Below are 57512 nucleotides of genomic sequence, written 5' to 3' on the forward strand. Positions count from 1 at the left end.
TGCGCGAGGCGCCCGATCTTGGCCGCGGCCATGGCCCGATGGGGCACCAGTCGGTGCGGCTCGACACCAATATGAGCTTTTTCGAGCCGATGCTGAACCAAGTAACCGTCCCCGCGCAGGACCTTGCCGCATCGGAGAAATTCTACCGGCTGCTGGGGCTCCGCCAGATCGTCCGCGCCGCACCCCGTTACGCCCGCTTCGAAACCGAAGGCGGGGCCACTTTCTCGGTCGCGACCGATCCCGGCTACACGGCCCCCGTCGTCTATTTCGAATGCGGCGATCTCGACGTCACCGTCGCCTATCTCCAGCAGCAAGGCGTCGAGTTCGAGGCCGAGCCCAAGGACGAGAGCTGGGGCTGGCGCGAGGCACGGCTGCGCGATCCGGCGGGCAACTCGGTTCGTCTCTATCAGGCTGGCGAGATGCGCCGCTATCCGCCATGGCGTATTCAGGATGCCTGACCTCAAATTCGAACGTAAATACAAGCGCCTGCATAAGGGGCCGATCGCCGGCGTCGACGAAGCCGGCCGCGGTCCGCTGGCGGGACCGGTAGTCGCCGCCGCCGTCGTCCTCGATCCGAAATGCATTCCCGATGGCATCGACGATTCGAAGGTGCTGACCGCCGCCAAGCGCGCCGATCTCTGCGCGCAACTGCTTGATTGCGCCAAGGTCGGCGTCGGTGTGGCCAGCGTCGAGGAAATCGATTCGCTCAACATCCTCTGGGCAACGATGCTGGCGATGCACCGCGCCGTCGATGCATTGGGCTTTGTCCCCGCGATGGTGCTGGTCGATGGCAATCGCTGCCCCAAATGGCCCCATACCAGCCAATGGGTGATCGGCGGCGACGCGCTGTGCCTGTCGATCGCCGCCGCCTCGATCGTCGCCAAGCACCGCCGCGATTGCATGATGGCCGAACTCGACGCGCTCCACCCCGGCTATGGCTGGGCCAGCAACAAGGGCTATTCGGCCAAGGTCCATCAGGAAGCGCTCCGCACCCTCGGCCCCACGCCGCATCACCGCCGCAGCTTTTGGCGCGTGGCCCAGGCCGAGCTCGATTTCGGCCCGATGGTCGAGGCCGCCGAATAAACCTCCGTCATCCGCGCTTCCGCGGCGATGACGGTAAGTTGATGCGGAACCTCTTCTGTTTTCTTCGCGTTGGAACAAACAACGAACAATGCGAGGTTTCCATGGCTGACACGCTTTCCAATCCCAAGCTTGACGATCATCCCGGCTCGAACACCGAAAAAGACCCCGAAGACTGGGTTTCGGGCGATGATCCGATGACCGGCGCGCAGGCGTCGTACCTCACCACGCTCTCCGAAGAGGCGGGAGTCGAGCCGCCGCCCGCCGATCTCAGCAAGGCCGATGCATCGAAGCGAATCGATGCGCTCAAGGAGAAACTGTCGCTTTGACAGCAGCATAGCGGAACCGCGCTGCCTTGTGCCTGTTCCCCTGCCCAACAGGAGGAAACAATGGCAACAGGTGCAGCGGCGGGCACGCCCCGGCCGAGCCCATGGGCACTGCCTTGGGCCGAGTGGAAGATCGTGCTCAAGCGCACTTGGGTTGAGATCGGCGACGACGATATCGGGCTGATCGCCGCCGGCGCCGCTTTCTACGGCTTCCTTGCGATCATCCCGGCGCTCGGCGCCGTGGTCCTGCTCTATGGCCTGCTCGCCGAGCCGGAGACGGTCAGCCGCCATATCGGCGAGCTTTTCCAGTCGCTCCCCCGCCCCGCCGCCGAGGCCGTGGCCGAGCAGCTCGCCACCGTTGTCGAGACCTCCGGCGCCAAGAAAGGCTTCGGCCTCCTCCTGGCGCTGGCGCTCGCAATCTATGGCGCGTCGAAGGGCGCCGCCGCGATGCGCACAGCGCTCAACATCGCTTATGGCCTGAAAGAGCATCGCGGGTTTTTCCGGCTGCAACTGCTCGCCTTCGGCATGGTCGCCGGCGGGCTGGGGCTGATCCTGCTTGCGCTGGCCGCCAATGCGATGCTCGCCTGGATCAATGCTGCGATGCCTTCGCCGCTCGTCGAGTTCGCGCTCAAGCTGCTGAGCTATGCGCTGCTCGGTGCGCTCGCCGTCAGCGGCGCCGCATGCCTCTATCGATTTGGCCCGAATCACCGTGAGCCGCATTGGGCATGGCTTTCGCCCGGCGCAGCGACAGCCGCATTGCTGTGGCTCGCCGCCACTGCCGGCTTCGGGCTCTATGCCGCGCATTTCGGCAAATACGGCGCGACCTATGGCTCGCTCAGCGCTGTGGTGGTGCTGCTTACCTGGCTGTGGCTTAGCGCCTATGTCTTCCTGCTCGGCGCCGAGCTCAATTCCGAGCTCGAATGCGAAATGCAGGCAGCGGCGATCGAGCCCGCGCTCGAATCGCCGAACCTGCCGATGGTCATTCCCCAGCCCCGGCCCGAATCACCGCGGCAGCCCATTGGCGCGGTGCCCGCAATGGAGGCAAAGCTGGGCGGACGCATCACCGGCAGCGGCAAGGTCCCCCTCCCCGCAGCCCTGCTGGCGGGAGCGGGATTGGCGCGGCTGCGGCACGGTTCGGCAAAAGGGCTGGTGCTCGTCGCCAGTTCGGTCGCGCTGACCTGGTTCACCCGCGATCGAAAATGAGTCTTTTGGGCCACACACTATCCCTAGTGCCTGTGGATAAGTTCCCGACTCCACATGTGGATAAGTTCTCCAGCCGTTCTACAACTTAACGAAATCGCAGGCTTTTTCGTTAACCAATGTTCACTTGACGAAGCACCGTTTCGCGACCGAAACCGGACGTCCGGCAAGGGGAACAGGGTTAATGACGGTCATCGAAAAGGGCAGGATTCGTGCTGCCTCGGCGCGCGCTTGGGTGGATACGTTGCCGCTCGATACGATCATCCAGCAGGACTGCATCGCCGCGATGCGCGCGCTTCCCGCCAAGTCGGTCGACTGCATCTTCGCGGACCCGCCCTACAACCTTCAATTGGGGGGCGACCTCAATCGCCCCGACGGCAGCCATGTCGATGCCGTGACCGACGAATGGGACAAGTTCGATTCGCTCGGCGCCTATGACCGCTTCACCCGCGAATGGCTGTTCGAAGCGCGCCGCATCCTCAAGGACGATGGCACGATCTGGGTGATCGGCAGCTATCACAATATCTTCAAGGTCGGCTCGGCGATCCAGGATCTCGACTTCTGGATCCTCAACGACATCATCTGGCGCAAGGCCAATCCGATGCCCAATTTCAAGGGCACCCGCTTCACCAACGCGCACGAGACTTTGATCTGGGCCTCGACCGGCGAGAAGGCCAAATACACCTTCAATTATCGCTCGATGAAGACCCTCAACGACGAATTGCAGATGCGCAGCGATTGGGAATTCCCGATTTGCGGCGGCCAGGAGCGGCTCAAGAAGGACGGCTATAAGGTTCATCCGACCCAGAAGCCCGAGGCCTTGCTCTATCGCATCCTCTTAGCGAGCACGAAGAAGGGCGACGTCGTCCTCGACCCGTTCTTCGGAACCGGCACCACCGGCGCAGTCGCCAAGCGCCTCGGCCGCCGCTGGATCGGCATCGAGCGCGAGGGTCAATATGTCGCGGCCGCGCAGGAGCGGATCGACGCAGCCTTGCCGCTCGACGAATCGGCCTTGACCACGATGCAGGCGCCCAAGGCCGCGCCGCGCGTCGCCTTCGGCCAATTGGTTGAAAACGGCTATCTGAACCCCGGCACCATCCTCACCGACGCGAAGCGCAAGCATGTCGCCACGGTCGGCGCCGACGGCTCGCTCAAATGCGGCGCTGCCACCGGCTCGATCCACAAGGTCGGCGCCACCCTCCAGGGGGCGCCTTCGTGCAACGGCTGGACCTATTGGCACTACGAAGCCGTGGACGGGCTCAAGCCGATCGACGCCGTGCGCCAAACGTACCTGCTGGCGACCCAGCCCTAATTTGATCCTCCCCGGCACGGGGAGGGGAACCGCGCCGCGCAGCGGCGTGGTGGAGGGGGCATGCCGCAAGGGACTCCGCATGAGGAGACGCCCCTCCGTCACGCTGCGCGTGCCACCTCCCCGTGCCGGGGAGGATCGGCTAGAAGCGAGCGATGCAACTTTCCCCCTCCGCCCGCCTCTACCTTCGCCCCGTCCAGTTCGCCGACACCCCGGTGAACCGCGACGGCGAAGTCGCGCGGCTTGCGGGCGGGCTGACCTGGTTCGGCGCCTATGAACTGATCGCCACCGAGGGCGGCAGGCGCGTCCTCCAGCAGACGATCCCGATCGCCGAGCTCCCCGAGGACGAGCGCCTCCAATCACTCGCGGCACGGATCACCGCCCCTCGCCCAGCGCTCCAGCTCGGCGAGCGCGTCATCCGGATGGACCAGCCCCAGGTGATGGCCATCCTCAACGTCACCCCCGACAGTTTCTCCGATGGCGGCAAGCATCTCGCCGACCCGGCGGGCGCCAGCCAGGCCGGCACCGACATGGCCGTAGCCGGGGCAGCGATCATCGATGTCGGTGGCGAATCGACCCGGCCCGGCGCTGCCGAGGTTTGGGAAGGCGACGAGATCGCGCGGGCAATCCCTGCGATCGAGCGGCTGTCGAAGAGCGGCACCGCAGTCTCGATCGACACCCGCCGCGCCGGGGTGATGCAGGCCGCGCTCGCCGCTGGCGCCCACCTCGTAAACGACGTCGCCGCCTTGCTCTACGATCCGCGCGCGCTCGAAACCGTAGCTCAGGCCGGCTGCCCAGTGGTGCTGATGCACTCCCCCGATTCCGCCAAGGGCCCGCACGGCGGCAGCGGCTACTCGGACGTTCTACTCGAAGTCTATGACTGGCTCGAAGCGCGCGTCGAGGCGGTCGCCGCGGCAGGCGTCGATCGCGCCAAGATCCTCATCGATCCCGGCATCGGCTTCGGCAAATCGCTCTCCGACAATCTCGCTCTGCTCAACGGGCTCGCTTTGTTCCACGGTATCGGCTGCCCCATCCTGCTCGGCGCCAGCCGCAAGCGGATGATCGGCGCGCTATCCAACGAAGCGCCTGCCGACGCCCGCCTCGGCGGCTCGCTGGCGCTGGCACTCAAGGGTGCCGAACTCGGCGCCCAGATTCTCCGCGTCCATGATGTTCCCGAAACCGTCCAGGCGCTCCGCGTCTGGCGCGGCCTGCGCGACGCGGCGCTGACCGCGCGCTAGACCCAGACCTTCTTGCGCACCAGCGGCCGGGTGATGTCGCGGATCACATCCTTGCCCACCCAGCCCTCGGTCTTCGCGCCCGACGCGCTTGGCCAGCGCGCGGATATCGCCCATGCTCGCGCCGATCACCTTATCCGAAGTGACGATACCGAAGCGCGCCCGTCCGCCCTCGGTATCGGGCGTGGCATAGGTCTGCAGCTCGGCGATCAGATCGGCGGCTTTGGGCATGCCGCCATGCCTGGGCTCAGGCGGCGCTCTGGTCGATGCCCAGCTCGCCCAGCTTGCGATACAGCGTCGAGCGCCCGATCCCGAGCCGGCGTGCGACTTCGGTCATTCGCCCGCGATAATGGCCGATCGCCAGCCGGATCACATCGGCCTCGATCTCGTCCAATGCACGCAAATTGCCGTCGGGACGGAACAGCGTCACGCCGGCGTTGCCCGAACCCGGCTGCTGCGAGCCGGCGCCGGTCGGGCGGCCGGCCGCGTACTGCGCGATCTGCGGGAAATCGCTGCGCGTCAGTCCGTCATTGTCGCAAAGCACGGCGGCACGGAACAAGGCATTCTGCAACTGGCGGACATTGCCCGGCCAGTCATAGCTGCCGAGCAGTGTCAGCGCATCGTCGGTGATCCCCAGCGGGCGAAGCCCGGGTTGCTCGGCTATCCGTCCGAGCAGGTGCCGCGCCAGCGCGGGAATGTCGCCGCTGCGCTCGCGAAGCGGCGGGATCGCCACCTGGACGACGTTGAGCCGGTAATACAGGTCCTCGCGAAAGCGCCCCGCCTCGACTTCCGCCAGCAGGGGCTTGTTCGATGCGGCAATGACGCGAACATCGACTTCGCGCGGGTGGCGCGCGCCCAGTGGCTGGACTTCGCCCGATTGCAGCATCCGCAGCAGCTTGACCTGCGCTTCGAGCGGCATCTCGCTGACTTCGTCGATAAACAAAGTGCCGCCATCGGCCTCGACGAAGCGTCCGATCTTGCGTTCGAAGGCGCCCGTGAACGCGCCCTTTTCGTGCCCGAACAATTCGGATTCGACGAGGTTGGCAGGGATCGAGCCGCAATTGACGCAGGTCATCTCGCGCTTGTTGCGCGGGGAAGCGCAATGCACTGCCTCCGCGACCACGGCCTTGCCGACTCCGCTTTCGCCTTCGATCAACACCGGCACGCGCGCCCGCGCTGCCTTTGCGGCGATCGCGAGGGCTGCGCGGAACAAGGGTGCCGAGCCGACGATCTCGTCGAATGCCAGGCTGGCAGTCAGCTTCTCGGTGAGCGGACGCAATTCGCCCGTGCCCTTGCCGCCGACCGCAGCCTCGAGGGCAGCGAGCAATCGTTCGGAAGCCAGCGGCTTGACCAGGAAATCGGTAGCGCCGGCGCGCATCGCGCTAACGGCGGCGGCAACCGAATTGTTGGCGGTGAGCATCAGGATCGGCAATTGCGGCCGGCGCGCGCGCAATTCGCCGATCAATGCGGCGGCATCGGCATCGGGCGAGGCATGATCGAAGATGACCGCATCCAGCGCCATGCCATCGGGCGTGCCGAGCGTCGCGATCCCGGTCTCGGGATCGCTCGCGAAGATAGTGCGCCACCCGCGGCGCGCGGCGATCGCGGCGACAAGCCGGCGCTGGGCCGGCTCGTCGTCGATCAGCATCAATAGGCGCTGGCCGTTGCGCGTCATATTGTCCCCATCGTCCCGTTTCAGGTCGCTGAGGTTACAACGGCAGGGTAAAGGCCGCCTTAAGCTTGCATCACCGTGCATCTTTTCCTCGCGGGGTTGAGGCTGTGGGATGCCGCGGTTAAGGTCGCGCAACACTTGGCTCAGGAGAAATACGGCATGGCCGAAACGGGCGATCAAGGCATGGACTATCCGGCCCACGAACAGACCTTCAGCAGTTTCACCGCGATGATGACATGGGGTACTCTGGCCAGCGTGCTTGTTGCCGCGCTCGTCATTTTCCTGATCGCGAACTGAATGAAGATCGCGGTGCTCAAGGAGACCGCCGCCGGTGAGCGGCGTGTCTCCGCGACTCCCGAGACCGTCAAGAAATTCATCGGGCTCGGCGCAACCGTCATGGTAGAGGCGGGGGCAGGCGAAGCCGCCTCCATCGCCGATCAGGGCTATGCGGACGCGGGCGCCAGCCTCGCCAGCCGCGCCGATGCGCTCGCCGATGCCGATATTGTCCTCGGTGTCGCCGGTCCCGATCCGCAGAGCCTCACCGGTCTCAAGCAGGGCGCCTGGCTCGTCGCCGGGCTCAATCCCTTCGGCGAGCGCGCCCGCGTCGACCAATATGCCGCGCTGGGCGTCGAGGCGCTGGCGATGGAATTTATGCCGCGCATCACTCGCGCGCAATCGATGGACATCCTCTCCTCGCAGTCGAACCTTGCCGGCTACAAGGCGGTGCTCGATGCCGCGGGCGAATATGGCCGCGCCTTTCCGATGATGATGACTGCAGCGGGGACCGTCTCCGCCGCCAAGGTCTTCGTGATGGGCGTCGGCGTCGCGGGGCTTCAGGCGATCGCGACCGCAAGGCGGCTAGGCGCGCAGGTCTCGGCCACAGACGTCCGCGCCGCGACCAAGGAGCAGATCCAGTCGCTCGGCGCTAAGCCGATCTTCGTCGAAAACGTCGCCGGCATCGAAGGCGAAGGCACCGGCGGATACGCGACCGAAATGTCCGACGAATATAAGGCCGCGCAGGCCGAACTGGTCTCGAGCCACATCGCCAAGCAGGACATCGTCATCACCACCGCGCTGATCCCAGGTCGCGCCGCGCCGCGCCTGATTTCGGACGCGCAGATCGCCAGCATGCGCCCTGGCAGCGTCATCGTCGATCTCGCGGTCGAAAGCGGCGGCAATGTCGAAGGTGCAGTCGCCGGCGAAGTCGTCGAGCGCCACGGCGTCAAGATCGTCGGTCACCGCAACGTGCCGAGTCGCCTCGCCGCCGACACGTCGGCGCTGTTCGCCCGCAACCTGTTCAACTTCCTCTCCGCCTTCTGGGACAAGGAAGCGGGCAAGCCCGTCCTCGACGAGGAAATCGGCAACGCGGTGCGGATCACACAAGGCGGCAAGGTAGTGAACGAGCGGCTGCTCGGTTGAGCGCACAAGGGGGCGCGTAAATCATGGACTTCATCTCGATCCTGTCGATCTTCGTGCTGGCGTGCTTCGTCGGCTATTTCGTCGTCTGGGCAGTGACCCCGGCGCTGCATACGCCGCTGATGGCGGTAACCAATGCCATCTCCTCGGTGATCATCGTCGGTGCGCTGATCGCGTCGGCGGCGGTCGGGCTCGGCAGCGGCGGGGCGGTGTCCAAATGGCTCGGGCTGCTCGCGGTTGTGCTGGCGAGCGTCAATATCTTCGGCGGCTTCGCGGTGACTGCGCGCATGCTGGCGATGTACAAGAAGAAGGTGCGCTGAGATGGAACACGTCGCAGCAAACCCCTGGGCCTCGCTCGCCTATCTGATTGCAGGAATCTGCTTCATCCTGGCGCTGCGCGGGCTTTCTTCTCCGGCGAGCAGCCAGCGCGGCAATCGCTTCGGCATGATCGGCATGACGATTGCGGTGGTTACCACGCTGCTGACGCATGTGCCGATGGCCGCGGACTCCCTGGATGGCGCGTCTCTCGATGCCGTGACGCTCGCCCAAATCCTCGCGGCCATCGCCATCGGTGCGGTCATCGGCATCGTCACCGCCCGCAAGATCGCTATGACCGCGATGCCGCAGCTGGTCGCGGCTTTCCACTCGCTCGTCGGTCTCGCCGCCGTGCTCGTCGCCGCGGCCGCATTCCTCAATCCCGCCGCATTCGGCATCGTCGACGCGGCCGGCGCGATCCTGCCGGTCAGCCGGGTCGAAATGGGCCTCGGCATTGCGATCGGCGCGATCACCTTCTCGGGTTCGGTGATCGCCTTCCTAAAGCTCAACGGCAATATGGGCGGCAAGCCGATCATGCTCCCCGGCCGCCACGTCATCAATCTCGCGGTACTTGCCGGCATCCTCGGCCTGATCGCCTATTTCACCCAGGATCAGTCGCCCTGGGTCTTCTGGACCGTCACTGCGCTCAGCTTTGCCATCGGCTTCCTGCTGATCATCCCGATCGGCGGCGCGGACATGCCGGTCGTCGTCTCGATGCTCAATTCCTATTCGGGCTGGGCCGCAGCGGCGATGGGCTTCACCCTCCACAACAGCGCGATGATCATCACCGGCGCCTTGGTCGGCAGCTCGGGCGCGATCCTCAGCTACATCATGTGCCGTGCGATGAACCGCAGCTTCATCAGCGTGATCGCGGGCGGCTTCGGCGGCGACAGTGCCGGCGGCGGTGATGGCGAGGCCCGCGAGCAGCGCCCATGGAAGCGCGGCTCGGCCGAGGATGCCGCCTTCCTGATGCAACAGGCCGAGCAGGTCATCATCGTCCCCGGCTACGGCATGGCGGTGGCGCAGGCGCAGCACACGCTCCGCGAAATGGCCGACAAGCTCAAGGAGCACGGCGTCCGCGTCAAATATGCGATCCACCCGGTCGCGGGGCGCATGCCCGGCCACATGAATGTGCTGCTCGCCGAGGCCAACGTCCCCTATGACGAAGTCTTCGAACTCGAGGACATCAACAGCGAGTTCGCGCAGACCGACGTGGCGTTCATCATCGGCGCCAACGACGTGGTCAATCCCGCCGCCAAGACCGACAAATCGTCGCCGATCTACGGCATGCCGGTGTTCGACGTCGGCAAGGCCAAGACCGTGCTCTTCATCAAGCGCAGCATGGGTGGCGTCGGCTATGCCGGCGTCGACAATGACGTCTTCTATGCCGACAACACGATGATGCTCCTCGCCGACGCAAAAAAGATGGTCGAGGAGATCGTCAAGTCTCTGGATTAGGCTGGGGCGCCTGAGCCGGTATTTAGGGGGAAGCAATGGCGAGTGTCGGATCGATCCTGAGCGGCGCCTTCCGCCTGTTTCGCGAGCGTCCAGGAGCGGTCCTAGCCTGGGCAGCGCTCTACGCCGCATGGTCGCTCCTCACCGGGATCGCGGTGAGTTGGTTGCTAACGGGCAGCGTCACGTTCGGCGATGCCGGCGTCTATATGCAGGCTATGCCGCGAAGCGGTCTGCTGGGCATGTTCCTTGTGACCTACGCTGCCACCCTGCTGATCAGCGTCATCCTGATCAACGCCGTGTTCCGCGCAATCCTGCGGCCCGATCAAGCCAGTTTCGCATCGCTGCGCCTGGGGATGGACGAGCTCCGCCTCGCCGGCCTAATCGTCGCGACCATAATCATCGGCTTTCTCGGCATGTTCATCGTCCAATTGCTGCTGATGCTGATCGTGAGCTTTTTCGGCCTCGTCGCCGGCCCGGCAATAGGCGGCGTGCTGGCCTTCCTGCTCATGCTCGGTCTGTTCGCCGCGATGATCTGGCTGTGGGTGCGGCTATCGCTGATCTTCCCGCTCACGCTTCACCGCGGCGCGTTCAGCGTCGATGCGGGCTGGGAGCTTGGCCACCGACGTTTCTGGAAGCTTTTCGGCGCCTACCTGGCGGTGTTTGTGCTGATCACAATGCTCGGCTTCGCGATGGCCTGGGCGATCATGGGCGAGTACCTCGCCGCGCTGTGGGCGGCTTATGGCGACCCGGCCGAGATGCAGCTCGCCGCGGCCGAATTCGCCCGCCGCCAGTTCGAAATGTCGGAGACAACGCGCATCGCCCATCTGCTCCTGGGCTCGCTGATCGGCGTAATCGGCATGACCCTGGGCTGCGGCGTCGCCGCCAGTGCAGTGCGCGAGCTGTTGATCGAGCGCGAGGACGACGTCCCGCCGGCGCAGGACTGGTCCGAAGCGGAGATATAATTAACCAACGTCCTCGGCTATCGCCGGACAGCCTCCGAAACGGAGGAAAACGGACTCAGCCGTTTCGGAGCCTTGCGGCAGCTTCGGAACAGAATACGAACTGAGAGCGGGGGCGATGTTGAGGATCAACGAAACCGACTCCTATGCGGCGAGCATCAATGCGCTGGTGATCGCCGAAGGTGCGCGCGGGGATGCCGCCGAAGCGTTGGAACTGGCCGGCGTAAGAGTGCGCGCGCACGTCGATTTCGCCCATGCCGCTGCCCAGCTCGCCGAGCCCGCGCTCGACTTGATCATGGTCGAGGCGATGACCGCCCCGCCCGATCTGCTCGACATCGTGCTCGCCCGCGCCGACTTAGTCGCGCGCGAGCGACATACGTCCATTTTGGTCGCAATGTCCGCCGATCAGCTCGATTTCGCCGCGGCGCCGCTGCTCGGCCCGCATAGCCAGTTGCTTTGCGACCCCGCCATGTCGGAGCGATTGGCCGCCATTGCGCTGGCGCGGGCTAGAGGCAGGCACCGCGGCGTCGCGGCGCTGCACGATGCCGGGCGCGAGGGCGAATCGGTACGGCTCCAGCGGCTCAACGAGGAAGTCGCGCGGATTGCCGAAGTGCTCGCGCGGCTAACCCGCGGCGAGGATGAGGAACAGCGCAGCGGGGGCGTGCGCGACCCGGGCAATGGCTATCGCGGCCCGGCCGACGATAGCGGCGGCGAGGCTAGCGCCCATGACATCCGCGCGGTGATCCGCTCGCGCCGGCTGCGCGCGCAATTCTTCCCCACCGATCTGTTCGCGGACCCGGCCTGGGACATGCTGCTCGATCTGTTCGCAGCCAGGCTCGAGCAGCGCCAGGTTTCGGTATCGAGCCTGTGCATCGCCGCCGCGGTGCCGCCGACCACGGCGCTGCGCTGGATCGGCACGATGCACGAAGCCGGGCTGTTCGAGCGCCAGGCCGACCCCAGCGACCGTCGCCGCGCCTATATCGGGCTGAGCGCCAAGGGGCTTGAGGGCATGCGGGCTTATGTCGGCGCTGCGAAGCGGGCGGGGCTGGGTCTGGTTTAAGCGGGGCTCCGGGAATCGCGGTCGATCTCTAGCTCATTAGCCGACATGAACCATCGGGCTTTTGATTTGCCACCCCACAAAGGCAAGTCCAGCAAACAGTGCACACAGCGGCAAGGCCGCGATCCAAATAATGCTTCCATACTGCGTCGGCGGAAACGCGAGTAAAGCTACAACTAGCATCAACATTGGGATGGCCACGCACCATGTGAAAGGATGTGCCAAGATGCTCTTAGTGAAGTTGTGGAGAACGAGAACCATCGCGGCATAGAATGAGATATTGATCGCGACCACAACAAAGTCGCGCCCACAACTGCCCATTACGGGAGATGAAGGCGCTCCTAAAAGGTGGCCAGCGGTGGAGGCGATGAGCAATCCGAGTATCGTGCCCATGACGTGACAGACGGCGAGGCGACGACCGAGACGGTTCTTGGTTGCGGGCACCGGCATTTCGGCAACATGCAACACCTAATGCCAGCTTTCCACCCACATCCGCCGTTTCTGTTTCGTCAAGCGGCACCCGAAGCAGACCTACCGCTATCGACCCACTTGCGGACGCTGATTGCACGACTATTGTCGTGAAATGGAAGGCATGTTTCTTTTAGACACAGCAGATGCCCTCGTTCGCTATGTCCACGAAAAGTTCGGACGGGCAGCCGCATGGTTGGTCGCTGCGTTGATGTTAGTCGGCCTGCCTGTGGCAGTGTTTTTTGCCATACTATGGTGGTTCGCCTGACCATTGAAAGCGCCCTCATTGTAGCATGAGCGTGCACGGTCGGCATTTTTTCAACACGCCTTGGCGAAGTCCGCTAACCACCCAATCTCGGACATTAGCGCGGGCAGAGGCGAACCCCGGAAGCTGCCGGTCGGCAAACGACCCACTTGCGGACATTGGGGGCACCGGACATCATTCCGTCATGAAACAATTTGCTTTGCTCGCCGCCGCTGCTTTGGTCGCTTGCCAACAGGCGTCGAACGAACCGGAGGGAGTGCACCGAAATGCAGCTATAGAAGAATGTAGTTTCTTGCCTAAACTCGACATTGCCAACGCTCAGAAGGATGCGCGCGCTGCTTGGCTTAGGCACGAGCGGCATTTTCTTGGAGTTTTTGGCTTCGCGAAGGAAATTCCCGGAGTTGAGCGGCCAACGCTGCCTGTTCATATGATTGAGGGCACGTCCGACAGCGATTGCTTGGAGGCCAACGAGTCAATCCGCCGCTACGCTACAATTTACAACCGCGAGATTATGGCAGCGACATCTAACAACTGAACGCCTGCTTTCCACGCAATTCCAGCCGTTCGGGCTGTCTGTAGCGGACACGGAAAGGGATAGGCAGGAAGCGACCCAGTTGCGGAAATTGGCTAAGTCGAAGAAACCTCGGTTATGCGGCTGAGTCTTCCATTAATGATTACATTAAGTGGGTTGGCCGTTGCCGCCTGTAGTAACCGTGTCCGCGAGCTACCTGCCTGCTGGAAAAACGCTGATCTGGTGCCGGGTCAAATTGTTACGGGCGTCGCGATCATTGAAGCAGTTTCTGCGAAAGGCCCTTTTCTAAGTCCTTTATCCTGCGATCACGGAGGTGGGCCTGTAGAGCTTCCCGATGGCTTTGACTTACAAAAATCATCGCTAAACGGTGATGGTCCGAACACCGATGGGCTGCGGTTCTACAAGGCCCGTATAACAGGAGCCGTCAGCTCAGACGAGAAACCGGGGCAGCAACGCCGTTTCGTTGTCTCTAATATTGCGGATGTCGAAGGTGTGCGGCCGAATTGGGCACCTTCGAACTCGCGAAATCCTGAGCGCCAGCCCGGCAGTTAGGTCCGCTTTCCACCCAATGTCAGTCGTTCGCGCGCTGGCCGACGCCCGCGGAAAGCCGACCGGCAGCTATCCACCCATAAGCCGACGCAGGCTGCGCTTCCGACAGCCACTTTGTCCTAAACCCCTTGCCCCAACGCGCGCGTTTTGGCATCGCGCGGGCAGAGGGCGCTTAGCTCAGTTGGTAGAGCATCTCGTTTACACCGAGAGGGTCGGCGGTTCGAGCCCGTCAGCGCCCACCACCCTTCTCCTTGTCGCCGCCCGGCCCCTCAATTGGCCGTGAAGACCGGTGCCCCTGCGCCATTATACCGCAGCGTCACATAGGAATTGTCGCAGACGTTGATCGCGGTCCAGGTCGATGAGGTGTCGTTCTCGAACGTCGCCTTGATGTCGTATTTGCACGTCGGGCCCTTGTCGAAATGCACCGTCATCTTGGCGCCTGCCTTGGTCACCGCTTCACGCTTGCGTTCGGGATCGAGCTTGTTGGTCTGCCAGGTCGTCGTGCCCGCCGGTGCCAGCTCGATATTCTTGATGGGCTTGCCGCTATTGTTGATCAGGATGAAATCCCAATCGTCTGCCAATGCCGGCGCTGCCACCAGGATCGCCGCGGCCCCAGTAACAGCCCATGCTGCAGCCAGTTTCATCATCGCATACCCCTCCTGCGTAAGACGAAACTGCGCCTATCCGCACGATTGGGCAAGTCCTCTCAAAGCGGGCGAACCAGCCGCACCGCGCGTGCGATCCAGGCCGGATCGGCGATCACTTGCTGGCGCGCGCCCGCGCCCAGGGGGAGCAAGTGCAATTTGCCTTCCTCGCGCCCGATCAGCCGCCCGAACATGTAGCGTCCGCCCGGACGCGGCACGAGCACGTCGCGGTTGAGCGCGCCGCCGAAAGCTTCGGGCGCCAGCCGCGCGCACCAGATTTCATCGCCTGCGCGATAGTCGCCGGTCCCACCGGTCACCGTCACGGCGACCAGCCCTGGCTCGCCGCGCGGCGGCACCACCGTCGCCTCGCGGCGCGGCGCCTGCGCGCCATTGCCGTCGAGCACTGCCGCCACCGCGATCTCCGGCCGATCGGGCAAGCGAACCAGATCGGCGCTGTCCACGCCGAGTGCGGCGGCGATGCGGTTGAGCCAGCCGACCGATACGGTGCGCGTGCCGGTCTCGAGGCGGCCGATCGTCTGCGCCGTCGTCGGCGGGACGCAGCGCTGCGCGACATCGTCGAGCGTCAGACCCTTGGCCCGGCGCACTTCGCGGATTGCAGTGATCATTCCCTGCCCCTTATAACCTTATTGGTTTTCCTCTGTCCTACAGATGTGCCGCTATGGCAAGGCCCGCGAATCGGTGATCGGCGGGAGATTCGGATGCGCGAGCTGGCAGAGCGGGAAATCGATCAGGAGCGCCTGCTCACGCCCGCGTCCCGCGGCGGCGCCGGAGGCACGGGGCGCCGGACGGTGACCGTCAATGTCGCCGAATCGCCGTTGTGCTGGCTGCGGACGCGCGGGCATGTCGATGCGCGCCAGTTCGAAGCGGGCGAGCGGCTGCGCGCGGATTACGAAATGGCTGCACTCGGCCCGCAAGTGACGATGCGCTGGGATCCAGCACCCCTGGCGCCGCGCGGCAGCGTCGCCGTGGAGTTGGATCCCACGCTTGCGCAAATCGCCGCCAAGCGCCGCTTCGATGCCGCAGTCGCCGACGCCGGGCCGGGCCTTGCCGACATATTGTGGCGCGTCGTCTGCGCCGGCGATGGCTTGGGCGTTGCGGAAAAGACGCTTTGCTGGCCCGCGCGCGCCGCAAAGCTGGTGCTGGGCATCGCGCTCGATCGCCTGGCCAATCATTATGGGCTGAAATGACCCCCGAAGTTTATAAACTTCGTCAACATTTGCGGCGCGCCGGTGTCGCGTCGATGGGCGCGCTCTAATGGCCCCGGCAGGCCAGCGCCTCGAGGATGTCGTCGATCCGCGCCGGATCGCCCGCGGCGACGACTTCGCCCTTGCTGCCGGCGTGGAGCGGATCGCCCTGCCAGTCGCACATCCGCCCGCCCGCGCCTTCGACTATGGGAACCAGCGCGGCGAAATCGTGGAGCTTGAGCCCGGCCTCGACCACCACGTCCATCCAGCCGCTCGCGACGCAGCCATAATTATAGCAGTCACCGCCGAGCACGACGCTCATCACTGCGCCGTCGAGATGCTCGAAGGCGTGAAGCTGATCGTCGTCGAACAGGGCCGGCGAGGTGGTGGCGAGGATTGCGTCCTTCAGGTCGCGGCAGCGGCGTGTATTGGCAGGCTCGCCGTTGAACAGGGTCGGGCGGCCCGCCACACCGATCCAGCGCTCCTTGGTGATCGGCTGGTCGATGATGCCGAGCAGCGGCCAACCATCTTCGATCAGTGCGATCAGCGTCCCAAAGATCGGGCGCCCGGCGATGAAGGCGCGGGTGCCGTCGATCGGATCGAGCACCCATTGCCGCCCGCTGGTTCCTGCACGCTCGGGGAATTCCTCGCCGATGATACCGTCCATCGGCGCCTCGGCGATGATGAGCTTGCGCATCGCTTCCTCGGCGGCGCGATCGGCGAGCGTGACCGGAGACAGGTCCTCCTTGGCCTCCAGCCCGTGCTCGGTGCGGAAATAGGGCCGGATCGCCGCGCCCGCCGCATCGGCAAGGCGTTCGGCGAGGGCGATGTCTGTCTTGGAAACGGCCATGTGCCCTGCCCTAGCCCGCGCATTTTGACTCGCCAAGCCGCTAGCGTGCTGGCACCCAAATGCCCGATGCGACTGCTTCTCCTCGCCCTCGGCCTGCTCTGTGCAACCCCCGCCGCCGCGCAGCTTCGTGCCGTGCCCGCCCAGCCCGCGTCGGAGGCCGAGGCGCTGCGCGGTGTCGAGGTGTTCCTGCTCAACGAAGGCGATGCGGCCGTGAGCGATGCCGGTCCGCGCGAGATCGAAGTCACTGCGATCGACGGCACAAGGCTGGTGCTGGAGCGCGCTCCCGGGCCAGCGCGAACGGTTGAGCCCGGCGGTTTCGCCAAGGCGCGCTATGTGCCCGTCCATGTCGCGGGCAAGGCAGTGCCGCCCGGCGAGGCGCATCCGGCCGCCGAGATTTCCGCGGGCGAGACCGTGGTGCAGAGCTCGACAGGCAGTTCCGCTGGCTTCGTCGACCGCTTCGAGCCGCATGAGCCGATCTATGGCGTATTCGGTGCGGGCGATGCGGGCGCCAAGCTCCAGGTCAGCTTCGCCTTCCGCCCCTTTGCCGAGGATGCGCCGCTCAAGCTGGGCAATCTCCGCTTCGCTTATACCCAGGCGATGTTCTGGGCGATCGATCGGCCATCGGGCCCGTTCCGCTCGACCAATTACAGTCCCGAAATCTATGCGGACATTCCGGTCGATGACACGACCAAAGTCGCGTTCGGCTATCGCCACGATTCGAATGGCCGGGGCCTGGCAGATTCGGTCGATGTGAACCGTGTCTTTGCACGCCTAGAAAAGAGTTTCGATCTAGGCGGCGAATGGCGGCTCGATGTGGCGCCGCAAGCCTGGCTTTATGCAGGCAAGACCACCGCGCGGCGCGATCTGCGCGACTATTTTGGTTACACGTCGCTTACCGCTGCGATCGGCCAGAAGGACGGGCTGAAGCTGGCCGTCACAGCGCGCGGCAGTTTCCAGACCGGCAAGGGCGCGGCCGAGCTGTTTGCCTCCTATCCGCTCACCCGGATCGGCGGTGGACTCGGCTTCTATGTCTTTGGCCAGGCGTTTACCGGCTATGGCGAGGCGCTCGACGATTACCGCCGCCGCGCAACGCACGCCCGAATCGGAATTGCACTGACGCGTTAGACTTGGCGGCCGGTCAGGCCTAGACGAACACAGACACCAGGAGAGATTGCCCATGCGCCCCTTGCTCTTCGCCGCTTTTGCCCTTGTTTTGTCGATGCCCGCCAGCGCGGCACTCGCCCCCGGCGCCAAAGCCCCCGACTTCACTGCCGCCGGCGCAGTTGCTGGCAAGCCGATATCGGTAAGCTTGAAGGCGGCACGCCAAAAGGGTCTGGTCGTCCTTTATTTCTTCCCCGCCGCCTTCACCTCGGGCTGCAATGCCGAGGCGCATGCCTTTGCCGAAGCGCTTCCCGATTTCACCAAGGCCGGCGCCACCGTGATCGGGATGACCGCGGGCAATGTCGATCAGCTCGAAAAATTCTCGAGCGAATATTGCGCGGGCAAGTTCGCGGTGGCCGCAGCGTCTCCGGCCGTAATCAAGGGCTATGACGTGCTGCTCAAAAAGCCCGACGGCACCGCGACCACCGTCACTAGCCGCACCAGCTTCGTGATCGCGCCCAGCGGCAAAATCCTTTTCGCGCACACCGATATGAGCCCGGCGAGCCATATCAAGTTGACGCTCGCCGAGGTCCGCAAATACCGCAAATCGCATCCGCGCGGCTGACACCTTCACAACTCGGCAAGCTTTGCTCACCGGATATTAGCAACTAGCGCCTAGTCCATGCCTTCAACGCATTGCCGCATTCCAATCGGAAGCGGCGGATTTGAGTGGGGATCAGGACGAATGGCGGGGGCGAGCGCCATGCGGGGGTTAGCGGGAGAAGATCCCGTGCGCCGCCTGTATGGCCGAATCGGAAATTTCCTGACCGAGCAGCGGCTGGATCCGGTTCCGGCCAATTATGCGTTCGCTTATCATTTGTTCGCCAATCCCGATGGCCCCTTGGCCCGCGCCGTCGCCGCGCTGATTGATGGCGGGGTTCGCCTGACCCAGCGCGACGTCGAGACCCTGGGCTGCGACAACAAGCCCGTCGCCAATCCCAAGGCCGCGGCGCAGAAGACCGAAGGCTTGGTCGCCCAGACCCAGATGCAGGTTGAAGGCTTCGAGGACATGGTCACGGCGATCCGCGCCGAGACCGAAGATTTCGGCCGCGACCTCGCCGCCAGTGCCGAGGCCATGCAGCGCTCGGTCAGCGGTGACATCACCGAGGTCGCCCGCATCACCGGCGCGATGATCGAGCGCGTGCGCACCGCCGAAGACCGACTGGAATCGGCGACACGCGAGGCCAGCGATCTACGCAAGAAGCTGGAGGAAGCACGCGACAATGCCCGCCGCGACCCGCTGACCGAACTGCCCAACCGCCGCGCCTTCGAGGAAGCCTATGCCGCGCAGGCGGCGACCGGCGAGAAAATCTGCCTGGCGGTGTGCGACATCGATCACTTCAAGTCGGTCAACGATCGCTTCGGCCACGCCGTCGGCGATCGCGTGCTCAAGGCAATCGCGAGCGCGCTGACCTCGGCCTGCAAGGGTCATCTGGTCGCACGTTATGGCGGCGAGGAATTTGCAGTGCTGTTCGTTGGCGTCGAACTCGAGTCCGCCAAGGCGACGCTCGACACCGCGCGCGCCACCATCGCGACCAAACACTATAAATTGCGCGAAGACGATGCGCCGCTCGGCGAAGTCACCTTCTCGGCCGGGATCACGCTGGCGAAGGCTGACGATGTTTATCACAGCCTGTTCAAGCGCGCCGACCAACTGCTGTATGCCGCGAAGAGCGCAGGCCGGAACTGCCTGCGCTCAGACTGACCGGAATCGGACAATAGTGTTCGCTTTCAAGTGGTGACTTTTACCACTATCCGGCGTGAAATTTCCCAACTCCGCGACACTTAATTGCGTCGCCTAAGCAGTTTCAATGACTTAGCCGTTTGGCACGCTCCCTGCAAAGCTCTTGGCATCGGCCGCCGGATAGTCCGGACAAGCCGAACATCAGGGAGTAATTGAAATGACCGCACGTCTCGACTCGCTTCAGCACAGCGCCGCAATCTTCAGCGCAGTGCTGCTCACCGCCACTCTCGTCCTGTTCTCGGGCGTCATCGCACCCCTCGCCTGAAGCCCGATCGGATGGAGAAGATCACCATGGCTCGCACATTGATGATCGGCGTCATGTCGTTCGCAGCCACTGCGACGATCATCGTCGGCAGCTTGCAGGGCTCGGCCGCAATCGGCTGAGCCCCGCCAACGCGGAACTCCCGCTTCCGCAACCGGTTACCCATGGCATCCCCTTTCAGGAGCGAGCGCCGTGAGCGAGACCGAAACGATCGACATGATCCACGAAGACGCGCTGCCGGGACACGAGAGCGCGCTCGAGCCCAAGCCCGATTGGGAGCCGCGCTTTCCCGGCTCCGGCCGCCTCCAGGACAAGGTTGCGGTCATCACCGGCGCCGATAGCGGCATCGGCCGCGCCATCGCCGCGCTCTATGCCCGCGAAGGAGCCGATGTCGCGATTCTCTACCTTTGCGAGCATGACGATGCGGCGATGACTGCCGACATCGTCCGCCAAGAAGGCCGTGAGGCAATCACCATCGCCGGAGATGTCGGCGACAAGGCGTTCTGCGATTCCGCCATCGCCCAGGTGATCGAGAAATTCGGCCGGATCGACGTGCTGGTCAACAATGCCGGCGAGCAGCACCCCGACAAGGACATCACCGACATCACCGAGCAGCAGCTCAAGCGGACCTTCCAGACCAACATCTTCGGGATGTTCTTCATGGTCCAGGCGGCGATGCCACATCTGAGGCAGGGCGCGGCGATCGTCAATTGCACCTCGGTCACCATGTATCAGGGATCGAAGGAGCTGCTCGATTACTCCTCGACCAAGGGCGCGATCACGGCCTTCACCCGCAGCCTCTCCGAAAATCTCGTCGAGAAGGGCATCCGGGTGAATGCGGTTGCACCGGGACCGATCTGGACCCCGCTCAATCCGATGGGCGGCGCCTCACCTGAAAAGCTCGAAACCTTTGGCGAGGACACTCCGATGGGGCGGCCGGGCCAGCCCAACGAAGTCGCGTCGGCCTTTCTGTTTCTCGCCTGCGAGGATTCGAGCTACATGTCGGGGCAGGTGCTGCATCCGAACGGCGGGACCGTCGTCAACGGCTGAGCGCGAATGTTCCCAATGTTCGCACTGACCAAGGGGTGCGGCTACGGCCGTGAAAAATCGCGCCGAGCGTGGTGCCGGCGCCGGATTCATGGTTTCAAAGAGCGGATGCGCGCGGCGTCGAAAGATCGATCAAGCAGGCCAAATCCTATTCTGCAAGCCTAAAGGCTCAGGCCGTAGCGGTGCTCCCGATTGGCCCGACCGGCGCTTCCTGCCCTCGCGAATAGGTACCGGTGAGCACGCCTGCGGCGAGGACGCGGCCTGCCATCGCTTCGATCACGGCGCCGCGGCCTGGCGTGTCGCCAAGGTCCGGGCCGGCGCCGAGCGCGAAGAGCTGGAAGGCGTAATTATGCTCGCCATGCCCGGTCGGCGGATCAGGCGCGAGCCAGCCTTCGGAGAAGAAGGAGTTGCGGCCGACATCGCTGCCGCTGATCCCGCCCGCGCCATCGGCCTGGATCGCACCTTCCTTGAGCTCGCCTTCGTGCGGCGGCAGGTTCCACACCACGGCGTGGACCAGGGGCTGGGGCGAGGGTGCATCGGGATCCTCGACGATCAGCGCGATCCGTTCGGTGCCTTCGGGGACACCGGTCCAGAACAAGGGCGGCGAGACCCCCTCGCCATCCGCCGTGAACCGCTCGGGCAGCCGTCCGCCATTGGCGAAGGACGGGCTGGCGAGATGGAGCGTTTCGAAGCTGCCGAGCTGCGGCTGCAGGATCGCCAGCTTTTCCTGACCGGCGCGCAGGCCCTTGAGTGCGCTGCCGAGCCAATGGGGGACGTGTTCGAGCATGGGTTCCTCCTTGCCTACACAACCGGCAACGACGCGAGATGCTCCGCCGCTTTTCCCTGATCGATCAGGCTATAAATCCAGCTTCTCGTAATCCGCGGGCGGCGGGATGCCTTCCATCCGCTCGCTCAGCAGGGGGCGGAAGCTTGGCCGACTCTTCATGCGGACATACCAGCCCTTCGCCTGTTCGTGGCTCTTCCAGTCGATCCCGCCGAGATAATCGGCAATCGAGATGTGCGCAGCGGCCGCGAGATCGGCGAGGCTCATCGTCGCGCCGGCGAGCCAGGTGCGGTGATCGAGGAGGTAATCGATATAATCGAGATGCGCGACCGCAGCCTTCATCGCCTCGCGCAGCATCTTGGCGTCGGGCGACTGCTTGTAGACGATCCGCTTGATCATCCGCTCGTGCAGCAGCGGTGCGGTGATCTCGCCATAGAAATTAGTGTCGAACCAGATCGCCAGCCGGCGAATTTCGGCGCGATCGGTAGCGGTGCCGTTGAGCATCGCCTGCTTGCCGACGGTTTCTTCGAAGAATTCGCAGATCACCGACGAATCGATCAGCGTCACCCCGCGCTCGGTATCGACCATCACCGGCACTTGGCCGGTGGGGTTAAGATCGAGAAACTCGTCGCGGCGCGCCCAGGGCGATTCGCGAACCGGCTCATAGCCGACCTGCTTCTCACCAAGCAGGAGCCGGACCTTGCGCGAGAAGGGGCAAAGCGGGAATTGATAGAGCTGCCACATGGAGGTGCTTTAGGCGCGTGCGAGCGGATGCGTAAAGCCACCTCCCGTCACCCCGGCCTTGTGCCGGGGTCCACCCTCGGCGAGCGAGCGCCAAAGAGAATCCAGCGCCTCGTCAAATTGCCTGGTGGACCCCGGCACAAGGCCGGGGTGACGATTGGGGACAGGTCTTTTCGTCATACCCGAAGTCCGGGAGGATGCGCGCGATGGAAGGGGATCCGTTCGAGACCGTGGCGATCGCCTATAGCCGGCCTCAGGCCACGATCATGCTGTCGGTGTTCGCCTGGAACGGCATCCCGGCCTATGCGCAGAATATCGAGACGCTACGCGCCAATTGCCCGCTCACGCTGGCGCTTGGCGGCATTCCGATCCGCGTTGCGCGCGACTGCGCCAGCGAAGCGCGCGCGATCCTGACCGAAGCTGCGGAACGGGAAGAACAGGACGAAGCGCCTTTCGAAACCCTGGGCGCCGCGGGATTCATGGGCGTGTTCGGTATGTTAGCCGTGGCGCCGCCGCTGCGGCTCTGCGTCGAAATCGTCGGCGGGGAGTAGCCTACTCCGCCGCCACCGCGACCGCATCGTCAAGCGGGTGCGCCAGCCGGGTGAGCATCTCGCGTGGGATAACCTGCCAGAAATCCCCAAGCGCGCGGTCCCATTCCTCGAGCAGGCCCTGCGACCATTTGCTGTCGGTGGTCTCGGCATGCGCTTCGACCAGCGCCCGGAGCTTCGCTTCCCAATGCGGCGAGGCCAGCCGCTGCCAGACGATGCTTTCGGGATTTGCCCGGCTCTCGAAGCTGCCATCCGCGTCATAGACGAAGGCCATGCCGCCGGTCATGCCCGCGCCGAAGTTCGAGCCGACTGCGCCCAGCACCACGGCAGTGCCGTTGGTCATATATTCGCAGCCATTCGCGCCGCAGCCTTCGACCACGACTTCGGCGCCCGAATTGCGAACGGCGAAGCGCTCGCCGGCCTGGCCCGCGGCGAACAACCGCCCCGAGGTCGCGCCGTAGAGGACGGTGTTGCCGATGATGGTGTTCTGCTGCGACGCTAAGGGCGAGCTGACCATCGGGCGGACGATGATCGTGCCTCCCGACAATCCCTTGCCGACATAATCGTTGGAATCGCCGAAGACTTCGAGGGTGATCCCCTTGCACAGGAATGCGCCGAGCGACTGGCCGGCCGAGCCGCGCAGGCGGACATGGATATGGCCGTCAGCGAGCGCGGACATGCCGAAGGTGCGGGTAACTTCGGAAGACAGCCGGGTGCCCACCGCGCGGTGCGTGTTGCGCACGGTATAAGTCAGCTGCATCTTTTCCCGGCGCGAGAAGACCGCGGCGGCATCCTTGATCATCTGCGCATCGAGGCTGTCAGGAACTTCGTTGCGGAAGGTGTTGAGGCTGAAACGGCGCTCAGCGTCGGTCGCGTCGACCTTGGCGAGGATCGGGTTGAGATCGAGATCGTCGAGATGCTCGGCGCCGCGGCTGACCTGGCGGAGCAATTCGGTGCGGCCGATGATCTCGTCGAGGCTCTTCACTCCAAGCTTGGCGAGGATCTCCCGGACTTCCTCGGCGATGAAGGTCATCAGATTGATGACCTTTTCGGGCGAGCCGCTGAACTTCTGACGCAGCTTTTCGTCCTGGGTGCAGACGCCGACCGGGCAGGTGTTCGAATGGCATTGGCGGACCATGATGCAGCCCATCGCCACCAGACTGAGCGTGCCGATGCCGAACTCCTCAGCGCCGAGGATCGCGGCGATGACGATGTCGCGCCCGGTCTTGAGCCCGCCATCGGTGCGCAGCTTCACCCGGCCGCGCAAGCCGTTGAGGGTGAGGGTCTGGTTGACCTCCGACAGCCCCATTTCCCACGGCGTGCCGGCATACTTCACCGAAGTCTGCGGCGACGCGCCGGTGCCGCCGACATGGCCGGCGATCAGGATCACGTCGGCATGTGCCTTTGCGACGCCAGCCGCGACAGTGCCGATGCCCGCCGAGCTGACCAATTTGACGCACACTCGGGCGCGCGGGTTGATCATCTTCAAGTCGTAGATGAGCTGAGCGAGGTCCTCGATCGAGTAGATATCGTGGTGCGGCGGCGGGCTGATCAATGTCACGCCGGGCGTCGCGTGGCGCAGCTTGGCGATGAACTCGGTGACCTTGAAGCCGGGCAGCTGACCGCCCTCGCCGGGCTTTGCCCCTTGCGCGACCTTGATCTCGATCTCGTCGCACGCGTTCAGATATTCCGCCGTGACGCCGAAGCGGCCGCTGGCGATCTGCTTGATCACCGAATTGGCGTTGTCGCCATTTTCGCGCGGGGAATAGCGCTCGCTATCTTCCCCGCCCTCGCCCGAGACTGCCTTGGCGCCGATGCGGTTCATCGCGATCGACAGCGTTTCATGGGCTTCCTTCGACAGCGCGCCGAGCGACATTCCGGGGGTGACGAAGCGCTTGCGAATTTCGGTGATTGCCTCGACCGAATCGATCGCGACGCCTTCGTTCGGGAAATTGAACTCGAGCAAGTCGCGCAGATAGACCGGGGGCAGATCGCGGACGCCGCGCGAGAAAGCGAGGTAGCTGGAATAGCTGTCGGTCTGCACCGCGGTTTGCAGCAGATGCATGAGCTGCGCCGAATAGGCATGCGTCTCGCCCCCGAAGCGCTGGCGATAGAAGCCGCCGATCGGGAGCTTGGCCACGCCCGCGTCGAATGCGGCTTCGTGGCGCATCATCGCGTTCAAATGCAGCGAGGCATAGCCTTCGCCCGAGATCTTGGCGGGCATGCCGGGGAAGAGATCGTGGACGAGCGCGCGGCTGAGGCCCACGGCTTCGAAATTATAGCCGCCGCGATAGGAGGAGATCACGGCGATCCCCATCTTGGAGAGGATCTTGAGCAGGCCCTCGTCGATCGCCTTGCGGTGGCGCTTGAGACAGTCCTCGAGCGCGAGATCGCCGAACAGTCCGCGTGACTGGCGGTCGACGATCGCGGCTTCGGTCAGATAGGCGTTCACCGTGGTCGCGCCGACGCCGATCAACACGGCATAATAATGCGTGTCGAGGCATTCGGCAGTGCGGACGTTGACCGAGGCATAGCTGCGCAGGCCGCGGCGGACCAAGTGGGTGTGGACCGCCGCCGCGGCGAGGACGCCGGCGATGGCGACCTTTTCGGCGCCGATATGCTCGTCGGTGAGGAAGAGTTCGGTGCAGCCGGCGCGGACAGCCTGTTCGGCTTCGTAGCGGATGCGGGCGATGGCGGCGCGAAGCGCGTCGGGGCCGCCTTCGCTCGGGAAGGTGCAGTCAATCTCGGCGCATTGTCCACCGAAATGCGCGCGCAGACGATCCCAGTCATCGTTGGTCAGCACGGGGCTTTCCAACACGAGCACTCGGCTGCGCGCGCCCTCGGGATCGAGGATATTGGCGAGGTTCCCGAAGCGCGTGCGCAGCGTCATCACCTGGCGCTCGCGCAAGCTGTCGATCGGCGGATTGGTGACCTGGCTGAAATTCTGGCGGAAGAACTGGCTGATGAGGCGGGGCTTGTCGCTGATTACCGCGAGCGGGGTATCGTCGCCCATCGATCCGATCGCCTCCTTGGCGGTCTCGACCATCGGAGCGAGGATCAGCTCCATGTCCTCGAGCGTCTGCCCGGCGGCGACCTGGCGGCGGGTGAGCTCGGCGCGATCGAAGCGCAGCGGATCGCTGGCGGGCACGGCAAGGTCGTCAATCTTGATGAACTCGCCGATCATCGCGGGATAATCGGCCTCGGCCGAGATGCGGTCCTTGATCGCCTTGTCGTCGAACAGCACGCCGTTTTCGAGATCGACTGCGATCATCTGGCCAGGACCCATGCGGCCCTTGGCGATGACGGTGGATTCGGGGATCTGGACCATGCCCGTTTCGGAGCCGACGATGAGCAGGCCGTCGCTGGTCTGGGTATAGCGCAGGGGGCGGAGCGCATTGCGATCGACGCCCGCGACTGCCCAGCGGCCATCGGTCATCGCCAGCGCGGCTGGACCGTCCCATGGCTCCATCACCGAGGCGAGATATTGGTACATCGCCAGATGGTTCGGCGGCGTGTCTTCCTCCGACCACGCCTCGGGCACCAGCATCAGCTTGGCTGTCGGCGCATCGCGGCCCGAACGGCAGATCGCTTCGAACACTGCGTCGAGCGCGGCGGTGTCCGACGCGCCTGCGGGGATCACCGGCTTGATATCTTCGGACTGCTCGCCGAACGCCAGGCTCGCCATCTTGATCTCGTGGCTGAGCATCCAGTTCTTGTTGCCGCGGATCGTGTTGATCTCGCCATTATGGGCGAGGCAGCGGAACGGCTGGGCCAGCCACCATTGCGGGAAAGTGTTGGTCGAATAACGCTGGTGGAAGATCGCGACGCGGCTGGTGAAGCGGTCGTCCTTCAGGTCCGGATAGAAGTCCGAGAGCGATTCCGCGAGGAACAGGCCCTTGTAAATTATGGAGCGGCACGAAAGCGAGCAGATGTAGAAGCCCTGGACCTGCGCGGCGATGATGCGCTTCTCGATCCGGCGGCGGACGAGATAGAGGTTTTTCTCGAATTCGGCAGCGTCGGCCTCGTCCGGAAGCGGCCCGGCGATCATGATCTGCTCGATCTCTGGGCGCGTCGCCTGCGCCTTGAGGCCGATGACCGAGACATCGACAGGCACCTGGCGCCAGCCATAGATGGTGTAGCCGGCCTCGATGATTTCGGATTCGACGATGGTGCGGCAGGCCTCCTGCGCCCCCAGATCGGTGCGGGGCAGGAAGATCATGCCGACCGCTAGCCGGTTCGGCAGCACGCGGTGGCCTCCGGCGGAGATCGCATCGTCGAAGAATCGCGCGGGCAAATCGACATGGAGTCCCGCGCCGTCGCCGGTCTTGCCATCGGCATCGACGGCGCCGCGGTGCCATACGGCCTTGAGCGCATCGATCGCCGACTGGACAACGCGGCGCGAGGGCTGGCCATCGGTCGCGGCGACCAGGCCGACGCCACAGGCATCGCCTTCGAATTCGGGGCGGTACATGCCTTCGGCGGCGAGGCGTTCGCGTTCGGTTTGCATCGTCACTTTTCGTCTTTCTCGCCGAACAGGGCGGCGAGCCGCGCTTTCTGTTCATCCGTCAGGTTCTTGAAATCGCCCTGCTTCGGCAGGTGCGCGGTGGCAGCCACAGTCTTTTGCATAATCCCAGGCATTGCCTTCATCACGCGCGGCATGACCGCATCCATCCGCCGCAGCATCGCCGGATCGACATAAAGCGTCATCGACTGGCCGGCATAGGCGCTGCCGGTTGGCGTGGCGAAGAAGCGATCGAGTTCCTGGAGCTGATCGAGCGTGAAGCGCGAGGCGAGCGCCTCGCCCACGCCCGAACGATATTCGGGCTCGAGATCGGTCATGATGACGACCATCTCATCCGCCATCACCTTCATCGTGATGCGCATGCGCTCGGCGAAAGCGGGATCGAGGATTTCCATCACTTGCTTGAGGTTAACCGCTGCAAGCCTGGCGACCTTTTCCTGACTTACTCCGGCGGCCTGGGCCATGTCGGCGAGCGACAACTGGCTCATTGCCTGATCCATCATGCCACCGGACATCTTGTCCATGGTGGTGCGCATCATCGTCGTGAAAGCCCCAGGCGGAAGCAGGCGACCCGCGACACGCTCCGCAATGGCCAAGCGTGCAGGATCCCGCGCTGGAACTTGAGCAACGGAGGCCTTGGGCGCCTCTTGCGCCTGTGCGGCGAATGGCAGTGCGCAGGCGAGCGACATGGCGAACAGGATGCGCATCACTTCTTCCCCATCAGATAACGCTTGGCCGCCGCGGCCGCGAGGCTGCGCATGCGCTTGCCATGCTTGGCGACGAGCCGCTCCGACCAGGCCTTGCTGGCCTCGGCGATGCGGGGATTGATCGTGTTGATCTTGCCCGCCGCCGAACTGGCGCCGAACGCCATCAGCGCCGGATAGTCCGCGACCTTCATATTGGCCATCACTGCGGTCAGCACCGCGGCCTGCATCGCTTCGGGCGACTGATCGGGCTTTTCGGCCATCGTCGCATAGACCTGGGCGCGCAGCTTGGTGCCGGTCGGGCTGGAGAAGAATTCGAGCGCCTGGGTGATCTCCGCAGCAGTGAGCGAGTCGCCGACCGCAATGCGAATCTCGCGGCGAAGCGACGGGACTTCCTTGCGCATCAGCTTGGCGAAGGCAGGACGCAACTGGGCGGCGACATAGGCAGTTAGGCCGGGGTGCCGCGCCTGGATTGCGCGTAGCTCGGGATCGTCGCGAACTTCGTTGCGGATACCCGCGTCGAACGCGCGGCCACCTAGATGGACCAGCGATTCCTCAGGGGTCAGCAGCGCGACAAGCCGGTCGAGCGGCTTGCTCGGCGCGGCTGCGACCGGCGCGGCCACGACATGCCCTGGAGCCAGCGATGCGGCGGCGAGCGCGAGTGCGGCGAGCAGCCTCATCTCAGGCGGCCTTGGCGATCGCATTCGCCTTCATCCAGGCATGCATGTGCGCCGCGACATCGCGGCCGTCGCGGATCGCCCAGACCACGAGGCTGGCGCCGCGGACGATATCGCCCGCAGCGAAGACGCCGTCGAGGCTGGTCATCATCGTCTTGCCATCGGCCCGGATCGTACCCCAGCGGGTGACGCCGAGCTCGGGCGCGCCGAACAGAGTGGGCAGATCCTCTGCCTCGAAGCCGAGCGCCTTGATCACCAGATCGGCGGGGAGCTGGAACTCGGCGCCGGGATCGAGCTCGGGGGAGCGGCGGCCGCTTGCGTCGGGCGCACCGAGACGCATCCTGGCAGCACGCACACCGCTGACCTTGTCACCGCCGTCAAATGCCTCGGGCGCCGACAGCCAGACGAACTCGACGCCCTCATCTTCGGCATTGGCGGTTTCGCGCTGCGAGCCCGGCATGTTGGCGCGGTCGCGACGGTAGAGGCATTTGACCGAAATCGCGCCTTGGCGAACCGCAGTGCGTACGCAATCCATCGCCGTGTCGCCACCGCCGATGACGACGACGTTCTTGCCCGCGGCATCGAGGGTACCGTCGTCGAATTCGGGAACCGCGTCGCCAAAACCCTTGCGGTTCGAGGCAGTGAGATAATCGAGCGCTTCTACCACGCCCTGCGCGCCGACGCCGGGGGCCTTGATCCCACGCGCCTTATAAACGCCGGTGGCGATGAGGATCGAATCATGCCGCGCGCGCAATTCGTCCATGCTGGCGTCGCGACCGACTTCGAAGCCGTGGTGGAAGACGATACCCGCTTCCCGGAGCCGCTCGACGCGGCGCATCACGACATGCTTTTCGAGCTTGAAGCCGGGAATGCCATAGGTCAGCAGCCCGCCGGCGCGATCGTGCCGGTCATAGACATGCACGTCATAGCCGCGCTCGCGCAGATATTCGGCGGCGGAGAGCCCTGCGGGCCCTGCGCCGATCACGCCGACCGACCGGCCATTGGCAGGGCCGACCGGCACCGGCTCGACCCAGCCTTGATCCCAGGCCGTATCGGTGATGAACTTCTCGACCGATCCGATGGTGACGGCGCCGTGGCCGGAGAATTCGATGACACAATTGCCTTCGCACAGCCGGTCCTGCGGACAGATACGGCCGCAGATCTCGGGCATGGTCGATGTCGCGTTGCTGAGCTCATAGGCTTCGCGCAGGCGCCCCTCGGCAGTCAGGCGCAGCCAATCGGGGATGTGATTGTGAAGCGGACAATGCACCGTGCAATAAGGCACGCCGCATTGCGAGCAGCGCCCGGCCTGCTCCTCGGCGGCGGGCACGCCGTAGCGATCAGCAATTTCCTGAAAATCCTCGGCGCGCAGCGTGGCCGAGCGCTTCGACGGATATTGCTGATCCCGATCTACGAATTTGAGCATGCGTTCGTCTGCCATTCGCCCCAGCTATCGGAGGCGCACGGCATATTAAAGTAAGTAATATTGCCCTAAATTTCGATTTAAGCCGTTTGACGAACTATAATTACAAGATTTATAGTTTATTTATGGCCGATCCGGCCTTACCGCATTCCCAGCCAGATCAACACGGCCCCGCCCGCGATGATTCGGTACCATGCAAAGGGCGCGAATCCGTGCCGCGTCACCACCGCCAGGAACGCCTTCACCACCGCGAGCGCCACGACGAACGACACGACGAACCCCACTGCGATCAGCCCGAGACTGTCCGAAGTGATCGCGTCGCGATGCTTGTAGAGCTGGAGGACGGTTGCGCCAGTGAGCGTGGGCAGCGCGAGGAAGAAGCTAAAATCGGCGGCGGTGCGGCGGTCCACCCCGAGTGCCATTGCGCCCATGATCGTCGCGCCCGAACGGCTGACGCCCGGGATCATCGCCAAGCACTGGACCAGTCCGATCTTGATCGACTGAGCGAAGGAGACGCCGGCGATGCCGAGCACGTTCTCGGTCTTGGCTAGCCGCTCGACCACCAGAATCGCAACGCCGCCGACGATCAGCGCCCAGGCCACGACCACGGCATTTTCAAGCAATGCGTCGATCTGATCGGCGAGCAGCAACCCCAGCGCGACTGCCGGGATAAAGGCGATCAGCAGATTGCGGACGAAGGCGACCGAATTGGCTTCCCAACGCAACAAGCCCCGCGTGACTGCGACGAAGGTGCGCCAATAGAGTACGACGATCGCCAGGATGGCGCCCGGCTGGATCGCGATGTTGAACACGGCCCACTTGGCTGCATCATAGCCCATCAGCTCGGTGGCGAGGATCAGATGCCCAGTCGACGAGACCGGCAGGAATTCGGTGATGCCCTCGACGATGCCGAGCAAGATCGCCACGAGAAGTTCGCTCATTCGATTAGCCCCCTTTGCCCAAGCCGCGTGTCAGGCCGGAATGTTCACCGGCCCGAAGCGGCCCTGTTTGCGGAAGCGCACCATCCAGGCGGGTGCGGCCGCGGCGAGCGGCGTCGGCGAAATGCCGAAGGCGGCGAAGCCGGCATTCCCTTCGGGAACGACATTGTCGACGCCGAGCATCGCCCATTGATCGCGCGTGATCGGAGCGAAGGGCAGGAACGGGATCATGCCGCCGATCGCGTCGGGAACCTCGACGAAAGGCACCTGCTTGCCGATCGCGCCACTGATCCAGCGGAACAGCTCGGCCATGGTCACCACGTCCGGGCCGCCCAGCGAATAGGTCTTGCTGCCATGCCGCGCGGGGTCAGCCGCCGCCTGAGCCACTGCCTGTGCGACGTCAGTGACCGAAGCGGGCTGAAACCTGGCGCTGCCGCGCAGCACAGGCACCACCGGCGCCCCAGAAATCATCGCGGCGAAGCGGTTCACGAACTGGTCTTCGCGGCCGAACAGGATCGAGGGGCGGAAGATCGTCGCGCTCGGGAAAGCGGCGCGGACCCCGGCTTCGCCCGCCGCCTTGGTGCGCCCATATGCCGAGGGCGAATCCGAATCGGCGCCGAGCGCGGAGATGTGGATGAGCGTGGAAGCGCCGGCGCGGGCCGCGGCTTCGGCGACGTTGCCTGCACCCTGGGCATGCACACCTTCGAAATCGCCGCTCAGCACGCCGGCGAGATTGACGACAATGTCCGAGCCCTGGAGCGCGCGCGCCAGTGTCTCGGGCTGGCGGACATCGGCGGCGGCGAACTGAGTCTGCCCCAAGCCGCCGAGCGGCCGCAGAAACCAGGCATCGCGCGGGCGCGGCTGGGCGATGCGGACGCGCGCGCCGGCCGCGAACAGCTCCTGCGCGACATAGCGGCCGAGAAACCCGCCTCCGCCGATCAGCGTAACCAGCCTGTCCTTCATGCGCGTAACACTCCTGCGAACGAGCCGCTTCCCATGCCGCGCGGCGCACGAAACGGCAAGCGCGCGTGGGGGGCCGGCGATCAGCCTTGGGCTAATCCTCCCTCGCGCACCGGGGAGGGGGACCACGAAGTGGTGGAGGGGGCCTCTCCACCAGCGAAGCGCTCGCGGCTAGACCCCCTCCGTCAAGCTCCGCCTGCCACCTCCCCCGCTCGCGAGGGACGAAAGTAGCCAGTTTAAACCTGCACTTCGTTCAGCGTCGTCGTCTCCGGCTTGGTCAGGCCGCCGGCCTTGTAATTGGCCATCAGCTCTTCCTTGCGGGCGCGGAGCTGCTCGCCGAGTGCGTCCATGTCGAGCCCGGCCTTGCGTGCCTGAGAGAACATGCCCTCCATGCGCTTTTCCTCTTCCTCGACATGGTGCTCGATCTGCTCGGAGAGCACCTTGACCTTGGCTTCGTAATATTCGTCGTCGGGGCCGCCTGCCTCGATCTCGGCGATCAGCACCTTGGCGCCGTCATGCTCGACATAGGCTTCTTTGATCAGATCCTCCTCGATCTTGCCTTCGCAAGCCGGGTAGAAGATCTCTTCTTCGATCTGGGCATGGACCGTCAGCTCGAGGCAAATCTGGAGCGCGATTTTTTCCTTCTTGCCCGATCCGCTCGCCGATTCGAACTGTTCGAACAATTCCTCGACCTTGCGGTGATCGGCCTTGAGCAATGCGATTGCGTCGGGTTGGTCGGCCATGCTGAATCTCCCTGTAATTTCAGGGGGCAAACGCGCCTGTTTCGTGTCCGTGCCAATTGCGAGTCGTTCGCGCATCAGGGCCTTCGCCGCGGGCCGAAATTGAGCCGGCGGGTGACGTTATAATCGAGCACCGCCATCACGAAATAGGCGCCGGCCTGCTTGATCCGGGTCCACAGCCCGGTCCGCGCCTTGTGAAGCTCGGGCGTGATCCGCTCCGAATGGGCGATCTCGCCCTCGACATAGTTGCGAACATAGGCAGAGAAGGCCGGGTCCTCGATCCGCAGCATCAACTCGAGATTGAGGAACATCGAGCGGATGTCGAAATTGGCCGAGCCGATATGGACGACATCGTCGATGACGAACAGCTTGGTATGCAATTTGGTCGGCTGATATTCGTAGATTTGGACCCGTTTCCTGAGCAGCCCGGCATAAGTGAAGCGCGCGGCCCAGACTGCAGCACCGTGATCGAGCTTGGAGGGCAGGATCAGGCGGACCTGGCCGCGCTTGCCTGCCTTGTCGAGGCGGCGGAGCATGGCCGGGTTGGGTGCGAAATAGGCGGCGATGATGTCGATCGTCCGGCTGCGCTCCATGTCGCGCTTCACCACGCGTGCCCAGGGCGAGAGCCGTCGCATCGGACCACCGAGCAGCCAGCGCGTGGTCCCCTCCGGCTCGCTCCATTCGCGGAGCATCTTGCCGAGCGAGCGCATCGAGGCCTTGGGCCGCTTCGCCCAACGCGAAAGCGTGTCGAAATAGCCGCTCAGCCGCGCCGCCGCCGGCCCCTCAACGATCAGGCCGAGATCGCGCCACGCCGCATCCGCCGCAGTCCCGAAGTAGCTGTCCTCGATATTGAAGCCGCCGATGATCACGCGTGCATCATCGGCCAGCACGAGCTTCTGGTGATTGCGCAGAAGATAGCGCCGCCCCCAGCGGGGCACGAAGCGGCAGACATCGACCCCCGCCTCACGCAGCGGATCGAAGAAATTGGCGGCCTGGGCGGGCTCGCTGCCCATCCCGTCGATGATCAAATGGACTTCGACGCCGCGTTTTGCCGCTTCCAGGAGCGCATCGCGCACTGCCTCGCCAGCCTCGTCGGCGACATAGATGTAATAGAGGACTCGGAGCGACCGCTTCGCCGAGCCGATCACTTCCAGCAGCGCTTGCAACCGCGCCGGACCCTCGGTCAGCAGGACGAGCCGGTTGCCGTCGACGATGTGGGAGGGAGGGCCGGCCATTGCCGGCATGTGCGGAGCATCGTCGGGCTTGGCAAGCGCATGCATGGAATGAAAGCGGCCTTATCGTTTCAGGTGCGTCATCAAACGCACATGCCCGCGATTCGTTCGCCAGGGCCGGGAGAGGCGCATTTCCTTGACAATTTGCGGGTCGGCACCTACGTGCCACTCCTTTCCGGACACCTTTAATACTAAGGAAGCGGTGCATGGCACGCGTCACTGTCGAAGATTGCGTCGACAAGATTCCCAATCGTTTCGATCTGGTGCTGTTCGCAGCCCAGCGCGCCCGCCAGATCTCGGGCGGCGCCGAGCTGACCATCGAACGCGACCGCGACAAGAATCCAGTCGTCGCACTGCGCGAAATCGCCGAAGAGACCGTGCGCCCGACGCATCTTGAGGAAGCAGTGATCTCCGGCATGCAGCGTGTCCAGATCGACGACGAGGAAGCTCCGGACGAAATCGGCTCGATCGCCGCTTCGGCAGAGGCGCTCCGCCTGACGGCCGCCGCTCCTCCTCGGAATCAGAATCTGGGTGGGGATTACGACGGCTGAGCATGAGGTCCGGAATTAGCCCCGCTAAATTCCGGACAAGCCCAATGCCGGCCGGCGGGTCGCAGACCCGTCCGATGGCGAGGCTTCGCCTCGACGCATTGCTGAAATCGAGAGGCCGGGGCATTCGCTCCGGCTTTTTCATGTCTGGAAGCGCCGCGGCAAAGCCGCGCCGTCAGTCGCCGCTGATGCGACGCCCGCCGGGGCCGGCCCGCGACGCGGACTAGCTTCGCTACTCCGCTGACCGGCCCTTGAATCCCTGCGCCACCACGAACCACTCAACCGATCCCTTGCGGCTCGCGGGCGGCTTGGCGTGCTTCACGGTGGTGAAGTTGCGCTTCAGTTCGGCGACCATCGCCGAATCGGCGCCGCCGGCGAAGACCTTGGAGACGAAGCTCCCGCCCTTCTCCAGATGCTGGACTGCGAAATCTAGTGCGAGCTCGACCAGCCCCATCGTGCGCAAGGCATCGGTCTGCGGATGGCCGACGGTATTCGCCGCCATGTCCGAGATCACCAGATCGGGCTGGCCGCCGAGCGCCTCGATCAGCAGGTCGGGTGCTGAATCGTCCATGAAATCCATCTGGAAGATCGTCACGCCGTCGATCGGATCGACCGGCAGCAGATCAATCCCGACGATCACCGCCTTGGGCACCTTGCGGCGGATCACCTGGCTCCAGCCGCCCGGCGCGAGGCCGAGATCGACGACGCGCCTGGCGCCCTTCAGAAACCCGAATTTCTCGTCGAGCTCGGTAAGCTTATACGCGGCGCGGCTGCGATAACCCTCAGCCTTCGCTTTCTTGACGTAAGGATCGTTGAGCTGGCGCTCCAACCAGCGATTCGACTGCGGCGTGCGTCCGCGCGAGGTCTTGACCCGCGTATGGCTCCTGGCTCCACCCCGGCTCACAGCATGCGTCCATTCATCAGACGGCGGAGGATGCCCTCGCGGATGCCGCGATCGGCGATACCCAGCCGCTCGGCCGGCCAGAGATCGAGGATCGTCTCGAGGATCGCGCAACCCGCCACTACCAGATCGGCACGCTCGGAGCCGATGCACGGGACCTGGCTGCGCTCGCCGAGCGTCATTCCCGCAAGGCGCGTGCTGACGTCGCGCATCGCCTCAGTCGGAACGATCAGGCCGTCGACCACCGAGCGATCATAGGCAGCGAGCCCGAGATGGACGCTCGCAAGCGTCGTCACCGTGCCGCTGGTGCCGAGCAGGCGCGGCGTGCCGACAGGCGCCTTCAGCCGGCCAGCAAAGGGCGCAAAGCTTGCCTGCACCCGCGCGCGCATATCGGCATAGAGATCGGCCAGCCCCTGCGGCCCTGCTGCGGGCTGTCCCGCCGCCTCGGTGAGCGAGACCACGCCCCAGGGCGCGCTGTGCCAGTCGAGGATGCGGGGCACCGGCACCTGCGAATCGACCAGCACTAATTCGGTCGAGCCACCGCCGATATCGAAGACGAGCGCCGGGCCGTCACCGGGCTCGAGCAAGGCGTGACAGCCAAGAACGGCGAGCCGCGCTTCCTCCTCGGCGGTGATGATGTCGAGCGCGATCCCGGTCTCGTGATAGACCCGCTCGATAAATGCCGCGCCGTTCGAGGCCTGGCGGCAGGCCTCGGTCGCGACCGAGCGGGCGAGCGTCACGTTGCGGCGCTTGAGCTTCTCGGCGCAGACGCGGAGCGCGGCAAGCGTGCGATCGATCGCAGCGTCCGAAATCCGGCCTGTGCTCGCCAGCCCCTCGCCGAGCCGAACGATTCGCGAAAAAGCATCGACCACGGCAAACCCGCCGCCTTGCGGGCGCGCGATCAGCAGCCGGCAATTGTTGGTGCCGAGATCGAGCGCGGCATAATGGCGCGATTCGGGCCAGCGCGGGCGCGTCTGGCGATCCTGCGACGGCACCAGGGTTGCGACATTGTCCGGACCCGGGCCGCGGGGTGTAGTGGCGGAGCCATCCCCCATCTTGTTTCACTCACTTATGTTCTGTTTCGGTCGCGGCCCATGGCAGGCCGTCCCGTGCTTGGCCGGAGAAGTAGCGAAGACTCGGGCGCACGGCAAGAATGGGGCATCCAAGCGGCGTTGACAGGCCCGGCACCCCGCCCTATCTGGCGCGGCCTGCCAGCGGCGCATGCGCCCCGGCCGATGCCCCGTCGTCTAACGGTAAGACTACGGACTCTGACTCCGTCTATTGAGGTTCGAATCCTCACGGGGCATCCAATTTCTTATTTGAAGTCAATGACTTAGCGAAAGGCCGGCCATCCTTCCGACCGGTCTCGCGATTCCCATTGATTACAATAGCTTACCAGTGAGCGTGAGCGATTTCGATTTCCCTCCGTGCAACACAAATGCAACATGCAGCACTGAACATTCGGGCGTTATGTGCTTACATTTCAAGCTTCTGGACCTGCCTGCCGCGCTAGCAAATGCGCAATGGAAGGGCTGAAGTCGTTCAACAGTGAACGCTTGTAGAACGACGGGCGTTTGGCGAGAATGGCCGGTTGTGGGCGGTCAGTTGCGTGTCCGCTTCTAGGACCGCGGCGGATTATAGCGGACGGATTTTCTCTGCCTGTCTACCAAGCCGAGGACGTGCGCCGTAGCATCATGTCCTGTACGGCTCCGAGATTGCGTTCCACCGCCCTGGCGTAGGCCTCCGGATCGGCGCTGGCCGAGAACACGTGGCTCTGGTTGATCGCCGCCGACCCGCCGCCGACCGCTGCAGTGACGAAGCGGGCACGGTTGACCATGTTCATGATCGTCCGTCCGGTGCCGTTCGCCACCTCGACGCGATCTTTGAACAGGTCTTCGGAAAATACGAGGTCGCGCGCCAGGCCGAGCGATGCGCGCTTGCCGTCACCGTTCGTGCCGAGGATGGTCACTGCCGTGCCCTCGCTTTGCACCACCAGCTTCGGCTTCCCGTCGTAGGAGCCGGCAGAGCGGAACACGCCGAAGCCTCGGCTGGCCATGTCGGTGTCGCGCAGCCCGACGACGAGGCGGACCGTCATCACCGCCGCGCCGGTCTCCTTGCCAAGCTTCGGCTCGTCAGACGCATAGGCCCATGCGCCGCCAAAGCCCTTCAGCCCGCCTCCGAGCTTGCTGAGGCCGCGTGCCATGCCGAACATGCCGCCAACCTTTCCGCCGACTTTCGACGCAACCACGGAGCCGGTGTCGGCCGCGCTCGAGAGTACAGCTGCATTGCCGGTGGGCGGGCCTTCCTTGGCGCCCAGCGGCATCAGGAAGTTCGAGCCGCTTACGCTGTAGATCATCAGCACGCCGCTATCGCGCTGGATTGTCGCCGGCGCTGGTTTGGCCTTGCCGGCAATCTTGCTCCATGAACGCCTCGTCGCCGCATCCTGCGGGCCGAGTACGGCGACCCCTTGCGCCTTCAGCCCGTCGACCCAGCGCGCATAAAGCCGATCGGTAAGACCCTGAAGGACGGCGTCGTCCGGGGCGTCGATCCGGTAGTCGACGCTTACATAATCCTGCTTCTTCTCTTCCTTGTCGCTCAAGCCGTCGCTTTGCAGCACATATTCGACAGTGAATTGCGGGATGATCACCGTCCGCGCGTCCTGCAGCGCCTCCAGCTTATCGGCAGTGATAAGATCTGCAGGAGCAGTCGCCGCATCGCCGCTGAAGTTCGCGAGCTTGGCTTTTTGCGCGAATGCAAGTTGCGGTGATGCCATCGAAACGCTGGCCGTGCCGATGAGTAATGCGAGCAGTGCCTTGTTCATGATCAGCCCCTCTGTTCAGTTGGGGGGAGCGATATCGCAGCATGGAATTAGCTCAATGGCTGCGGCGCACTCTTCAGGATATGTCAGATTCGCGCGAGATCACGTCGCCGGCTGCAGTGGAATCCGCAGGCACGCGACGGTCTCGGCGCCTTCCCGCTCGAAGCCGAAACTGCCGCCGTGCCGGCGCGCGACTGCGGCCACGATCGACAGGCCGACGCCGTGGCCGCCCCATCCCGAAGCGTGGCTGATATCGTCGCCCAGCGCCTTGACGATCTGGCTGGGCGGCCCTTCGCCGCTGTCGCGAACCTCGACAAAGGCATGCCCTTCCTTCTCGAAGGTGGCAACGGCGATGACGCTGCCCGGCGGCGCGGCGTGCAAAGCATTGTCGATCAGGTTCGCGACCGCGCGGGTCAACAGGGCCGTGACGCCCTCGACTTGGACGCTGGCGAGATCGCGTCGGATCGTCACGCCCTGTTGGTCCTCGGCGACCGCCTCGTAGAGTTCGACCGCGTCCACGACCGCCTCGGCGAGATCGAAGCGATTGTGGCTAAGGCCGCTCTCGGTTTCGATCTCGCGCAGGTCCAGCAGCCCATTAAAGGCCTCGATCAGATTGCCGATCTCCCGCTGCGCTGCAGCGATCTGCGCTGCATGTTCGGGGGGAGGTATCTCGGCAAGCATCGACAGCCGCGAGCCCAGCCGGGCAAGCGGCGTTCGCAGGTCATGCGCGATGCGGTCCGAGGACGCGCGGAGGTTGCTCATCCGGCGCTCGAGCTCACCTAGCATCCTGTTGATGTGGCGGCTTAGCAGCCCGAGCTCGTCATTACCGTGATCCTCCAGCCGCGCACCCACATTGCCGGATTCGACTTCGGAGCAGACGCGATTGAGCGTGGCGATGCGCGCGGTGAACAACCGGCCGGCCAGCCAGGCGGCAAGCGCCGACAGGCCCATTAGGAGTGCCGCGGTGACCAGAGCGTAGCGGATCAATGGGAAGCGCAGCGGGCCGCTCGCCTGTACCTCTCTCGCGACAGTCAGGCGTCCAGCCGGCAGATCCCGGCGAAGGCCGACTGCGTCGGGTTTTCCGTCTCGGGCGAGCAGCAGCAGGCCATCGGCGAGACGCGTTTCGCGGTAATAGGGCGTGGGCTTCGCTTCGAACCGCACGATACGCCCCGATGCCGGTCCGCTGTAACGGAAGATCTCACGGGTTGCGGCCTCGAGCAGCGGTCCCGCCGAGGGGTCCCCGGCCGCGCCCTTCAGCTTTTCGGTCAGCGCGTCCATGTCGAATCGCGCCGCTTCGCCAGCCCGCAAACGCCTGGCGTCGCGGTCGAGCATCGCGGCACCACCGAACGAAATCGCCAGCGCGACAATCGAGAACAGGATCAGCAAGACGGCAAGCCGCAACTGTGCGGCGCTCGATCGTTTCACGGACCACCGCTGCGCAACATAATTCCCTGGGTGCGGACCGCAACGATCAGGTCGCTGACATCGACCCCGGCGGCTGCGCCTGCGGCCTCGAGTTTACGGCGCAGGCGCGAGATGTGGACGTCGATCGTGTTGCCGAAATTGCCGGGCTGAAAATTGTAGTTCGACCAGCAGCGCGACCATAGCATCGAACGCGTCACGGGTAGCCCGGCATTGTCTGCCAGCAAGGCGAGGATGGCGAACTCACGGGCCGTCAGGTCGATCGGTTCCGCCGCCAAGGTCGCCCGCAGCGCTCGCTTCGCAATCACGATCTGCCCGACCGTCACGGTTTCGGCAGGTTCGCGCCGCCAGCCGCGCCGCCGCAGGAGCACGGCGACACGGGCGAGGAGTTCTTCGTCCGAAACCGGCTTGACCAGATAATCGTCGCCGCCGCTGGCAAGCCCTTCAATCCGGTGCCGCTCGGAGCCCAGCGCGGTCAGAAACAGCGCCGGCACCGCGGCGCCGCCGTCGCGCTGGCGGATCTGCGACAGTGCCGAAAGGCCATCGAGCGACGGCGTCATCCGGTCGAGGATCAGGATGTCGTAGCTGTTCGTCAGAGCCTGCTCGACGGCCTCCTCCCCGGTCGCGACGCAATCGACCCGCGTGAAGCCGATGGCCTTAAGCGCGTGCTCGATATGCGCGCTCACTGCTGGTTCGTCCTCCAGCAGAAGCGCCGTCCGGCCCACCAGCAGCGCGCGGAATGCCTCCATCGGGTCGTCGAGATCGGCATCCGTCATGCGAACACATGGTCCGACGGCTTCGCCAAAGTCAAAGGCCGGCCACGATTGTCAGGATAGTTCATGCTTTGGATCGCTCATTGTGCGGGTTAGGGTTTCGCAATGCGGCGACTCCTGTTGCTCCCCTTTCTGATGCTTCTCACCGGGGCGGGTGCGCCAGACCCAGTCGAGCAACTTCGCCTCGCCTATCGCCTCGCCGACTGGGCGCGCGCCACCGGCGATGCCGATGCCATGCTGGCGGCGGCACGGATCGTGGCAGCGACCGGCGCGCGCGCGGGCGAGATCGAGCGCAATATGCTGACCCAGGCCGTGGACGCGGCAAAGCCCGCCGCCGCGCTGGCCGATGAAGCGAGCCGGATGGCGCCGGGCGACGCGCGCATTATCGCCGCTGCGGAGGCCGTGCGCCAGTCGGTCGGGCGCGGCTTTATCGAGGGGCCCTCGGGTGCCGGTCCGTTGGCCGTCCGCCGCCGATTGCCGGCCCGCGCGGCACTGTCCTGGTCGGCGACTGCTCGCGGTGGAGAAATGGCGATCGTCTCCGCAGTCGGGGACGGCGACAGCGACATCGACCTGAAAGTGACCGACCGTGCCGGGCGCGTAGTGTGCGTCGATCGCGCTAGGGACCATTATCCGATGTGCCGCTGGGCAGTGCGCAACGCGGGGAGTTATCGGATCGAAGTGACCAACAAGGGCCTGATCCCGTCCGAGGTAATGGTGCTCAGCAACTAACTGCCCTCTCCGATCAGTTCGAAGACTGCCCAGGCCGTGGGGTCGGCCCATTCGGGATGGGCGCGGTCGTTTGCCACCGCCACCATCGCGCGCCGCAAAGCCTCGGCGCGACCCAGGCGCCGTTCGCGTACGGTGAGCGTGGTGAGGCGCCGGGCGGCGTCGTCGGAAACCGGCCAATGCGAGACGAGCAGCGCGCGCGCGCCGGCATAAGTGAATGCCGAAGCAAGCCCGGATAGCGCTTCGGCGCCGACGCGATTGCCCATCGCCGTGTTGCAGGCGGAGAGGATCACCCAATCGGCGGACAGCCGCAGGCGTGCGGCTTCGCTGGCAGTGAGCAGGCCGTCGTCGATGTCGTTTGCAGACGCCGGCGGAGTGAACACCAAAGCGGGCTCGGTCAGTCCATCGATCTCGCCCGCAACCAGTCCATGGGTAGCGAAGGCCAGCACGCGGACGAGGCTCAAGTCGGCGCTCTTGACTGCGGTTTCAGTGGCACTCGCGCCGATCAGGACTGCGCTCCGGTCCGCGCCTAGTGCACCGGCAAGGTCGTAGAGTTCGCCCGCGGCATGAGGGAGCCCAGGCAACATTGCGAGCGCCCGGCCATCCACATTTCCACCGCGCCAGATGGCGCTCGCGCCGCGCGTGGTGGCAGGGCCGCCGGAGAGGGCGGGCGCGCCAAACCCCGCGAAAGGGATGCTCGACTCAGGTTGCCGCGGATAGCCACGCAGCGTGCGGAGACCGGCGGGGGACGGCAGCAGCGACAAGGGTTTGGTCAATCCCAGCCACGGCGCCTTGCGTCCCGGGCCCATCGGCAGCGCGGCGAAGGGCAGCGACGTCACGCTGCCGGTTGGTACCAGGATCACATTAGCCGCGCGGCGAACTTCGGCATCGACCTTTGCCGGAAACAGCAGCGAATAGAGCGAGGCCGCGGCGAGGCGGTCGAACGGCCTGTTTGCCCGATCCGGAATGCCCGAGCGCGCGGGACCGTCCACGCTGAGACCGTCCCGGAACGCCGCAATCCGCTCGGCGAGCGCAGCGGCTCCGATGGGAATGCGCGACCATTCGGTGCGGGCGCGGGTGACGGTCCAGACGAAGGTCGCGTCGTCGGTTGGATACCAGAATATCAGCACTTCACCGCGGCGGAGCAGCTTGCTCGTCTCCGCTCCCGTTATCGGACTGGGACGGGAGAGCTCGATCCATTGCGGGTGTTCGCGCCGGATCTGCGCTTCTATAGCAACGAGTGCGGTTTCCACCTTGTCTGACTCGGCGCTGATCCGGGCGAAGCGGGCGCGGGCGGCAGCATCGGTATCGGCCAGCGCCTCCCGCCTGGCCGTGGCGAGCTTGTCGCGCTGGCCGCGAAGGTCCTGCGCGATTCGCAGCTTTGCCGCGAAGGCGCCGTCCCCCGTGGCCATGCGCATTTCAAGCATGCCGAGTGACCGTGCGATGGTCGAGCGCAGGGCGAGCTGCGCGGTGCAATAGCCTTCTTCGCGCAGGCCTGCCGGCGTCGTCCCGGCCGGGCAGGCCGGTGCGGCGCGCGCAACCGAACCGGCGGCCAACATGACGAAAAGGAGAGCAGCAATTAGTCGCATTCTACTCTCCGGTAAGCAACGAGACGACCGCTGCCGCATTCGCTTCGCCCGCGGCGATCAGCAGCAGATATTCGGCTCCGCTCGCCATCGGTGCGCCGGTGGCCGGGTCGCGATCGGTGACGGTAAATCGGAAATCCTGCCGTGCGCCAGGTGCGATGGTGATCCCGTTCGGACCAGCCAGCGCGACATAGGCGCCCGCCGCGTCGCGATACCAGGGCTGGACCGTCATCGGCGCGGCTGCGCTCGATTGCAGCGCGACCAGCACGCGCCGGCATCCGGTGATGCGGATCGAGCCCTTGGGGGCGGCAAGCGCGGCAGGGTCCGGCTCTTCCCCAGGGCATCGGGCGCCCTTCGATCCCAGCGCCAGCCGGATCGTGATTGCCGCGAGAGGCCTTGCGGCTTGCGCGAACGCCAGGAGATCGGTGCCGCCGCCGGAGAACAGGATCGGCAGGGCCAGGTCCCCGCCCAGCCAGGCAGGGCCGCCCGGTGGCCCCAATGTCCGCCGCGCCGCATCCGCGACCTCCGCCAGTTCGAGGAAATTGGCGCCTTCCGGGGCTTCCTGCATTGCCTGCAACAGGCTCCAGGTGAATACCCCGCGACGCGTGGGTGCACCGTCGGCGGACGGCAATGGCCGTTCCCAAGCGATGCCGCCTGCAGGAGCGGCGTAGAAGGTTACGAGCTTGCCGCCGCCGGTCATCGGCGCGGCATCGGCAAGGAAGCTGCCATCGGCCCTGCCGCCGCGCATCGGAGCAGGCAGGCCCAGCAGCGCCGGATCGAGCATGCGCGGTGTCGCGGGCGACGAGCCGCCGCGTTGCAGGCCGCCGCCGTTGCAGGCATCGACTATGAACCACACATCCGCGCCCTTGCCGCGCAGTTGATCGATCCAATTGCCGATCTCGTCGTCGCGGATCGTGCCGGGCAAGTTGCGCGAGGCCTGATCCCATGGCGCGGCATCCGCGGCGAGCAGCATCTCGTCCAGCCCGTCGGGTTCCATCGGATCGCGCGGCCGCGCCGGCACTTGGGCGCCGTGACCCGACAGATAGAGCACGACACGGTCGCCTGTTCGCGCCTGTGCCAGCCCCTTGCTCAATGCCGTTCGGATCGCCGCTGCAGTCGCACCGCGCCCCGAGAGCAGGAACAGGTCGCTTTCCGCAGCGCCGCGCTGACGCAGCATCGTGGACATTGCCCGGGCATCGATTGCAGCGCCGGGAAGTCCCTCCCGCGCCAGCCTCGGATTCGAATATTCGGAGACCCCGACGACCAGCCCGATCAGCCGCGCATGCGCCGGGCCCGCTGCGGCGAACAGGCATGTCAGCGCCAGCAATGTGCGGAAAAGGGCTTGCGGCATCGGCCAAAGGCATATCAGCATTGCGACCGGCGCCAAGTGGCTGGAGGAAAAATGCGAATTCGAGCTCTGGCAATGCCCTGCGCGATGTTCCTGGCAAGTGCCGGTGCATGGGCGGCGGTTCCTGCTTCGGCGCAGACGGCTGAGGCACCCAGCCGGGAGAAGATCGTCGAAACCTGGGCGCAGGCGCATTTGCCGGAAATACGTAAGGCGATCGTCGCCGGAGATCCGGAAACAACGGCTGCGCGCCTTCGTGCTGCGGCGGCGAAGCTTGCGCCGCTGAGCGACGGCGATATCTCCAGCGTGCTGGTGGGCGGCGCGGACGGCTTTCTTGGCGAGGGGGACAATGCCACCACCCTCCTCGTCGGTGAAGCGGCGCTGGCCTGGAGCCGCCATGCGAAGCTCGGCCCCGGCAACGAATTCGATGCGCTCGGCCGGACGGGTGCCGCCCGATACTTCATGGCCGACTATGCGGGTGCCGCGCGGGACATGGCGGAAAGCGTTCAGCGCGCGCGCAAAATCGTGCCCTACGATGCCAATGCCGTAGCAAATGCCATCGCCAATTATGCCGTCGTGCTCGACGCAAATGGGCGCTATCGCGAATCTGAGGCCGCGCTTCAGGACGCCGTGAAGCTGCGCCGGGCAGCGGTGCCGCAAAGACCCGAGGGAGTTGCTACTGCGCATGCCGCGCTGGCCGCCGTGCAGAAGCGGATCGGCCGCTTCGATCTGGCGGAAGGCAATTACCGCGCATCGCTGGAAGCGCTGGAGGCGGCGGGCAGGACGGCGACACCCACTTATGCGCGCGTGCTCCACAATTACGCGGTGTTCATCGGTGACGAGGGCCGCGACGCAGAAGCCGTGCAGCTCTACCGCCGCGTTCTGGAACTGGTTCCTGCCGACAAGCGACTGAACCCCAACATGATCCCCGATCACAGCGCGCTGGCGTCTGCGCTGACCGCGACGGGTGCGCTCGACAGGGCCGAGATCGCGATCGCGGATGCAATCCGCATCGCGGAGAAGCTGGACAAGCCTAACAGCGATGTGGGACCGGCTTATGCCAATCGAGCGGGAATTCGCGAAGCCCAGGGAGATTTTTCGGGAGCCGAGGCCGATTATCGGCGAGCGCTTGCCGTCGAGCGTCAGATCAACGGCGGCGGTACCATGCTTGAGGTGCCGATCAATTTGATCCGGTTGTCGCGCTTGCTGCGCCGAACCGGACGCATGGCCGAAGCGGATGCGCTGTCGGCGGAGGCGGTCCAACGTATCGAAGCTGTTCCCGCGCGCAATCCGCGCCGCGCGGTGGTTCTTGATGAACGCGCGGCGACGCTTGAAGCGCTCGAGCGCAGAACGGAGGCGCTGGCGGCATCGCGCACCGCCAGCGAACTGCTCGCCGAGCGCTTCGAACTCGATCGCGATCGAGACCCAGGGCCGATGCCGCTCGACCAGCGCCCGATCATGGGGCGGCGCGTGGCCCTTGCCTGGGATGCCGCGCACCGCTGAGAAATTCAGCTTTCGTCAGACGACGCAATGCCCCCCTCGGACTAACCGCCTTGCCATCCAATGAGGGGGCGAGGCGTGAAGGCAATATTGAAACGGGCAGGCTATGCGGGGTTTGTTGGTGCGCTGATCCTGGCAATGCCGGCGATGGGGCAGGCCGACGATCTGGTCAGCCGCGGCTTGGCGCTGCACCAGGCGGGAAAGCCGCGCGAGGCAGTGGAATTGCTGCTGCCCTACGAAGCGCAGCGTGCCGGCGATCCCGATTTCGATTATGCGCTCGGTCTTGCCGCCGCAGACGCCGGCCTTCCCGGCGTGGCGCTTCCTGCGTTGCAGCGGGTTCTGGCGAAGCAGCCGGGCAACACGCAGGCGCGCGCCGAGATCGCCCGGGTCTATGCCATGGCCGGCGATATCGATACCGCGCGGGCTGAGTTCAACACGGTCGTCTCGGATCCCAGCCTGCCCGATCCGGTGCGCCAGCGCTTCGACCGGCTGGTGCGCGATTATGACCGTCAGATTGGCGGTGGCGGCAATGTCCTGACCGGCTTTGCCGACGTGGAAGGCGGCTATGACAGCAACATCAACCAGGCGACTGCGGCAGGCACGGTCACGCTGCCCGCATTTGCATTCCTTGGTCCCGCAACGCTGGGCGGCTCGGCGCGCCGGATCGATGCCGGCTTTGGTCAGGTTCAAGGCGGGCTGAGCGCACAAGGCGCTCTCGGCCGCCAGACCCGTGCCTTCGCCTCGGTACTGGGCTTACTGCGCGAGAATGCGGACAGTACCGAATTCGACCAGGCGGCGGTGACGGGCACGGTCGGGATCGGTCACACGCTCGCTAACCGGGACGTGATTTCGCTTTCAGGACAGGCGCAGCAATTCTGGCTCGGCCACGATCCTTATCGCGCAAGCTATGGCGTGGTCGGGCAGTTCACCCACCGGCTGCCGGGTGGCGAGGCCCTGTCGCTTTCGGCCAGCTTCACGCGACTTGATTATCACCGGGATGCGCTGCGCGACGCCGATCGCTACGCTGCAAGCATCACTTATGCGGGCCGGACGGTCTATGCCGTGCTCAGCGGCGGCACCGAGCGCACCCTGCGCAATCCGGCGCGCCATCTCGGCAACGATTTTATCGGCGTGCAACTGGGCACGGAATATCCCTTGTCGGCAAAGGTCGCCCTAACCGGCTCAGCCGGACTCGACTATCGGCATTATGCGGGAAGCGACCCGCTGTTCCTGGCGGGCCGCAAGGACGTCCAGCTCGATGCGGCGATCGGGCTGCGCGCCATCATTGCCTCCGGCATCAGCATCCGGCCGCGCCTGTCCTGGACCCGCAACGCCAGCAATCACGACCTCTACGACTATCGCCGCGTGACCGCTTCGCTCGGTCTGCGCGCCGAATTCTGATCGAAAGGATCCCATCATGCTTTCCTCGCGCTCCGCGCTTCTCGCGCTCGTTTCCGGCGCTTCCGTGCTCGCTCTCGCGGCGCCGGCCGCCGCACAAACAATTCTGTTCAGCACCGGTGCCACCGACGCAGGCACGTCCCCCGCATCCGGCCGCATCTCCGGCCCCGTCGTGGTGCGCGGCGGCGTTACCCAGGTCCGCATGGACGATGGCGGCGTGATCTCGTTCGTTGGCGATGCCAGCTTCGAAGCCGATGGCTCGACGCTGCGCGTAGCTAGGGGTACCCTGACGGCGCGCGGGGGGAGCGGCACGCTCCGCATCGCCGCACCGGATGGCACGATCGCGACGCTCGCTCCGGGCCATTCCGCCAGCCTCGGGGTCATCAATGACCGCCTGTCGGGACGTGCGCTGGGCGGTACTGTCGCCATCGCAACGGCCACCGGCAACCGCCGCCGCTTCGCGCCGGGCGACTCGTTCGACGCGGCGGACGGCGAAGTTTCGGCCATCGTCACTTCCGGCGCGCAGCCGGTTTCCGCACCGGCCGTTCGCGCCGAATATGATAATCCGCGCCGCCCAATTTATGCGCAGGGCTCGCGCGCCGATCTTCTGGGCCTGGCACTGGCACGCCGGAATTCACTGGGCGGCTTTGATTTCGACCAGGTTTCGGATGCTACGGCGGATGTGAACCTCGCATTCCTCCGTGCCGGCGGGGTTCCGGGCCAATTCAGCCGCGCGCTCGCAGGCACGACGCTGCAGCAATATCTCGCGGCGCTGCGCAGCGGCAATCTGGCTGGGAGTGCCTCGCTCGCCAATGCCTATCTGCGCTACTTCACGGCCGATGGGCTCGCGGGGCTCGACGCCCAGCAACGCGCGCTGATCGAGGCCTATATGGCCCTGCTCGCAGCCGGAGGCTCGCCGACCGGCTTCAACGACAGCGCGATCGGCACGGCGTATTCGGATTATATCCGCCAGCTGGCGGCCGGCGCCAATGGCGGGCTGAGTTCCGCTGCACTGGCAGCATATGAGAATTATATCCGCTCGCTAGGGCTGGGCGAGACCTTCGACGCCGGACGCCGCGCCCAGATCGAGGCGTTCCAACGGCTGCGCGCACTCGGTGGCTCGCCATCGGCGACGATCGGCTTCGATGTCGTGAAGCAATATCTCGATTACCTCGCGGCCGGGGGGCTGGCAGCCGACTACGGCGCAGCATCGGCAGATCTCATCCGCCGATATCTCGATTATCTCAATGCGGTCGGCATCCCGACCGGCTTGGACTCGGCGGCAGTCGCGCGTCTGCTCGCATTCTACGCACATCTGCTCGGCGGCGGTGATTTCGGCACCTTGCCGCCGGGCACCGATCCTCAGCCCCAGCCGCCGGTGACGCCGCCGGTTCTGACTGCGGCTACCTTTGCCGGAGCGCTGGCCGGACGGGGCGGTTCGGTATCGTTCGGGGGCGATGCCGGGGCGGTTCCGGTCGAGGTAGATGCCGCCGGCTATCCGCGCTCCTTCTACGGCACTGTGCGGATCGGTACCGCGCGCCTGGCGGATGGGGCAAAGGGCGAGGGCTGGGTGATCGGTCGCTACACCGACGGCACGATCAGCCGTACGACCGGCGGAGTGACCAGCGACGTGACCTTTGCGCCCAATGAGAGCCTCCATTTCGCATTCGGGACGTCGTACGTTCCGTTCGCCGGAAACCGCGGGACTGCAACCTATCAAGTCGCGGCCTTCACGACTCCAAGCTATGCCGACGGATCGGCGGTCAGCGCGGCGACGCTTTCGGGCACGATCGCCATGCAATTCGGCACGCAGCTCAAATACGGGATTCAGGGCTCGCTGACGACCATGGCCGCGGGCCAGGCGCAGCGCTACGATTTCGCCAGCGTCGGTGGCCTGAGCGCTCCCTCGCTCACCGGCTCGGTCGTGGCCAATGGCTTCTACCTGTTCGGCCAGGCGCCGGTGACCACCACCGATGCGCGCTGCGCAAGCAATTGCCGCTTCATCCCCAACATGTTCGGCAGCGGCGCCGATGGACAAGTGATCGCCGGCACCTATTCGATAGCCGGAACCACGTCGGTGCTGAACGGCAGCGCGGTTTTCACGCAGACAGCCCGTGACACCACACCGGTCGCGCCGCCCGTCATTCCGCCGGTGACCGGTAGTGGGGCGCCCACCGGCTCGGTCGAGTTCGCCGGGGTCGGCGCATTCACTGAACTCAACGGCACCAGCGTACAGACCCAGGCAGTGGCGGCGGCCGACGGCAAGCTCGAAAGCATTCGCAACAATGGCCGCGGTACCAACGCCGATCACGAATATGGCGGTCTCGGTGGCGCGATCGGCTGGACGCGCTGGTCAGGAGGCACCACCCAGGCACTGGTCGCTGGCCGCGCCACGGGCACGATCCCCGAGAATGGCGGCCAGCATATGGTGTGGGGCAAGCAGCTAACCAACGCACCCACTAGCGGCACCGCGACTTATGCACTTGCCGGCTCGACCAAGCCCACGGTCAATGATGGCGCGATCGCTCCGGGCACCCTGTCGTCAGGAAGCCTTGCCGTCGATTTCGGAACGATGCGGGTCGGCTATGACATGACCGTCCAGTTCGGCGGATCGACTTATGGATATCAATCGCGGGGCGGCGCGTCTGCGCCCAGCCTAGCAATTACGACGGGCGGGCGCTTCACTTCCTCGTTCCGCGATTCGGAAGGCCCGCTCGTCACTGGCAATGGCTGCACCGGGACCAATTGCTATGCCGAGACCTTCGGTTTCCTTGCCGGATCGGGTGGATCGCATGCCGGGCTTACCTATCACTTCATCGCCGGCCCCGGCGGCGGCATCGTCAACGGGGCCGCGGTGTTCGCGAAGAATCCTTAAGGGTGGCGCTGCCGCATCGAGTTCTCCTCACGCAGGCAATGAGCACGCCGGAGAGCGATGCGCCCCTGCCCGCGAGAGTATTTTGAAGGAACGTTGGACATGACGCGCGCTGCCGATCTGACAAGGCGAACGGTGCTCGTGGTTGAAGACGATTACACGGCTCGCGACACGGCTTCGGCCCTAAGGGGCAGGCGCTAAGGCCAACGGAAGCAAGACGCTGACGCCACCCTGGAAGGAGCGCTGGCTCGCATGGGGTGGACGCCTCAAAGACTGGCGGAGAGCTGTCGCGGACCACTCTACGACGGGGCAGTCGAGATCTCTGACGGCTACTCCCGACGCTCGCTTTGGCGAGTAAGACCATAACAACTCGATGCGCCGGTAATTCCTCAGTCGGCTACCTAAGTGGTTGTGGACGAATGTCTGCTACGTCGCTTTGCCGCCGCAAAGCTGCCAGACTGCAACCGGCCCATTAGTAGCAGACCGCTCTCAGCGTGAGCGGACTGTCGGGAATGCGCCTCATCAGCCGTCATTCGGTTGCCCGAAAGCTCATCTCGCAACCCGCCGTTCGTTTAGGTGCGTTATCCAAACCGCTGGCGGAGAGCAGCTTGACACCTTTCGAAAGCACACCATCCGCACCGCCCGCTCGCGAACGTCGGGCGCGTACTCGTTCGATGCTTTGCTCATACAGGCTCAACATCTTCAGAGTTGGCACCTTCGCGAAATCCGGCGCGGTCTAGGTTTCGTTGGCGACTACGCCCTCCCAACTTTGATGGGATAGTACGTAAGTAGGTTTACGTAACAGTATAGGGCGAGTTGCTATGCCGGCCATCGATCTAGATCGTTTAGAATAAGCAGATTCAATAATATAAGTGAATCTACGAACGTATCTATTAAGTCGCCTGCAACCGGGGATAGCGCCTTAGCCTCGTACATGCGAGGAATAATACTCAGTCGAATAGGCAAGGCAAAGCTGCTGGCGTACATTACGTCCAGCGCGTGCGTGCTGGCGTCTGCGCCTGCGAGCGCAGCCTCTGCCGCGTGTACGTCTATTTCGAACACGGCGTTGGCCCAGGTATCGCAGGACGGCGCCGTGCGCGTCATCGCTTCTAACCTTGCCGCCACCCGCATCGACGAGCTCATCGACCTGCGGCTTGCGGCACCGGCGAACGCAGTGGCGCTCGCTTCGAGCGGCCAGGGCGCTGCAGTCTTCACGCTGACCAATGCCGGCAACGGAACCGAGGCGTTCCTGCTCGACGGCCGCATCGACGGCACCGACGCCGTGATCGAAGGGTTCGCCCTCGATCGCGATGGCAATGGCGTCTTCGATGCGACCGCCGATCTCGCGATCGCATCGGGCAGCGCGACGCCGCAAATGGCCGCGGGTGCTTCGCTGCGCCTGATCGCATTGCTGCGCGGTGGGACGTCCGCCGCCGCGGGCCTCCTGCGGATCAACGCCCGCTCGCTCACCGGCACCGGAGCGCCGGGCAGCGCGCTGCCTGGCTTGGGCGATGGCGGTTGCGACGCGGTGATCGGCGCAGCCGGCGCCCGCAGCACTCTGGATCTTACGCTCACCGTCGCCCCCGGCACCGACACCGGCGAGATCCAGTTGATCAAGACCCAGCGCATCGCCGCCCCCAATGGCACCGCGCAACCGGTGCCGGGCGCGATCGTGACCTACGCAATCGAATCCCGCTTCGGCGGGAGCGGTGTCGTCCGGTCGGCGCGCCTCGCCGATCCCATTCCCCCAGGAACGGCCTTTGTCCCGGGCAGCATCCGGCTGGACGGCATCGCACTTACCGACACGCCAGACGGCGACGCCGGCATTTTCGACGGCGCGAGCGTGCAGGTCGCGCTGGGTGACGTCGCCGCGCCGGCAACGCGCCGCATCCAGTTTCAAGTGACAGTCAAGTGAGGAGCGAAGCAATGAAATCGATGATCAAGGCCGGGTTAGTCGCGGCGCTGCTCACGACGGCGTCGCCCGTCGCGGCACAGCCCGTGGCGCTGGTTACGCGCGTGTTGGTCGAGACGCGCACGTCGGCCGCGGACGGCACCACCAAGATCGCGCTGGCTCCTGCCGCCCGCGTCGTCCCGGGCAACCGGGTGGTCTATCAGATCAGCTATCGCAATTCGGGCCGCGTCCCCGCGCGCGACCTGGTCATCGCCAATCCGGTGCCTGCCGGGCTGATCTATAGCGGCGCGGCCGCCGGATCGCCCGAGCCCGAGCTCTCGGTGGACGGCCAGCAATTCGGCGCGCTCGCCCGCCTCACCGTCCGCACCGCAAGCGGCGTTCGCGCCGCCACGGCTGCCGATGTCCGTGTCGTCCGCTGGCGGCTGAGCAATCCGGTCGCGGCCGGGGGATCTGGGCAAGTCTCGTTCCGCGCACTCGTCAAGTAACTGAAGAAACAGGGTAGATATCATGTCGCGTATTCATCATCGCATTCATCTCTTTGGTGGCGCAGCCCTGGCTGCAATGTCGTCGGTTCCCGCGTTCGCGCAGGAAACCCCGGCCGGCACCAGTATCGCCAATCAGGCGAGCGTCAGCTATTCGGTCGGCGGATCGGCGCAGATCACCAATTCGAACACGGCGACCTTCCTGGTCGACAAGAAGGTCAATCTCGCGGTTGCCGAAGTCGGCGGCGCAGCCACCAGCGTCTCGATCGGCACGACCGATAAGGTGACGACCTACACCGTCACCAATCTGACCAACGCGACGCAGGATTTCCGCCTGTTCGCCGGCCAGGCCCTCGTCTCGATTCCGTTGCTCGGCACCGACGATTTCAACGTCACCAGCATGCGCGTGTTCGTGGATTCCAACGGCAACGGCACCTATGACGCCGACGTCGATGTCGCGACCTATATCGACGAGCTGGCGCCCGATGCCACCAAGACCGTGTTCATCGTGGCGAACATTCCAAACACCGCGGGCATCCACACTGCGATCGTCGGCCTGCAGGCGATCGTGGCCGAGGGCGGCGGCAACGGCTCGCTCGGCGCCGACCTGGTCGCGACTTCGATCCTGACCGCGGACTCGGCATCGACGGTGGACATCGTCTTCGCCGACGACGCCAATCTGCTCGATCAGCTGCGTGACGGCGCGCAATGGGCCTTCGACGCATACACGATCGATTCCGCCGCGATTACCATGACGAAGACCGCGCGGGTCGTCAGCGATCCCTATAATCTCCTGGTCAATCCCAAGGCGATCCCGGGCGCAATCGTGGAATATTGCATGACGATCAGCAATGCAGGGCCGGGCATCGCAACCAGCGTCTCGCTGAGCGACGCGCTGCCGGCCAACACCACCTACATCCCCAATTCGCTGACCGTCGGCGGGCTTGGCGTGGGCGGCGTATGCGTGCTCAACGGCACGATCGAAGATGATAACGCTACCGGCGCGGACGAGAGCGACCTGTATGGCGGCTCGTTCGACGGAACCACGGTGCGTGCAACGCTGGGCGGAGTGCTGCCGCTGGTGCCGCTTACCGTCGCTTTCCGCGTCACGATCGACTGATCGAATTTCTCCCCGGCGCACGCTCCCGCGCCGGGGAGGAACCCCATCATGGCACGACCCTTTCCCCTCCGGATCGCGCGCACGATCGGGCTGGCCGCCGCGTCTCTCCTGGCTTTTGCCGGGATCGAAGGCACCGCCGAAGCCCAGACCGTGCGCAACACCGCGACGCTCGTTTATGCGGGCGTCGGCGGGGACGTCGTCGTGCCTTCGAATACAGTGGAGTTTTCGCGCACCAAATATGTGAGCCGCATCAGCTTCCATCGCCTGCCGAAAGGCTGGAATCCCGATTATTCCAACACCGTCTGCGAGCTGCTGCCGCGCGCGACCTATCGCCCGATCGCGCTAGACGAGGCGCTATACGCGGCGGCTGCCCCGCTGAAATCGCTCGATATCAACAATCCGTACGTGCTGGAGCTGGAAGCACCCGGCCAGAACCGCGATTCCGCCGTGATTGAAAAGACATTCGTGACCGCCAGTGCAGGCGCCCGCGAGCTGGACCTGGAGCTCACCGAGACCGGGCCGAACAGCGGCGTTTTTGCCGGCATGATCCCGGCAAGCGGCCGCACAACCGGCATCCCCGACACCGGCTGCGACATTGCCCAGGGCGCGGACTCGGACTGGATCACCGTGCACTTTCACGGCGACGACGACAACGCGCCGTCGAGCAGCCAGTTGTTGATCGATCCGCAGGGCCAGGTGTTCGATTCGGAGACCGGCGAGGCGCTGAACGGCGCGACGGTGACTGTGATCGATCAGGCGACCGGCCTGCCCGCCGCGATGGTCTATGGCGATGACGGCATGAGCAGCTATCCGAACACGATGGTGACCGGTCAGCAGGTCACGGATTCGAGCGGACACGCCTATCCGATGGAGCGTGGCCATTACCGCTTTCCGCTGATGCCGCCGGGCAATTACCGTCTCGTGGTAACGCCGCCGCCGGGCTACACCTTTGTCTCTACCACGACTCCCGAGGCATTGGCCGGACTGAAGAGCGCCAACGGCACGCCTTATGTGATCGTGCCGGGCTCCTATGGCCGCGAATTTGCGCTGAGCGACCCCTTCCCCGTCACCATCGACATCCCTGTCGATCCGAAATCCATCGTCACACAGGCGCTGACACCCAGGCTGGTGATCGAGAAGCAGGCGTCGGTTCGCGAGGCTGAACTGGGCGACGTGATCCAGTACCGGGTCCAGATCCGCAACTCGGGCGCTGGCGCCGCGACCGCACTGGCAGTCTCCGACACGCTGCCGCGCGGCCTGCGCTATCGCAAGGGCTCGGCCCGTGGCACTCCCGAACCGATGGTGGCCGGCAACGGACGCAACCTCGGCTTCGCCATGGGCACGCTTGCGCCCGGCGCCATGCGCAGTTTCGATTATCTGGTCGAAGTCGCCCCCGGCGCCACGCCTGGCGAAGCAGTCAACCGCGTCACCGCGACCAGCGCCGAGCGACTGATCAGCAATGAAGGCAGCGCCACCGTCCGCATCCGTGCGCCCTTGTTCACCGACGGCTTCACTGTGATCGGCCGCGTCACCGAGGGCGCGTGCGGCGATCCGGAGCGCGGGCGCAATGGCGTGGCGGGCATCCGCCTGCTGATGGAAGACGGCAGCTATGTCGTTACCGACGCCGATGGGCTGTATCATTTCGAGGGTGTCTCGCCCGGGACCCATGTGGTCCAGATCGACCTGGCGAGCGTGCCGGCCACCCATGCGCCGGTCGCGTGCGATGGGGATACCCGCGCGGGCGCCAACGCCCTGTCGCGCTTCGTCGAGGCGGGCGGCGGCAGCCTGCAGCGTGTCGATTTCCAGCTTCGCCCGACCGGCCAGGCTGCGCCCGCAGCCGATGCGCTTCCGATCGCACCGCTTGCCGATGCCGCCGCCGCGGGCAATCGCGACGACTGGCTGGCGCAGGCGGAGCCCGGCAATGGCTGGCTGTTCCCCAGCGCCGATCACAACCCGCGTGCGCCCGCCGTCCGCGTCGTCATTGCCCATGGCCCGGATCATCGCATCGCGCTCACGGTCAACGGCAAGCCGGTCGATGCGCTCAGCTTCGACGGCACCGATGGCGACAAGACGCGCGGTGTCGCGGTGTCGCGCTGGTCCGGGCTCCCGCTGATCGAAGGGGACAATAAGCTCCACGCACGCGTGCTCGATGCGAATGGCGCGACGGTCACCACGCTCGATCGCATCGTCCATTATGCCAACACTCCGGCGCGCGCCGTCTATGTGCCCGAGCAATCGCGATTGAGCGCCGATGGCCTCACGCGCCCGCTGATCGCCGTGCGGGTCACCGCTCGCGACGGCCGCCCGGTTCGCGCAGGCACCATCGTGGCGTTCCGCGTCGACCAGCCATATCGCGCCGCCGCGGCCAACGCCGCCGAACAGGGCCGCCAGCTAGCGGGACTGGAGCGCACCCAGGCTACCGCGCAGGTGGTCGGCGATGACGGGCTCGCCTTCATCGCGCTCGAGCCGACCCGCCAACCCGGCCTGGCGCGCATTTCGGTCACGCTCGCCGAGCGCGATCAGCGGCGCGCCATCGAGATCAAGGCCTGGCTCGCGGCACCTGCGCAGGATTGGGTCGTCGTGGGCTTCGCCAAGGGCACCGCCGGCTACGATACGCTTTCGGGCGCCGAGCAGATCGCACGCGGCAAGAGCGGCGATCTCGTCGGCGACGGCGAGCTCGCGCTCTACGCCAAGGGCCGGATCAAGGGCAGCTGGCTGCTCACGCTCGCGTACGACAGCGACAAGGACATCGAGCGCATTCGCGAACGCGGCGCACTCGGCACGATCGATCCGGATCGCTATTACACAGTCTATGGCGACGGCACGCTCCAGGGGCAGGACGCCGCCAGCCGCCGAAGCCTGTATGTCCGCCTCGAACGCCGCGAATTCTATGCGCTGTTCGGCGATTTCGAGACCGGCCTGGTCGATACCAAGCTGGGGCGGTACAGCCGCACGATGACGGGCGTGAAGGCCGAATATACCGGCTCGCAGCTGCGCTTCACCGCCTTCGCTGCCAATGACGACAGCCGCTATGGCCGCGACGAAATCCAGGGCAACGGGCTATCGGGTCCGTACCGCCTTTCGGGCCGCGACATCGTCGCCAACAGCGAAAAATTGCGCCTTGAAACCCGCGATCGCCTGCGCTCCGAACTGATCGTCGAGAGCCGCGAGCTTACCCGCCACATCGATTACGATATAGATCCCGGCGCCGGCACGATCCGCTTCCGTGAGCCGATCCTCAGCCGCGATGCCAGCGGCAATCCGGTCTTCATCGTCGCCGATTACGAAACCTATGGCGACGGCAACAAGCTGGTGGCGGGCGGCCGCGCCGCGGTCACCCTTGGCGGAGCGGAGATTGGCGCGAGCCTGATCCATGACGAAACCGTCACCGGACAGGCGACCGCCGCCGCAGTCGATCTGCGCGCGCAGCTGAGCCCATCGACCGAGATCCGCGCGGAGGCGGCGGTGGGCGGACGCGAGGGTCTCGGGGCCGGCCGCGCCTGGCTGGCCGAGATCGAGCATCATGGCAGCCGCGCCGATCTGCTCGCCTATGTCCGCGAGCAGGATCGCACGTTCGGGCTCGGCCAGCAGAATCTGGGAGAAGCGGGCACGCGCAAGATCGGCATGGACGGCCGCCTGCGGCTCGGCGAGCGCTGGAGCCTCGTCGGCTCCGCCTGGCACCAGGACGATCTGGACGGCCCGGCCCAGCGCATCGCCGGCGATGCCCGCGTCGAATATCGCCGCGCCGCCGGCACCTTGTATGCAGGCACGCAGTTTGCCGTGGATCGCGGCATCGGCGATGGCGGCGAGCGCCAGTCGCTGCTGCTCACGCTGGGCGGCGCGCAGAAGCTGCTCGACAACCGGCTGGAACTGACCGGCGAGACCCAGCTGCCGATCGGCGGCAAGGACGACAGCGTGGACTTCCCTGCCCGCCAGCGCATCCAGGCGGCGTGGCGCTTCAATGAAACCGTGCGACTGATCGGCGGCTATGAAGTCGCGCGCGGCGACAAGTTCCAGGCGAAGACCGCGCGGATCGGCTTCGATGTCGCGCCCTGGGCCGGCGCGAAGTTGATGGCGATGGTCAACCAG

At 65.2% G+C, this 57512-nt stretch carries 51 protein-coding genes and 2 tRNA genes (2 of these 53 only partly in view); 31 read left to right on the forward strand and 22 right to left on the reverse strand.

The window, feature by feature from the left end:
- From thiD to folP, 6 genes are all read left to right on the forward strand, one after another.
- Positions 1-458, forward strand: partial view of a bifunctional hydroxymethylpyrimidine kinase/phosphomethylpyrimidine kinase gene (gene thiD / locus ACZZZM_RS02280; RefSeq protein WP_463593492.1) — the 3' end only. It extends 700 nt beyond the left edge of the window; 458 of the gene's 1158 nt are visible here — the last part of the coding sequence; its start codon lies off the left edge, out of view; the stop codon is at positions 456-458.
- Positions 451-1083 (forward strand): ribonuclease HII, encoded by a 633-nt coding sequence (locus ACZZZM_RS02285; RefSeq protein ID WP_463593493.1) that lies wholly within the window; start codon positions 451-453, stop codon positions 1081-1083. Before thiD ends, ACZZZM_RS02285 begins: the two co-directional genes overlap by 8 nt.
- A 101-nt stretch (positions 1084-1184) precedes the next feature.
- Complete coding sequence (locus ACZZZM_RS02290; protein ID WP_463593494.1) at positions 1185-1409, forward strand: DUF3072 domain-containing protein; 225 nt, start codon at positions 1185-1187, stop codon at positions 1407-1409.
- 60 nt (positions 1410-1469) lie between these two features.
- Positions 1470-2609 carry a YihY/virulence factor BrkB family protein gene (locus ACZZZM_RS02295; RefSeq protein WP_463593495.1) on the forward strand — a complete coding sequence of 380 codons (1140 nt, stop codon included), beginning with the start codon at positions 1470-1472 and terminating at the stop codon, positions 2607-2609.
- Between the two features lie 181 nt (positions 2610-2790).
- Positions 2791-3918, forward strand: a complete 1128-nt coding sequence (locus ACZZZM_RS02300) for a DNA methyltransferase (RefSeq protein ID WP_463593496.1) — start codon at positions 2791-2793, stop codon at positions 3916-3918.
- A gap of 152 nt (positions 3919-4070) precedes the next feature.
- The gene (folP, locus tag ACZZZM_RS02305) at positions 4071-5153 is read left to right on the forward strand and encodes a dihydropteroate synthase (RefSeq protein ID WP_463593497.1); all 1083 of its coding nucleotides are present in this window, start codon (positions 4071-4073) and stop codon (positions 5151-5153) included.
- A gap of 244 nt (positions 5154-5397) precedes the next feature.
- Here folP and ACZZZM_RS02310 read toward each other — a convergent pair whose 3' ends face one another.
- A complete protein-coding gene (locus ACZZZM_RS02310; RefSeq protein WP_463593498.1) occupies positions 5398-6825 on the reverse strand; it encodes a sigma-54-dependent transcriptional regulator in 1428 nt (475 codons plus the stop codon).
- 75 nt (positions 6826-6900) lie between these two features.
- Between ACZZZM_RS02310 and ACZZZM_RS02315 the strand changes: the two genes are divergently transcribed.
- The 6 genes from ACZZZM_RS02315 to ACZZZM_RS02340 all read left to right on the forward strand — a co-directional run bounded on the left by ACZZZM_RS02315 (position 6901) and on the right by ACZZZM_RS02340 (position 12027).
- Positions 6901-7119, forward strand: a complete 219-nt coding sequence (locus ACZZZM_RS02315) for an aa3-type cytochrome c oxidase subunit IV (protein ID WP_463593499.1) — start codon at positions 6901-6903, stop codon at positions 7117-7119.
- A complete protein-coding gene (locus tag ACZZZM_RS02320; protein ID WP_463593500.1) occupies positions 7120-8241 on the forward strand; it encodes an NAD(P) transhydrogenase subunit alpha in 1122 nt (373 codons plus the stop codon).
- Positions 8242-8264: 23 nt separating this feature from the next.
- On the forward strand, positions 8265-8558 hold the full coding sequence (locus tag ACZZZM_RS02325; RefSeq protein WP_463593501.1) for a proton-translocating transhydrogenase family protein: 294 nt from the start codon (positions 8265-8267) through the stop codon (positions 8556-8558).
- A gap of 1 nt (position 8559) precedes the next feature.
- Entirely contained in the window at positions 8560-10011 is a 1452-nt protein-coding gene (locus ACZZZM_RS02330; protein WP_463593502.1) for an NAD(P)(+) transhydrogenase (Re/Si-specific) subunit beta, read from the forward strand.
- A 35-nt stretch (positions 10012-10046) separates the two neighbouring features.
- Entirely contained in the window at positions 10047-10970 is a 924-nt protein-coding gene (locus tag ACZZZM_RS02335) for a hypothetical protein (protein WP_463593503.1), read from the forward strand.
- Between the two features lie 115 nt (positions 10971-11085).
- Positions 11086-12027 carry a winged helix DNA-binding protein gene (locus ACZZZM_RS02340; protein ID WP_463593504.1) on the forward strand — a complete coding sequence of 314 codons (942 nt, stop codon included), beginning with the start codon at positions 11086-11088 and terminating at the stop codon, positions 12025-12027.
- Between the two features lie 36 nt (positions 12028-12063).
- On the opposite strand, the gene ACZZZM_RS02345 is transcribed toward ACZZZM_RS02340, so the two are convergent.
- Complete coding sequence (locus ACZZZM_RS02345) at positions 12064-12489, reverse strand: hypothetical protein (protein WP_463593505.1); 426 nt, start codon at positions 12487-12489, stop codon at positions 12064-12066.
- Positions 12490-12941: 452 nt separating this feature from the next.
- On the opposite strand from ACZZZM_RS02345, the gene ACZZZM_RS02350 reads away from it, so the two are divergent.
- The 3 genes from ACZZZM_RS02350 (at position 12942) to ACZZZM_RS02360 (ending at position 14080) form a co-directional block, all read left to right on the forward strand.
- Positions 12942-13292 (forward strand): hypothetical protein, encoded by a 351-nt coding sequence (locus ACZZZM_RS02350; protein WP_463593506.1) that lies wholly within the window; start codon positions 12942-12944, stop codon positions 13290-13292.
- Positions 13293-13406: 114 nt separating this feature from the next.
- Positions 13407-13841 (forward strand): hypothetical protein, encoded by a 435-nt coding sequence (locus ACZZZM_RS02355; protein WP_463593507.1) that lies wholly within the window; start codon positions 13407-13409, stop codon positions 13839-13841.
- A gap of 163 nt (positions 13842-14004) precedes the next feature.
- Positions 14005-14080: transfer RNA gene (locus ACZZZM_RS02360), tRNA-Val, on the forward strand.
- A gap of 27 nt (positions 14081-14107) precedes the next feature.
- On the opposite strand, the gene ACZZZM_RS02365 is transcribed toward ACZZZM_RS02360, so the two are convergent.
- Positions 14108-14485 (reverse strand): hypothetical protein, encoded by a 378-nt coding sequence (locus ACZZZM_RS02365; RefSeq protein ID WP_463593508.1) that lies wholly within the window; start codon positions 14483-14485, stop codon positions 14108-14110.
- A 59-nt stretch (positions 14486-14544) separates the two neighbouring features.
- A complete protein-coding gene (locus ACZZZM_RS02370) occupies positions 14545-15108 on the reverse strand; it encodes a helix-turn-helix domain-containing protein (protein WP_463593509.1) in 564 nt (187 codons plus the stop codon).
- A 93-nt stretch (positions 15109-15201) separates the two neighbouring features.
- Between ACZZZM_RS02370 and ACZZZM_RS02375 the strand changes: the two genes are divergently transcribed.
- Entirely contained in the window at positions 15202-15690 is a 489-nt protein-coding gene (locus ACZZZM_RS02375; protein WP_463593510.1) for a DUF6456 domain-containing protein, read from the forward strand.
- A 64-nt stretch (positions 15691-15754) separates the two neighbouring features.
- Here ACZZZM_RS02375 and hisN read toward each other — a convergent pair whose 3' ends face one another.
- On the reverse strand, positions 15755-16537 hold the full coding sequence (gene hisN / locus ACZZZM_RS02380) for a histidinol-phosphatase (RefSeq protein WP_463593511.1): 783 nt from the start codon (positions 16535-16537) through the stop codon (positions 15755-15757).
- 66 nt (positions 16538-16603) lie between these two features.
- On the opposite strand from hisN, the gene ACZZZM_RS02385 reads away from it, so the two are divergent.
- From ACZZZM_RS02385 to ACZZZM_RS02400, 4 genes are all read left to right on the forward strand, one after another.
- Positions 16604-17662 carry a phospholipase A gene (locus tag ACZZZM_RS02385; protein WP_463593512.1) on the forward strand — a complete coding sequence of 353 codons (1059 nt, stop codon included), beginning with the start codon at positions 16604-16606 and terminating at the stop codon, positions 17660-17662.
- Positions 17663-17714: 52 nt separating this feature from the next.
- The gene (locus ACZZZM_RS02390) at positions 17715-18263 is read left to right on the forward strand and encodes a peroxiredoxin (protein ID WP_463593513.1); all 549 of its coding nucleotides are present in this window, start codon (positions 17715-17717) and stop codon (positions 18261-18263) included.
- A gap of 165 nt (positions 18264-18428) precedes the next feature.
- Positions 18429-19403 carry a GGDEF domain-containing protein gene (locus ACZZZM_RS02395; protein WP_463593514.1) on the forward strand — a complete coding sequence of 325 codons (975 nt, stop codon included), beginning with the start codon at positions 18429-18431 and terminating at the stop codon, positions 19401-19403.
- A gap of 517 nt (positions 19404-19920) precedes the next feature.
- Complete coding sequence (locus tag ACZZZM_RS02400; protein ID WP_463596361.1) at positions 19921-20754, forward strand: glucose 1-dehydrogenase; 834 nt, start codon at positions 19921-19923, stop codon at positions 20752-20754.
- Between the two features lie 166 nt (positions 20755-20920).
- Here ACZZZM_RS02400 and ACZZZM_RS02405 read toward each other — a convergent pair whose 3' ends face one another.
- Complete coding sequence (locus ACZZZM_RS02405) at positions 20921-21538, reverse strand: YbhB/YbcL family Raf kinase inhibitor-like protein (protein WP_463593515.1); 618 nt, start codon at positions 21536-21538, stop codon at positions 20921-20923.
- 69 nt (positions 21539-21607) lie between these two features.
- Entirely contained in the window at positions 21608-22279 is a 672-nt protein-coding gene (locus tag ACZZZM_RS02410) for a glutathione S-transferase family protein (protein ID WP_463593516.1), read from the reverse strand.
- A gap of 203 nt (positions 22280-22482) precedes the next feature.
- On the opposite strand from ACZZZM_RS02410, the gene ACZZZM_RS02415 reads away from it, so the two are divergent.
- Entirely contained in the window at positions 22483-22827 is a 345-nt protein-coding gene (locus tag ACZZZM_RS02415; protein ID WP_463593517.1) for a hypothetical protein, read from the forward strand.
- Between the two features lies 1 nt (position 22828).
- Here ACZZZM_RS02415 and gltB read toward each other — a convergent pair whose 3' ends face one another.
- The 8 genes from gltB to ACZZZM_RS02455 all read right to left on the reverse strand — a co-directional run bounded on the left by gltB (position 22829) and on the right by ACZZZM_RS02455 (position 34032).
- Positions 22829-27331 carry a glutamate synthase large subunit gene (gene gltB, locus ACZZZM_RS02420; RefSeq protein ID WP_463593518.1) on the reverse strand — a complete coding sequence of 1501 codons (4503 nt, stop codon included), beginning with the start codon at positions 27329-27331 and terminating at the stop codon, positions 22829-22831.
- Positions 27332-27333: 2 nt separating this feature from the next.
- The gene (locus ACZZZM_RS02425; protein WP_463593519.1) at positions 27334-27885 is read right to left on the reverse strand and encodes a DUF2059 domain-containing protein; all 552 of its coding nucleotides are present in this window, start codon (positions 27883-27885) and stop codon (positions 27334-27336) included.
- Between the two features lie 167 nt (positions 27886-28052).
- Positions 28053-28730: a DUF2059 domain-containing protein gene (locus ACZZZM_RS02430; RefSeq protein ID WP_463593520.1), complete on the reverse strand. Its 678-nt coding sequence runs from the start codon at positions 28728-28730 to the stop codon at positions 28053-28055.
- Position 28731: 1 nt separating this feature from the next.
- Entirely contained in the window at positions 28732-30168 is a 1437-nt protein-coding gene (locus tag ACZZZM_RS02435) for an NAD(P)-dependent oxidoreductase (RefSeq protein ID WP_463593521.1), read from the reverse strand.
- Positions 30169-30290: 122 nt separating this feature from the next.
- The gene (locus ACZZZM_RS02440) at positions 30291-31091 is read right to left on the reverse strand and encodes an undecaprenyl-diphosphate phosphatase (protein WP_463593522.1); all 801 of its coding nucleotides are present in this window, start codon (positions 31089-31091) and stop codon (positions 30291-30293) included.
- Between the two features lie 30 nt (positions 31092-31121).
- Positions 31122-32051, reverse strand: a complete 930-nt coding sequence (locus ACZZZM_RS02445; RefSeq protein ID WP_463593523.1) for a complex I NDUFA9 subunit family protein — start codon at positions 32049-32051, stop codon at positions 31122-31124.
- 233 nt (positions 32052-32284) lie between these two features.
- Positions 32285-32791 carry a hemerythrin domain-containing protein gene (locus tag ACZZZM_RS02450; RefSeq protein WP_463593524.1) on the reverse strand — a complete coding sequence of 169 codons (507 nt, stop codon included), beginning with the start codon at positions 32789-32791 and terminating at the stop codon, positions 32285-32287.
- Positions 32792-32865: 74 nt separating this feature from the next.
- A complete protein-coding gene (locus ACZZZM_RS02455) occupies positions 32866-34032 on the reverse strand; it encodes a phospholipase D-like domain-containing protein (RefSeq protein WP_463596362.1) in 1167 nt (388 codons plus the stop codon).
- 194 nt (positions 34033-34226) lie between these two features.
- Here ACZZZM_RS02455 and rpoZ point away from each other — a divergent pair, with 194 nt between their 5' ends.
- Positions 34227-34571 (forward strand): DNA-directed RNA polymerase subunit omega, encoded by a 345-nt coding sequence (gene rpoZ, locus ACZZZM_RS02460; RefSeq protein WP_463593525.1) that lies wholly within the window; start codon positions 34227-34229, stop codon positions 34569-34571.
- Positions 34572-34800: 229 nt separating this feature from the next.
- Here rpoZ and ACZZZM_RS02465 read toward each other — a convergent pair whose 3' ends face one another.
- Both ACZZZM_RS02465 and ACZZZM_RS02470 read right to left on the reverse strand, forming a co-directional pair.
- Complete coding sequence (locus ACZZZM_RS02465; protein WP_463593526.1) at positions 34801-35472, reverse strand: RlmE family RNA methyltransferase; 672 nt, start codon at positions 35470-35472, stop codon at positions 34801-34803.
- Positions 35469-36524, reverse strand: a complete 1056-nt coding sequence (locus ACZZZM_RS02470) for a Ppx/GppA phosphatase family protein (RefSeq protein ID WP_463593527.1) — start codon at positions 36522-36524, stop codon at positions 35469-35471. Before ACZZZM_RS02470 ends, ACZZZM_RS02465 begins: the two co-directional genes overlap by 4 nt.
- 181 nt (positions 36525-36705) lie before the next feature.
- On the opposite strand from ACZZZM_RS02470, the gene ACZZZM_RS02475 reads away from it, so the two are divergent.
- Positions 36706-36779, forward strand: a tRNA-Gln gene (locus tag ACZZZM_RS02475).
- Between the two features lie 353 nt (positions 36780-37132).
- On the opposite strand, the gene ACZZZM_RS02480 is transcribed toward ACZZZM_RS02475, so the two are convergent.
- The 3 genes from ACZZZM_RS02480 to ACZZZM_RS02490 form a co-directional block, all read right to left on the reverse strand.
- A complete protein-coding gene (locus tag ACZZZM_RS02480) occupies positions 37133-38290 on the reverse strand; it encodes a hypothetical protein (protein WP_463593528.1) in 1158 nt (385 codons plus the stop codon).
- 99 nt (positions 38291-38389) lie between these two features.
- Positions 38390-39712, reverse strand: coding sequence for a sensor histidine kinase (locus ACZZZM_RS02485; RefSeq protein ID WP_463593529.1), 1323 nt, complete (start codon positions 39710-39712; stop codon positions 38390-38392).
- On the reverse strand, positions 39709-40485 hold the full coding sequence (locus ACZZZM_RS02490) for a response regulator transcription factor (protein ID WP_463593530.1): 777 nt from the start codon (positions 40483-40485) through the stop codon (positions 39709-39711). The genes ACZZZM_RS02485 and ACZZZM_RS02490 overlap by 4 nt, the downstream gene beginning before the upstream one ends.
- A gap of 102 nt (positions 40486-40587) precedes the next feature.
- Here ACZZZM_RS02490 and ACZZZM_RS02495 point away from each other — a divergent pair, with 102 nt between their 5' ends.
- Entirely contained in the window at positions 40588-41211 is a 624-nt protein-coding gene (locus tag ACZZZM_RS02495) for a hypothetical protein (protein WP_463593531.1), read from the forward strand.
- Here ACZZZM_RS02495 and ACZZZM_RS02500 read toward each other — a convergent pair.
- Positions 41208-42767 (reverse strand): CHAT domain-containing protein, encoded by a 1560-nt coding sequence (locus ACZZZM_RS02500; protein ID WP_463593532.1) that lies wholly within the window; start codon positions 42765-42767, stop codon positions 41208-41210. The genes ACZZZM_RS02495 and ACZZZM_RS02500 overlap by 4 nt on opposite strands.
- 31 nt (positions 42768-42798) lie before the next feature.
- A complete protein-coding gene (locus ACZZZM_RS02505; protein ID WP_463593533.1) occupies positions 42799-44145 on the reverse strand; it encodes a caspase family protein in 1347 nt (448 codons plus the stop codon).
- A gap of 51 nt (positions 44146-44196) precedes the next feature.
- Here ACZZZM_RS02505 and ACZZZM_RS02510 point away from each other — a divergent pair, with 51 nt between their 5' ends.
- From ACZZZM_RS02510 to ACZZZM_RS02540, 7 genes are all read left to right on the forward strand, one after another.
- Positions 44197-45642 (forward strand): tetratricopeptide repeat protein, encoded by a 1446-nt coding sequence (locus ACZZZM_RS02510; protein WP_463593534.1) that lies wholly within the window; start codon positions 44197-44199, stop codon positions 45640-45642.
- Positions 45643-45717: 75 nt separating this feature from the next.
- A complete protein-coding gene (locus ACZZZM_RS02515) occupies positions 45718-47040 on the forward strand; it encodes a surface lipoprotein assembly modifier (protein ID WP_463593535.1) in 1323 nt (440 codons plus the stop codon).
- 16 nt (positions 47041-47056) lie between these two features.
- The gene (locus ACZZZM_RS02520) at positions 47057-49912 is read left to right on the forward strand and encodes a hypothetical protein (protein ID WP_463593536.1); all 2856 of its coding nucleotides are present in this window, start codon (positions 47057-47059) and stop codon (positions 49910-49912) included.
- Between the two features lie 1063 nt (positions 49913-50975).
- Positions 50976-51824, forward strand: coding sequence for a hypothetical protein (locus ACZZZM_RS02525; protein ID WP_463593537.1), 849 nt, complete (start codon positions 50976-50978; stop codon positions 51822-51824).
- Positions 51825-51835: 11 nt separating this feature from the next.
- Positions 51836-52306, forward strand: coding sequence for a hypothetical protein (locus tag ACZZZM_RS02530; protein ID WP_463593538.1), 471 nt, complete (start codon positions 51836-51838; stop codon positions 52304-52306).
- Between the two features lie 76 nt (positions 52307-52382).
- A complete protein-coding gene (locus ACZZZM_RS02535; RefSeq protein WP_463593539.1) occupies positions 52383-53423 on the forward strand; it encodes a hypothetical protein in 1041 nt (346 codons plus the stop codon).
- A 48-nt stretch (positions 53424-53471) separates the two neighbouring features.
- Positions 53472-57512, forward strand: the 5' portion of a protein-coding gene (locus ACZZZM_RS02540; RefSeq protein ID WP_463593540.1) for a hypothetical protein. Its footprint extends 996 nt past the window's final position; only the first 4041 of its 5037 coding nucleotides appear in the window; the start codon lies at positions 53472-53474; the stop codon falls past the right edge of the window.

The sequence above is a fragment of the Sphingomonas sp. AC522 genome (assembly GCF_979258125.1).

Coding starts and splice junctions, on each gene's coding strand:
- ACZZZM_RS02400 (WP_463596361.1), top strand. CDS start 19,921: ATGATCCACGAAGACGCGCTGCCGGGACACGAGAGCGCGCTCGAGCCC.
- ACZZZM_RS02405 (WP_463593515.1), bottom strand. CDS start 21,538: ATGCTCGAACACGTCCCCCATTGGCTCGGCAGCGCACTCAAGGGCCTG.
- ACZZZM_RS02370 (WP_463593509.1), bottom strand. CDS start 15,108: ATGATCACTGCAATCCGCGAAGTGCGCCGGGCCAAGGGTCTGACGCTC.
- ACZZZM_RS02330 (WP_463593502.1), top strand. CDS start 8,560: ATGGAACACGTCGCAGCAAACCCCTGGGCCTCGCTCGCCTATCTGATT.
- rpoZ (WP_463593525.1), top strand. CDS start 34,227: ATGGCACGCGTCACTGTCGAAGATTGCGTCGACAAGATTCCCAATCGT.
- ACZZZM_RS02410 (WP_463593516.1), bottom strand. CDS start 22,279: ATGTGGCAGCTCTATCAATTCCCGCTTTGCCCCTTCTCGCGCAAGGTC.
- ACZZZM_RS02375 (WP_463593510.1), top strand. CDS start 15,202: ATGCGCGAGCTGGCAGAGCGGGAAATCGATCAGGAGCGCCTGCTCACG.
- ACZZZM_RS02340 (WP_463593504.1), top strand. CDS start 11,086: ATGTTGAGGATCAACGAAACCGACTCCTATGCGGCGAGCATCAATGCG.
- gltB (WP_463593518.1), bottom strand. CDS start 27,331: ATGCAAACCGAACGCGAACGCCTCGCCGCCGAAGGCATGTACCGCCCC.
- ACZZZM_RS02325 (WP_463593501.1), top strand. CDS start 8,265: ATGGACTTCATCTCGATCCTGTCGATCTTCGTGCTGGCGTGCTTCGTC.
- ACZZZM_RS02290 (WP_463593494.1), top strand. CDS start 1,185: ATGGCTGACACGCTTTCCAATCCCAAGCTTGACGATCATCCCGGCTCG.
- folP (WP_463593497.1), top strand. CDS start 4,071: ATGCAACTTTCCCCCTCCGCCCGCCTCTACCTTCGCCCCGTCCAGTTC.
- ACZZZM_RS02445 (WP_463593523.1), bottom strand. CDS start 32,051: ATGAAGGACAGGCTGGTTACGCTGATCGGCGGAGGCGGGTTTCTCGGC.
- ACZZZM_RS02435 (WP_463593521.1), bottom strand. CDS start 30,168: ATGGCAGACGAACGCATGCTCAAATTCGTAGATCGGGATCAGCAATAT.
- ACZZZM_RS02390 (WP_463593513.1), top strand. CDS start 17,715: ATGCGCCCCTTGCTCTTCGCCGCTTTTGCCCTTGTTTTGTCGATGCCC.
- ACZZZM_RS02470 (WP_463593527.1), bottom strand. CDS start 36,524: ATGGGGGATGGCTCCGCCACTACACCCCGCGGCCCGGGTCCGGACAAT.
- ACZZZM_RS02355 (WP_463593507.1), top strand. CDS start 13,407: ATGCGGCTGAGTCTTCCATTAATGATTACATTAAGTGGGTTGGCCGTT.
- ACZZZM_RS02425 (WP_463593519.1), bottom strand. CDS start 27,885: ATGATGCGCACCACCATGGACAAGATGTCCGGTGGCATGATGGATCAG.
- ACZZZM_RS02535 (WP_463593539.1), top strand. CDS start 52,383: ATGTCGTCGGTTCCCGCGTTCGCGCAGGAAACCCCGGCCGGCACCAGT.
- ACZZZM_RS02505 (WP_463593533.1), bottom strand. CDS start 44,145: ATGCCGCAAGCCCTTTTCCGCACATTGCTGGCGCTGACATGCCTGTTC.
- ACZZZM_RS02490 (WP_463593530.1), bottom strand. CDS start 40,485: ATGACGGATGCCGATCTCGACGACCCGATGGAGGCATTCCGCGCGCTG.
- ACZZZM_RS02320 (WP_463593500.1), top strand. CDS start 7,120: ATGAAGATCGCGGTGCTCAAGGAGACCGCCGCCGGTGAGCGGCGTGTC.
- ACZZZM_RS02430 (WP_463593520.1), bottom strand. CDS start 28,730: ATGAGGCTGCTCGCCGCACTCGCGCTCGCCGCCGCATCGCTGGCTCCA.
- ACZZZM_RS02440 (WP_463593522.1), bottom strand. CDS start 31,091: ATGAGCGAACTTCTCGTGGCGATCTTGCTCGGCATCGTCGAGGGCATC.
- ACZZZM_RS02385 (WP_463593512.1), top strand. CDS start 16,604: ATGCGACTGCTTCTCCTCGCCCTCGGCCTGCTCTGTGCAACCCCCGCC.
- ACZZZM_RS02455 (WP_463596362.1), bottom strand. CDS start 34,032: ATGCCGGCAATGGCCGGCCCTCCCTCCCACATCGTCGACGGCAACCGG.
- ACZZZM_RS02480 (WP_463593528.1), bottom strand. CDS start 38,290: ATGAACAAGGCACTGCTCGCATTACTCATCGGCACGGCCAGCGTTTCG.
- ACZZZM_RS02300 (WP_463593496.1), top strand. CDS start 2,791: ATGACGGTCATCGAAAAGGGCAGGATTCGTGCTGCCTCGGCGCGCGCT.
- ACZZZM_RS02450 (WP_463593524.1), bottom strand. CDS start 32,791: ATGGCCGACCAACCCGACGCAATCGCATTGCTCAAGGCCGATCACCGC.
- ACZZZM_RS02365 (WP_463593508.1), bottom strand. CDS start 14,485: ATGATGAAACTGGCTGCAGCATGGGCTGTTACTGGGGCCGCGGCGATC.
- ACZZZM_RS02500 (WP_463593532.1), bottom strand. CDS start 42,767: ATGTTGGCCGCCGGTTCGGTTGCGCGCGCCGCACCGGCCTGCCCGGCC.
- ACZZZM_RS02295 (WP_463593495.1), top strand. CDS start 1,470: ATGGCAACAGGTGCAGCGGCGGGCACGCCCCGGCCGAGCCCATGGGCA.
- ACZZZM_RS02310 (WP_463593498.1), bottom strand. CDS start 6,825: ATGACGCGCAACGGCCAGCGCCTATTGATGCTGATCGACGACGAGCCG.
- ACZZZM_RS02350 (WP_463593506.1), top strand. CDS start 12,942: ATGAAACAATTTGCTTTGCTCGCCGCCGCTGCTTTGGTCGCTTGCCAA.
- ACZZZM_RS02335 (WP_463593503.1), top strand. CDS start 10,047: ATGGCGAGTGTCGGATCGATCCTGAGCGGCGCCTTCCGCCTGTTTCGC.
- ACZZZM_RS02285 (WP_463593493.1), top strand. CDS start 451: ATGCCTGACCTCAAATTCGAACGTAAATACAAGCGCCTGCATAAGGGG.
- ACZZZM_RS02495 (WP_463593531.1), top strand. CDS start 40,588: ATGCGGCGACTCCTGTTGCTCCCCTTTCTGATGCTTCTCACCGGGGCG.
- ACZZZM_RS02510 (WP_463593534.1), top strand. CDS start 44,197: ATGCGAATTCGAGCTCTGGCAATGCCCTGCGCGATGTTCCTGGCAAGT.
- ACZZZM_RS02530 (WP_463593538.1), top strand. CDS start 51,836: ATGAAATCGATGATCAAGGCCGGGTTAGTCGCGGCGCTGCTCACGACG.
- ACZZZM_RS02520 (WP_463593536.1), top strand. CDS start 47,057: ATGCTTTCCTCGCGCTCCGCGCTTCTCGCGCTCGTTTCCGGCGCTTCC.
- hisN (WP_463593511.1), bottom strand. CDS start 16,537: ATGGCCGTTTCCAAGACAGACATCGCCCTCGCCGAACGCCTTGCCGAT.
- ACZZZM_RS02415 (WP_463593517.1), top strand. CDS start 22,483: ATGGAAGGGGATCCGTTCGAGACCGTGGCGATCGCCTATAGCCGGCCT.